General features: G+C 56.7%; 52 protein-coding genes, 2 tRNA genes and 1 riboswitch (1 of these 55 running past the window's edge). Of the genes, 23 read left to right on the top strand and 31 right to left on the bottom strand.

Annotation, left to right across the window (positions count from 1 at the left end; translation table 11 throughout):
- Positions 1-1,211, top strand: partial view of a T6SS phospholipase effector Tle1-like catalytic domain-containing protein gene (locus ACIP6T_RS21480; protein ID WP_400458811.1) — the 3' portion only. It extends 1,240 nt beyond the left edge of the window; 1,211 of the gene's 2,451 nt are visible here — the last part of the coding sequence; its start codon lies off the left edge, out of view; the stop codon is at positions 1,209-1,211.
- Positions 1,212-1,284: 73 nt separating this feature from the next.
- Here ACIP6T_RS21480 and ACIP6T_RS21475 read toward each other — a convergent pair whose 3' ends face one another.
- Positions 1,285-1,779: a GNAT family N-acetyltransferase gene (locus tag ACIP6T_RS21475; protein ID WP_345827844.1), complete on the bottom strand. Its 495-nt coding sequence runs from the start codon at positions 1,777-1,779 to the stop codon at positions 1,285-1,287.
- A gap of 64 nt (positions 1,780-1,843) precedes the next feature.
- Between ACIP6T_RS21475 and ACIP6T_RS21470 the strand changes: the two genes are divergently transcribed.
- Complete coding sequence (locus ACIP6T_RS21470) at positions 1,844-3,676, top strand: ABC transporter ATP-binding protein (RefSeq protein ID WP_345827843.1); 1,833 nt, start codon at positions 1,844-1,846, stop codon at positions 3,674-3,676.
- On the opposite strand, the gene ACIP6T_RS21465 is transcribed toward ACIP6T_RS21470, so the two are convergent.
- Positions 3,673-4,797, bottom strand: coding sequence for a GNAT family N-acetyltransferase (locus ACIP6T_RS21465; protein WP_097095711.1), 1,125 nt, complete (start codon positions 4,795-4,797; stop codon positions 3,673-3,675). The two genes, ACIP6T_RS21470 and ACIP6T_RS21465, sit on opposite strands and share 4 nt — an antisense overlap.
- Before the next feature lie 264 nt (positions 4,798-5,061).
- Between ACIP6T_RS21465 and ACIP6T_RS21460 the strand changes: the two genes are divergently transcribed.
- The 3 genes from ACIP6T_RS21460 (at position 5,062) to ACIP6T_RS21450 (ending at position 7,618) form a co-directional block, all read left to right on the top strand.
- Positions 5,062-5,961: a LysR substrate-binding domain-containing protein gene (locus tag ACIP6T_RS21460; RefSeq protein ID WP_400458808.1), complete on the top strand. Its 900-nt coding sequence runs from the start codon at positions 5,062-5,064 to the stop codon at positions 5,959-5,961.
- A gap of 98 nt (positions 5,962-6,059) precedes the next feature.
- Entirely contained in the window at positions 6,060-7,001 is a 942-nt protein-coding gene (locus ACIP6T_RS21455) for a glutathione S-transferase family protein (protein WP_097095709.1), read from the top strand.
- Positions 7,002-7,012: 11 nt separating this feature from the next.
- Positions 7,013-7,618, top strand: coding sequence for an alpha/beta hydrolase (locus ACIP6T_RS21450; RefSeq protein ID WP_400458806.1), 606 nt, complete (start codon positions 7,013-7,015; stop codon positions 7,616-7,618).
- Here the strand turns inward: ACIP6T_RS21450 and ACIP6T_RS21445 are convergent.
- From ACIP6T_RS21445 to ACIP6T_RS21435, 3 genes are all read right to left on the bottom strand, one after another.
- Positions 7,615-8,412 carry a sugar phosphate isomerase/epimerase family protein gene (locus tag ACIP6T_RS21445; RefSeq protein WP_400458804.1) on the bottom strand — a complete coding sequence of 266 codons (798 nt, stop codon included), beginning with the start codon at positions 8,410-8,412 and terminating at the stop codon, positions 7,615-7,617. The two genes, ACIP6T_RS21450 and ACIP6T_RS21445, sit on opposite strands and share 4 nt — an antisense overlap.
- Before the next feature lie 106 nt (positions 8,413-8,518).
- Positions 8,519-8,896, bottom strand: a complete 378-nt coding sequence (gene crcB, locus ACIP6T_RS21440; protein ID WP_097095706.1) for a fluoride efflux transporter CrcB — start codon at positions 8,894-8,896, stop codon at positions 8,519-8,521.
- 89 nt (positions 8,897-8,985) lie between these two features.
- A riboswitch (Fluoride riboswitch) is annotated at positions 8,986-9,061 on the bottom strand.
- A gap of 146 nt (positions 9,062-9,207) precedes the next feature.
- Positions 9,208-10,236, bottom strand: a complete 1,029-nt coding sequence (locus ACIP6T_RS21435; RefSeq protein WP_400458802.1) for a zinc-binding alcohol dehydrogenase family protein — start codon at positions 10,234-10,236, stop codon at positions 9,208-9,210.
- 135 nt (positions 10,237-10,371) lie between these two features.
- Here ACIP6T_RS21435 and ACIP6T_RS21430 point away from each other — a divergent pair, with 135 nt between their 5' ends.
- Positions 10,372-11,274, top strand: coding sequence for an FCD domain-containing protein (locus tag ACIP6T_RS21430; RefSeq protein WP_400458800.1), 903 nt, complete (start codon positions 10,372-10,374; stop codon positions 11,272-11,274).
- Between the two features lie 173 nt (positions 11,275-11,447).
- Positions 11,448-12,800 (top strand): MFS transporter, encoded by a 1,353-nt coding sequence (locus tag ACIP6T_RS21425; protein WP_400458798.1) that lies wholly within the window; start codon positions 11,448-11,450, stop codon positions 12,798-12,800.
- Positions 12,801-12,886: 86 nt separating this feature from the next.
- On the opposite strand, the gene ACIP6T_RS21420 is transcribed toward ACIP6T_RS21425, so the two are convergent.
- Positions 12,887-13,801, bottom strand: a complete 915-nt coding sequence (locus ACIP6T_RS21420) for a LysR family transcriptional regulator (RefSeq protein WP_345827831.1) — start codon at positions 13,799-13,801, stop codon at positions 12,887-12,889.
- Between the two features lie 2 nt (positions 13,802-13,803).
- Positions 13,804-14,859: a dipeptidase gene (locus ACIP6T_RS21415; protein ID WP_400458796.1), complete on the bottom strand. Its 1,056-nt coding sequence runs from the start codon at positions 14,857-14,859 to the stop codon at positions 13,804-13,806.
- 188 nt (positions 14,860-15,047) lie between these two features.
- Here ACIP6T_RS21415 and ACIP6T_RS21410 point away from each other — a divergent pair, with 188 nt between their 5' ends.
- The 6 genes from ACIP6T_RS21410 to ACIP6T_RS21385 all read left to right on the top strand — a co-directional run bounded on the left by ACIP6T_RS21410 (position 15,048) and on the right by ACIP6T_RS21385 (position 21,724).
- On the top strand, positions 15,048-16,643 hold the full coding sequence (locus ACIP6T_RS21410) for an ABC transporter substrate-binding protein (protein ID WP_400458794.1): 1,596 nt from the start codon (positions 15,048-15,050) through the stop codon (positions 16,641-16,643).
- On the top strand, positions 16,643-17,653 hold the full coding sequence (locus ACIP6T_RS21405; RefSeq protein WP_345827826.1) for an ABC transporter permease: 1,011 nt from the start codon (positions 16,643-16,645) through the stop codon (positions 17,651-17,653). The genes ACIP6T_RS21410 and ACIP6T_RS21405 overlap by 1 nt, the downstream gene beginning before the upstream one ends.
- Positions 17,650-18,549, top strand: coding sequence for an ABC transporter permease (locus ACIP6T_RS21400; protein WP_097095698.1), 900 nt, complete (start codon positions 17,650-17,652; stop codon positions 18,547-18,549). The genes ACIP6T_RS21405 and ACIP6T_RS21400 overlap by 4 nt, the downstream gene beginning before the upstream one ends.
- On the top strand, positions 18,550-19,377 hold the full coding sequence (locus ACIP6T_RS21395; protein ID WP_097095697.1) for an ABC transporter ATP-binding protein: 828 nt from the start codon (positions 18,550-18,552) through the stop codon (positions 19,375-19,377). It begins immediately after the preceding gene.
- 98 nt (positions 19,378-19,475) lie between these two features.
- Positions 19,476-20,216: an ABC transporter ATP-binding protein gene (locus tag ACIP6T_RS21390; protein WP_097095696.1), complete on the top strand. Its 741-nt coding sequence runs from the start codon at positions 19,476-19,478 to the stop codon at positions 20,214-20,216.
- The gene (locus ACIP6T_RS21385) at positions 20,213-21,724 is read left to right on the top strand and encodes a serine hydrolase domain-containing protein (RefSeq protein WP_400458791.1); all 1,512 of its coding nucleotides are present in this window, start codon (positions 20,213-20,215) and stop codon (positions 21,722-21,724) included. The genes ACIP6T_RS21390 and ACIP6T_RS21385 overlap by 4 nt, the downstream gene beginning before the upstream one ends.
- A 76-nt stretch (positions 21,725-21,800) precedes the next feature.
- Here the strand turns inward: ACIP6T_RS21385 and ACIP6T_RS21380 are convergent, their stop codons facing one another.
- From ACIP6T_RS21380 to mntP, 11 genes are all read right to left on the bottom strand, one after another.
- Positions 21,801-22,637: a fumarylacetoacetate hydrolase family protein gene (locus ACIP6T_RS21380; protein ID WP_400458789.1), complete on the bottom strand. Its 837-nt coding sequence runs from the start codon at positions 22,635-22,637 to the stop codon at positions 21,801-21,803.
- Positions 22,638-22,765: 128 nt separating this feature from the next.
- On the bottom strand, positions 22,766-23,587 hold the full coding sequence (locus ACIP6T_RS21375; protein ID WP_400458787.1) for a M55 family metallopeptidase: 822 nt from the start codon (positions 23,585-23,587) through the stop codon (positions 22,766-22,768).
- Between the two features lie 86 nt (positions 23,588-23,673).
- Positions 23,674-24,732 (bottom strand): P1 family peptidase, encoded by a 1,059-nt coding sequence (locus ACIP6T_RS21370; RefSeq protein ID WP_400458785.1) that lies wholly within the window; start codon positions 24,730-24,732, stop codon positions 23,674-23,676.
- Between the two features lie 2 nt (positions 24,733-24,734).
- The gene (locus ACIP6T_RS21365) at positions 24,735-25,619 is read right to left on the bottom strand and encodes an ABC transporter permease subunit (RefSeq protein ID WP_400458784.1); all 885 of its coding nucleotides are present in this window, start codon (positions 25,617-25,619) and stop codon (positions 24,735-24,737) included.
- Positions 25,619-26,548 (bottom strand): ABC transporter permease subunit, encoded by a 930-nt coding sequence (locus ACIP6T_RS21360; protein ID WP_345827815.1) that lies wholly within the window; start codon positions 26,546-26,548, stop codon positions 25,619-25,621. Before ACIP6T_RS21360 ends, ACIP6T_RS21365 begins: the two co-directional genes overlap by 1 nt.
- 119 nt (positions 26,549-26,667) lie before the next feature.
- Entirely contained in the window at positions 26,668-28,209 is a 1,542-nt protein-coding gene (locus ACIP6T_RS21355) for a glutathione ABC transporter substrate-binding protein (RefSeq protein WP_400458781.1), read from the bottom strand.
- A 21-nt stretch (positions 28,210-28,230) separates the two neighbouring features.
- Entirely contained in the window at positions 28,231-30,093 is a 1,863-nt protein-coding gene (locus ACIP6T_RS21350; protein ID WP_400458780.1) for a dipeptide ABC transporter ATP-binding protein, read from the bottom strand.
- A gap of 18 nt (positions 30,094-30,111) precedes the next feature.
- Positions 30,112-31,077: an N-acetyl-D-Glu racemase DgcA gene (gene dgcA / locus ACIP6T_RS21345; protein WP_400458778.1), complete on the bottom strand. Its 966-nt coding sequence runs from the start codon at positions 31,075-31,077 to the stop codon at positions 30,112-30,114.
- A gap of 1 nt (position 31,078) precedes the next feature.
- Entirely contained in the window at positions 31,079-32,086 is a 1,008-nt protein-coding gene (dgcN, locus tag ACIP6T_RS21340) for an N-acetyltransferase DgcN (protein WP_345827807.1), read from the bottom strand.
- 249 nt (positions 32,087-32,335) lie between these two features.
- Positions 32,336-32,413 (bottom strand): stress response protein AzuC, encoded by a 78-nt coding sequence (gene azuC / locus ACIP6T_RS21335; protein WP_141400269.1) that lies wholly within the window; start codon positions 32,411-32,413, stop codon positions 32,336-32,338.
- A 199-nt stretch (positions 32,414-32,612) separates the two neighbouring features.
- The gene (mntP, locus tag ACIP6T_RS21330) at positions 32,613-33,185 is read right to left on the bottom strand and encodes a manganese efflux pump MntP (protein ID WP_097095685.1); all 573 of its coding nucleotides are present in this window, start codon (positions 33,183-33,185) and stop codon (positions 32,613-32,615) included.
- A 284-nt stretch (positions 33,186-33,469) separates the two neighbouring features.
- Here mntP and ACIP6T_RS21325 point away from each other — a divergent pair, with 284 nt between their 5' ends.
- On the top strand, positions 33,470-33,709 hold the full coding sequence (locus ACIP6T_RS21325) for a DUF1158 domain-containing protein (RefSeq protein WP_097097629.1): 240 nt from the start codon (positions 33,470-33,472) through the stop codon (positions 33,707-33,709).
- 533 nt (positions 33,710-34,242) lie between these two features.
- Complete coding sequence (mqo, locus tag ACIP6T_RS21320) at positions 34,243-35,853, top strand: malate dehydrogenase (quinone) (RefSeq protein ID WP_400458775.1); 1,611 nt, start codon at positions 34,243-34,245, stop codon at positions 35,851-35,853.
- Positions 35,854-35,929: 76 nt separating this feature from the next.
- On the opposite strand, the gene ACIP6T_RS21315 is transcribed toward mqo, so the two are convergent.
- Positions 35,930-36,517, bottom strand: a complete 588-nt coding sequence (locus tag ACIP6T_RS21315; protein ID WP_400458773.1) for a LysE family translocator — start codon at positions 36,515-36,517, stop codon at positions 35,930-35,932.
- Positions 36,518-36,653: 136 nt separating this feature from the next.
- Here ACIP6T_RS21315 and ACIP6T_RS21310 point away from each other — a divergent pair, with 136 nt between their 5' ends.
- Complete coding sequence (locus tag ACIP6T_RS21310; protein ID WP_097097628.1) at positions 36,654-38,144, top strand: PLP-dependent aminotransferase family protein; 1,491 nt, start codon at positions 36,654-36,656, stop codon at positions 38,142-38,144.
- Here ACIP6T_RS21310 and ACIP6T_RS21305 read toward each other — a convergent pair.
- Positions 38,111-38,734 carry a glutathione S-transferase family protein gene (locus ACIP6T_RS21305; protein ID WP_097095682.1) on the bottom strand — a complete coding sequence of 208 codons (624 nt, stop codon included), beginning with the start codon at positions 38,732-38,734 and terminating at the stop codon, positions 38,111-38,113. The two genes, ACIP6T_RS21310 and ACIP6T_RS21305, sit on opposite strands and share 34 nt — an antisense overlap.
- A gap of 113 nt (positions 38,735-38,847) precedes the next feature.
- Here ACIP6T_RS21305 and ACIP6T_RS21300 point away from each other — a divergent pair, with 113 nt between their 5' ends.
- A complete protein-coding gene (locus ACIP6T_RS21300) occupies positions 38,848-39,696 on the top strand; it encodes a PhzF family phenazine biosynthesis protein (protein ID WP_097095681.1) in 849 nt (282 codons plus the stop codon).
- A gap of 70 nt (positions 39,697-39,766) precedes the next feature.
- Here ACIP6T_RS21300 and ACIP6T_RS21295 read toward each other — a convergent pair whose 3' ends face one another.
- On the bottom strand, positions 39,767-40,525 hold the full coding sequence (locus ACIP6T_RS21295) for an SDR family NAD(P)-dependent oxidoreductase (protein WP_097095680.1): 759 nt from the start codon (positions 40,523-40,525) through the stop codon (positions 39,767-39,769).
- A 115-nt stretch (positions 40,526-40,640) separates the two neighbouring features.
- Here ACIP6T_RS21295 and ACIP6T_RS21290 point away from each other — a divergent pair, with 115 nt between their 5' ends.
- The 3 genes from ACIP6T_RS21290 (at position 40,641) to ACIP6T_RS21280 (ending at position 44,217) form a co-directional block, all read left to right on the top strand.
- Positions 40,641-41,540 carry a LysR family transcriptional regulator gene (locus ACIP6T_RS21290; RefSeq protein ID WP_345827797.1) on the top strand — a complete coding sequence of 300 codons (900 nt, stop codon included), beginning with the start codon at positions 40,641-40,643 and terminating at the stop codon, positions 41,538-41,540.
- 45 nt (positions 41,541-41,585) lie between these two features.
- Positions 41,586-42,593, top strand: a complete 1,008-nt coding sequence (gene yhjD / locus ACIP6T_RS21285) for an inner membrane protein YhjD (RefSeq protein WP_097095679.1) — start codon at positions 41,586-41,588, stop codon at positions 42,591-42,593.
- A 289-nt stretch (positions 42,594-42,882) separates the two neighbouring features.
- Complete coding sequence (locus tag ACIP6T_RS21280) at positions 42,883-44,217, top strand: MFS transporter (RefSeq protein ID WP_097095678.1); 1,335 nt, start codon at positions 42,883-42,885, stop codon at positions 44,215-44,217.
- 201 nt (positions 44,218-44,418) lie between these two features.
- Here the strand turns inward: ACIP6T_RS21280 and ilvC are convergent, their stop codons facing one another.
- Complete coding sequence (ilvC, locus tag ACIP6T_RS21275) at positions 44,419-45,894, bottom strand: ketol-acid reductoisomerase (protein WP_097095677.1); 1,476 nt, start codon at positions 45,892-45,894, stop codon at positions 44,419-44,421.
- A gap of 161 nt (positions 45,895-46,055) precedes the next feature.
- Between ilvC and ilvY the strand changes: the two genes are divergently transcribed.
- Positions 46,056-46,937 carry an HTH-type transcriptional activator IlvY gene (gene ilvY / locus ACIP6T_RS21270; protein ID WP_007888824.1) on the top strand — a complete coding sequence of 294 codons (882 nt, stop codon included), beginning with the start codon at positions 46,056-46,058 and terminating at the stop codon, positions 46,935-46,937.
- Here ilvY and ilvA read toward each other — a convergent pair whose 3' ends face one another.
- The 6 genes from ilvA to ilvL form a co-directional block, all read right to left on the bottom strand.
- Complete coding sequence (gene ilvA / locus ACIP6T_RS21265) at positions 46,938-48,485, bottom strand: threonine ammonia-lyase, biosynthetic (protein ID WP_345827796.1); 1,548 nt, start codon at positions 48,483-48,485, stop codon at positions 46,938-46,940.
- Between the two features lie 3 nt (positions 48,486-48,488).
- Positions 48,489-50,339: a dihydroxy-acid dehydratase gene (gene ilvD, locus ACIP6T_RS21260; protein ID WP_097095675.1), complete on the bottom strand. Its 1,851-nt coding sequence runs from the start codon at positions 50,337-50,339 to the stop codon at positions 48,489-48,491.
- Between the two features lie 62 nt (positions 50,340-50,401).
- Positions 50,402-51,331, bottom strand: coding sequence for a branched-chain amino acid transaminase (locus ACIP6T_RS21255; protein ID WP_097095674.1), 930 nt, complete (start codon positions 51,329-51,331; stop codon positions 50,402-50,404).
- A 19-nt stretch (positions 51,332-51,350) separates the two neighbouring features.
- On the bottom strand, positions 51,351-51,608 hold the full coding sequence (gene ilvM / locus ACIP6T_RS21250; protein ID WP_097095673.1) for an acetolactate synthase 2 small subunit: 258 nt from the start codon (positions 51,606-51,608) through the stop codon (positions 51,351-51,353).
- Positions 51,605-53,251 carry an acetolactate synthase 2 catalytic subunit gene (gene ilvG / locus ACIP6T_RS21245; RefSeq protein WP_097095672.1) on the bottom strand — a complete coding sequence of 549 codons (1,647 nt, stop codon included), beginning with the start codon at positions 53,249-53,251 and terminating at the stop codon, positions 51,605-51,607. Before ilvG ends, ilvM begins: the two co-directional genes overlap by 4 nt.
- Positions 53,252-53,400: 149 nt before the next feature.
- Entirely contained in the window at positions 53,401-53,499 is a 99-nt protein-coding gene (gene ilvL / locus ACIP6T_RS21240; RefSeq protein ID WP_071531048.1) for an ilv operon leader peptide, read from the bottom strand.
- A 328-nt stretch (positions 53,500-53,827) separates the two neighbouring features.
- On the opposite strand from ilvL, the gene ACIP6T_RS21235 reads away from it, so the two are divergent.
- Positions 53,828-55,348 (top strand): YifB family Mg chelatase-like AAA ATPase, encoded by a 1,521-nt coding sequence (locus tag ACIP6T_RS21235; protein ID WP_400458766.1) that lies wholly within the window; start codon positions 53,828-53,830, stop codon positions 55,346-55,348.
- 29 nt (positions 55,349-55,377) lie between these two features.
- Here ACIP6T_RS21235 and ACIP6T_RS21230 read toward each other — a convergent pair whose 3' ends face one another.
- Positions 55,378-55,716 carry a DUF413 domain-containing protein gene (locus tag ACIP6T_RS21230; RefSeq protein ID WP_007888811.1) on the bottom strand — a complete coding sequence of 113 codons (339 nt, stop codon included), beginning with the start codon at positions 55,714-55,716 and terminating at the stop codon, positions 55,378-55,380.
- A gap of 121 nt (positions 55,717-55,837) precedes the next feature.
- Here ACIP6T_RS21230 and hdfR point away from each other — a divergent pair, with 121 nt between their 5' ends.
- Positions 55,838-56,659, top strand: coding sequence for an HTH-type transcriptional regulator HdfR (hdfR, locus tag ACIP6T_RS21225; protein ID WP_097095670.1), 822 nt, complete (start codon positions 55,838-55,840; stop codon positions 56,657-56,659).
- A gap of 105 nt (positions 56,660-56,764) precedes the next feature.
- On the opposite strand, the gene ACIP6T_RS21220 is transcribed toward hdfR, so the two are convergent.
- Both ACIP6T_RS21220 and ACIP6T_RS21215 read right to left on the bottom strand, forming a co-directional pair.
- Positions 56,765-56,840: transfer RNA gene (locus ACIP6T_RS21220), tRNA-Trp, on the bottom strand.
- An 8-nt stretch (positions 56,841-56,848) separates the two neighbouring features.
- A tRNA-Asp gene (locus tag ACIP6T_RS21215) sits at positions 56,849-56,925 on the bottom strand.
- Positions 56,926-56,942 lie beyond the last annotated feature (17 nt).

The following is a 56,942-nucleotide window of genomic DNA, read 5'->3' as shown; positions in this document are numbered from 1 at the left end:
CAGGGGCACCGCTAAAGGTTCCATTAGAATCAATCCCTGAAATTCTAAAAAATGATCAGTGGCGTATCATACCTGAGGATGTCCGGCAGGATTACATGGTATCTCCAGAACTGATTCAACGCTTCAACGCCTGGCGTACGCTGACGCTCAACCTCTCGCCTGCTGCAGAACTTTTCACTTCAGCCCAGTCTGCAAGCTACAAACCGGAACCAGCCCAAATAAGCCTGGAAAAGGCCTTAGAGGAGCAGGTTGCCTGGCTCACCGCATGGCGCATCGGACGCTATGCGAATGGCACCTACAAAACGCAGCGTTTTTATATCGATGCCGCCGCCAACGGGCTGGACAGCGACAGCGATCCGGCTGTTCTTAAAGCCTCAAAGCAAGCACAGGCAGACCGGCAGAAAGCAGTAAACGATAAACGAAAAGAAATGCAGTCCAAAATGAATGAAGGCGAGTTTAAGCTAATGCCGCAAGGGCCTAAGGACTTTGACGCAGCCCTAGGCCAGACCCAGCTTCGCCAGGGTGCCGACGAGTTCCGTCATGAATATCAGAGACTGCGCCCGGACAATACCCAGGAATGGTATTTCGAGCCCCTATACGCACTGAAAAACTCGGTCTTTTTACTGAATACCGATAATGAATACGACGAGTGGCTGCGGATGAAGACTGCCGGTGAGAGCCGCCTCAAGGTGCTGTTCCCAACGACAGATACACTCGACGCGATGCTCCCCGGCGGGCTAGTTCGTTCGCTGTTTGACGACCAGATACATGACTCCCGTGCCTGGTTCATGCATAACGCTTTTGGCGCCCGCGAGCCATGGGGCAGCTACTTCCGATACCGAATGGTTTATTTTGGTAAAGATTGTAATAAACCGTTGTCTCCGCTCATTATCGCTGGCATGGCCGTTGGGGTTGCCACGCTTGCAGGCGGCGCCGCATTTATCATTCGCCAGAAAAACCCACAAGGCAAACTACTTGGTATGGCTGGCATGTTGGGCGCGGTATCTCTGGAGACACAGGCTGTCGATATCCTTTCAGGCAAACCGCTTCCCCTACTCCCTGGCGCTGAAGTGCTGCAGGCATTTACCCAGAAGCCCGGTGCTGTCGTCGCCCAGCAAAAGGCAGCTATTGCACAACAGGAATTCGCCAGGATCAAAGCTGTAATTGATGCGGGATGGTTGGATGGAGCTATGGAAGCAGTGAATACCTGACATCGTTAAATTGGCGAAGAGTGGGTGACTTTGTGCGTTTTTTGGCAAGGTCGCCATAATGGCGACCCTACGGTTAAGAGCGTAGCTGCGCCATCTGCACAATATCGTGATACTCGCCGTCGCGCAGGCAGGCTTTGCGCTTCACGCCTTCGCGCTCGAAGCCCAGCTTTTGATACAGGCCCAGCGCGCGCTCGTTGTCGTGGAACACTTCCAGCTCAATGCGCATTATCCCCAGCCAGTTGTAGGCGTAATCGATGGCGTGGCGAATCAGTTTTTCACCGATGCCGCGTCCACCATAAGCCGGATCGACGCTAATGCCAAAACTGATGCTGTGGCGGGTACGCGGGCGCTGCTCAACAAATAGCGTCAGCTCGCCAACCATCGCGCCATCAATCTCCGCCACAAAGCCGATATACCCCAGCTCATCCATTTTCTCGAACTTTTTCTCCCAGGTCGCCACGCTAGGACACGGCAGCTGCGTGGTCCAGCGATACACATCAGGATGGCTATAAAGACGCTGGTAGGCGGCGGCATCGCCCGGTTCACGACCGCGAATCAGTAAATCCATGTCGGTAATCCCTTTTCACTTGCACTAAGCTGTTAACTCTCACCAATTTGGGAAGAGTGACTCTATGTTGTATCGTCGTTTTGAACGTTTTATCAATATTTTCCAGGATGCGCCAACCGATTCCCCACCTTCCAGCGTTTGGCCGTTTTACTTCTATTATCTGCGTCAGGTTTGGCCAAGCTTTGTCGCGCTGCTGATTGTTGGGCTGGCGCAGGCGCTGATTGAAGTGGCGCTGTTTAGCTATCTCAGCCGCATTATTGACCTGGTTAATCACTCCACGCCCGCCACGCTGTTTAGCGATAACGGGCCGGTGCTGCTGTGGATGGCCTTTGTGGCGCTGATCCTGCGGCCGGTGGTGATTGCCGTACACGACATGCTGGTACATCAAAGCATTAACCCGAGTATGACCAGCATGATCCGCTGGCAGCATCACAACTACGTGCTGCGCCAAAGTCTGAACTTCTTCCAGAACGATTTTGCCGGGCGCATCGCCCAGCGCATCATGCAAACCGGTAACTCACTGCGTGATTCGGCGGTACAGCTGGTGGATGCCATCTGGCACGTGGTGATTTATGCGGTGACCTCGCTGGTGCTGTTCGCCGAAGCGGACTGGCGCCTGATGATTCCGCTGGTGATCTGGATTGTCGCCTACAGCGTATCGCTGAGCTTCTTCGTGCCGCGCGTCAAGCAGCGTTCGGTGGTGTCATCGGAAGCACGCTCCAAATTGATGGGCACCATCGTCGATGGCTACACCAATATCGCCACCATCAAACTGTTCTCGCATAACGATCTGGAGAAGCGTTACGCGCGCGAAGCGATTCAGGAGCAAACCGACAAAACCCAGCATGCCAGCCGCATGGTGACCACCATGGATATCACGCTCTCAACGCTGAATGGCCTGCTGATTGTCAGCACCTCGGCGCTGGCGTTGTGGCTGTGGAGCCAGTCGCTGATAAGCGTAGGTGCGATTGCGTTGGCGACCGGTTTGGTGATCCGCCTGGTGAACATGTCCGGCTGGATCATGTGGGTAGTGAACGGCATCTTCGAAAATATTGGCATGGTACAGGATGGCCTGAACACCATCGCGCAGCCGCTGAGCGTGCAGGATGAGCCCAACGCTAAAAAGATGCAGGTGACGCGCGGCCAGATCCGCTTCGAAGATGTGCGTTTTGATTACGGCGGCAGCCGTCAGGTGATCAACCGCCTCAATCTCAACATTAAGCCAGGCGAGAAAATCGGTTTGATTGGCCCGTCCGGCGCCGGTAAATCCACCCTGGTGAATCTGCTACTGCGGCTGTATGACATCAACAGCGGGCGCATTGTGATTGACGATCAAAACATCGCCGAAGTGACGCAGGAGAGCCTGCGCGGGCAAATTGGCATGATCACCCAGGATACCTCGCTGCTGCACCGCTCGATTCGCGACAACCTGCTGTATGGTCGACCGGACGCGACAGAAGCGGAGTTGCAGGCGGCGATTATCCGCGCGCGCGCCGACGAGTTCATTCCGTTGCTCTCCGATCCGCAAGGCCGTACCGGGCTGGATGCGCACGTTGGCGAACGCGGCGTGAAGCTGTCGGGCGGCCAGCGTCAGCGTATCGCTATCGCCCGCGTGCTGCTGAAAGATGCGCCGATTCTGATCATGGATGAAGCCACCTCCGCGCTCGATTCCGAGGTAGAAGCGGCGATTCAGGAGAGCCTGGAAACGCTGATGCAGGGCAAAACGGTGATCGCCATCGCGCACCGTCTCTCCACTATCGCGAAGATGGATCGTCTGGTGGTGCTGGAGAAAGGGGAGATTGTCGAGATGGGCAACCACCGCGAACTGCTGGCGCACGGCGGCTTGTACGCGCGCCTGTGGCAGCATCAGACCGGCGGTTTTGTCGGCGCGGATTAATCACCGCGTCGATACGGCAGGGATTCGCGCGCTTCTATCGCCCAGGCGCGCACCCCTGCCCGTTCCTGCTGCAGATAATCGGCTACCGCTTCACGCAACCCGGGATGAGACAGATAGTGCCACGAGTGCGTGATGTGCGGCTCAAAGCCGCGTACCAGCTTGTGCTCGCCCTGCGCACCGGCATCAAAACGCTGCAAACCTTCCGCAATGGCGAAATCCATGCCCTGATAAAAACAGGTTTCAAAATGCAGGCGATCAAACTCCGCCAGGCAGCCCCAATAGCGGCCATACAGCGTATTGCCATCCACTAAACAGAACGCCATCGCCGCCGGTTGGCCCTGCAGCGTCGAAATCACCACCCGAATCGAACGTGGCATCCGTTCTGCCAGCAGGCTAAAAAATTGGCGCGTCAGATAGGGTCGCTGACCGCGCACCGCATAGGTGTTGGCGTAACAGGTGTAGATGAAATCCCACTGATCTTCGCGCAGCTCATCGCCGCGATACCAGGTGAAATCAAAACCGTTGTTCATCACCTGTTCACGCTCTTTGCGCAGCTGTTTACGCTTGCGTGACATCAGCGTGTCGAGGAAATCCTGGAAATCGCGATAGCCTTTATTATGCCAGTGATACTGCAGACCAAGGCGCTCCAGCCAATCTGGCTGCTGTTCAATGATCTGGTTAGCGAACGGCGTGGTGAAGTTGATATGCGCACCGCTCAGGCCGTGCTCAAACAGGTTATCCGGCAGCGCGTTGAGCAGTTTTCGCACCGCCGCTTCATCGCCCAGCAGGCGTGCGCCGGTCACTGGGCTGAACGGAATCGCGCCCAGCCATTTCGGGTAATACGCAATACCCGCGCGCTGACAGGCATCCGCCCACGCGTGGTCAAACACATATTCTCCGCGCGAATGGCGTTTGCGATAGCCCGGCAGCGCCGCGCGCACGCTACCATTCTCACGCCATAACAGGTGATCGGGCTGCCAGCCATTTTCCGGCCGCACGCTGCCGCTCTCTTCTAATGTCAGGAGAAAGGCGTGGCGTAAAAAAGGTTGATCGTCAGGTAACAGCGCATCCCACTCGACAGCAGAAATCTCCGCCAGCGACGACAGATGAAACAAAGACATTCACGGCTCCCGGCCAGGTGAAAGCGAAAGTCTAGTTCAACAGGTTTTCCCGCGCGGGAAAAGGTGCAGCGCACTGAATGTGTAATGGAGGTATTTAACCGGTTGCGCGCCCTGCGGTTGATTGATTTTAGGTCGCCATAAATGGCGCCCCTACGATGGACCGACGCGTTTTGTAGGGTCGCCATTTATGGCGACCGTGTGCACAATTTGACACGGGTGACCCGCAGGCCGCACCCTACGATTTTCTCGTCACCTGGAATCTTGATGGATCGACTCGATTGTGACCGCATGTTCGTCGCGGTGCTGGAAGTGGGCAGCTTTGCCGGCGCGGCGGCGCGTCTTGGCACCAGCAGTGGCCAGGCCTCAAAGCTGGTTTCGCGGCTTGAGCAGGAGCTCGGTGTGCAGCTGTTGAAACGCAGCACGCGCGCGCTGTCGCCCACTGAAGTCGGTCGCGCCTACTACGAGCGAGTGAAAACGCTGCTGGAAGCCTTTGCTACGCTGGATGCCACAGTGCGCGATAATGCGACTACGCCAACCGGCCGCCTGAAAATCAGCGCTCCAGGCACTTTCGGCACGGCGATACTTTCCAGCGTATTGGTCGAGTTCGCACGCCACTATCCGCAGATCGAACTCGACGTTAACTTCTCCGATCGCGCAGTGAATATCGTCGATGAAGGATTTGATATGGCGATCCGTATCGGCAAGCTCGACGACAGCAGCCTAATCGCCCGCCGCCTCGGCGATGTGCCGATTCGCGTTGCTGCCTCTCCGGGCTATTTGCTCCAGCACGGCACGCCGCAGCACTGGCGCGATTTGGCGACGCATCAATGTATTAGTGACACCAACTTCCGCGATCCCTGGCATTGGCCGTTCGTTACGCCGTGCGGCGACAGCGTAAGCATGCCGATTCGTGGTCGTCTCTGTTTCTCCAATACCGAAGCCTGTTTACAGGCGGCGATGGCCGGATTAGGCATCGCGCGCCTGCCGGGCTTTATTGCCGTATCCGCGCTGCAGCGTGGCGATATCGTCCCATTGCTGGAAGCGTTTGCTACGCCGCCGCTCGGCCTGTTTGCGCTCTATCCGCCGGCGCGCCATCTGGCGCAAAAAACCCGGCTGCTGATCGATTTCCTCGCCAACCATTTCCAGCACCATCCGCCCGGCTGACTCCTTCCAAAATGGAAGCAATGAAAGCCGTTTTGCCCGGATTATCACTTATCCAGCAGCGATGTATGCTCTCTTCATCAACGTAGAGGAGCAAAATTATGCTGGTAAACGGTAAGTGGAGTGCAGAGTGGCATCCGGTGCAAGCCACCGACAAACAGGGCGGATTTGTGCGTCAGACCTCCAGTTTTCGTCACTGGATTAGCGCAGATGGCTCCAGCGAATTTGCGGCCGAGCCGCATCGTTATCACCTCTATGTGGCACTGATTTGTCCCTGGGCTTCACGCACGCTGCTGGCGCGCAGCCTGAAAGGGCTAGAGCACGTGATCAGCGTGTCGGTGGTTGAGCCGCAGCTCGGCGCGCAGGGCTGGCGCTTCGGCGATTATCCCGGTGCAGATCGCGACTGGCTCAACAAAGCCGAATACCTTCACGAGCTTTACACCCGCGCCGATGCCGATTTCACCGGGCGCGCCACCGTGCCGGTGCTGTGGGACAAGCAGACGCACACCATCGTTAATAACGAGTCGGCCGATATTTTGCGCATGCTGAACAGCGGCTTTGGCGCGCTGGCGGACGATCGCATCGATCTCTATCCCGAGGATCTGCGTGCCGAGATCGACGCGCTGAATGAAGCGATCTATCCACGCCTGAATAACGGCGTCTATCGCACCGGCTTCGCCACCACGCAAGTGAGCTATCAGCAGGCGTTTAACGACGTGTTCAGCCAGCTGGATGAGCTGGAGCTGCGTTTACAGGATGGCCGCACTTTCCTGCTCGGCGAGCGCGTAACCGAAGCGGATATCCGCCTGTTTGTCACGCTGGTGCGCTTTGACGTCGCCTATCACGGCCTGTTTAAATGCAACCTGCGCCGCCTGCACGACTATCCGCTGCTCGATCGTTATCTGAAGAGTATGCTGGCGGTTTCGGGCGTGCGTCAGACGGTGAATATCGACCATATCAAACAGGGCTATTATTCGATTAAAGCGCTGAATCCCAACGGTATTGTGCCGGTTGGCCCGGATATGACGGCCTACGGTTTATAAGGAGCAGTGCGATGGCAAAAGCGTTAGTGATTTTTTTACATGGCGTCGGCAGCAGCGGCAACGATCTGGCGGTGCTCGGCGAACATTGGGCGCGCCTGCTGCCGGATGTGGCGTTTGCCTCGCCGAATGCGCCCTTCCCGTTCGAACATGCGATGGGATATCAATGGTTCAGCCTGACCGGCATCACGCCGGAAAACCGCCCGGCGCGCGTACGCGACGCGCGTGCCGCCTTTGATGCCACGCTGCAACAGCTGATGGCGCAACACGGCATGGCGGACGCGTGGGATAAAGTGATTCTGGTGGGTTTTTCGCAGGGTTCGATTATGGCGCTGGATGCGCTAGCGTCTGGCCGTTATCCGCTGGCGGGCGTGGTGGCGTTTTCCGGCCGTCTGGCGTTTGACGCAGCCTTAACGCCGCAGCCTTACACGCCTGCGCTGCTGATTCACGGCAAAGCCGATGATGTGATTCCGTTTAGCGAAAGCGAATCGGCGGCGCAGCGTTTGCAGCAGGCGGGCGTGACGGTGGAAGCGCGTTATGAAGCCGCAACCGGCCACACCATTTCATCGCAGGGCGCGATGGATGCAGCCGGGTTTATTGCCCAATGCTTGCAGGATTAAGGCCAGTAGCGGTTTAACGCCTGCCACGCCTTGTGCGCAGCCACGTCCGCTGGCTGCGCTTTCAGCTCATCATTAAACACTTCAATGCCGACCGGCCCGCTGTAACCCGCACTTTTCAGCTTATCGACAAAGCGTTCCACTTCGATAATGCCGTCACCCGGCAGCAAACGCTGATGACGCGCATACTCGCTGAGCGGCTTTTTATCCTGCGGCGGCATCTCTGCCATGTCGCACAGCTGCACTTCGTAGATACGATCGGCAGGAATGCCATCCAGCTGCGACGCATCGCCGCCTGGCGCACAGATGTGGAACAGATCGACCACTAAACCGATATTCGGTTGGTCCAGCCGCTGCAGCCGTTCCCATGCCAGCGGCAGCGTGTTATCCACGCTGCACCACGCCATTGGCTCATACATGATGCGCATGTTGTAGCGCGCGGCTTCCGACGCCAGCCAGCGCAAATCTTCATCAATCCGCGCCGCCACGCAATCTTCGCGCGTGCTGGCCGGTGCCTGGATGGTGTCGCAGCCGATGGCCTGAGCAATCTGAATAAACTGGCGCAGTTCTTCGCGTTTTTGCTGACGATCGCGATCCGGCGCACCGGTGAAATCGCGTAGCACCTGTACATTGGTGAAACCCAGCTGCAACTGCTTTGCGAGCTGCGGCGTACTGGCCTGCACATCTTCACGCCAGATCTCCACCTGGTCGAAACCGGCGGCGCGTGCGGCGCGCAGCTTTTCCTCAGGTTCACCGTTTAACAACACCAGGTTAAGGAATTTGGGGTTACGGCGCATTAATCAGCTCCTTAATCGTCCGGATAATCGGTGACAAATTCTGTCCGTCACGCGGACAGAACGGCGTTCAGTATCTACCTCTTAGGAGTTATTTCAAGCGTGGCGGTTATCCCAGCAGATTCACCACGGCAAAACCGGCGAAGGTCATCAGCAGAGAACCGATAACATGCACCATGACACTCGACATCGCCCAAAGGTATTTACCTGATTGTAGCAGCCCGACAATTTCCGCCGAAAAAGTGGAGAAGGTGGTTAAACCGCCACACAAACCGGTAACTATCAGTAACTTCCAGAAAGGATCGATCTGTGGATTACGGACAAAAAACGCCAGCGCGGCACCAATAATAAAACCGCCCACCAGATTCACCATCAAGGTGCCCGGCGGCAAATTGGGAAACAGCGCGTTAAACCGCAAAGAGATTAACCAGCGCAATGAACAGCCCACTGCACCGCCAACGATAACCGCCAGTAACGACTTCAACATAGTGTGTAGCTCCTGAAATGAAATACGCGCAGGGCCGCGGCAGGACAGAAAACACCTGACACACCGCCGTCTCCCGCGCAGGGATACGAGTGTTGTCAGGCGTCATCAGCCGTCTGTGACCAGAACGGCGGTTGGGGAAGGTGGCACGCCATCACCTTAGGCGGGAGATAATACGCTGGCTGGGCAATGCAGACAATATGAGGAAAAAGGCACACAGCTGTAGCGGCGCGATTTATCGCGCGTATCAATGGCGGCAGAGCGCTAAATTCAGAAATGCGCAATAAATTGCGCCGCTACGGTGTGTGCGAATATCAACGATTGAAATGAATCACGCCCTTAATCAGTTCGCGATTATTGATGACCTCGGCTTCAAAGGTCTCCGCCAGCGTAGAGAAATCATAGTGACGATTCAGCATCATATCGGCACGAAGCTGACCGTTAGCCATCAGTTCACCGACTTTGGCGAAATCTTCCAGCGTGGCGTTGCGGCTGCCCATCAAGGTGGTCTCCTTTTTATGGAACTCGATGTCGGGAATCACCAAATCCCCTTTATGCAGGCCAACAAACACGATGGTGCCGCCGTGACGAATCAGTTTTACCGCACCGTTCATTGCCGCCGGGCTGCCGGTAGCATCGATCACTTTGGCGGCTAAGCGTCCGCCAAACTCCGCTTTCATCTGCGTTGCAAAATCCTCTTCCAACGGATTTACCGTCGCCAATCCCAGCTTCTCCGTCACATGCGCACGCCGCTGCTCGCTGGTATCCGCCACCACCACATGAGCGCCAGCCGCTGCCGCAATCGCCGCCACGCCGAGACCAATCGGCCCTGCGCCCACCACCAATACCTGTTCATCCGCTACCACCGCTGCACGGCGTACCGCATGGGCGCTAATGGCAAAGGGTTCAATCAGCGCGGCGGCTTGCGGATCGACATCATCTACCGCCAGTAAATTGCTGGCGGGCACGCTAAGGAATTCGCAGAAACCGCCATCCTGATGCACACCAATCACCGAGATTTTTTCGCAGCAGTTGGTTTTGCCGCTCAGGCAGGCATCGCACTGCTGGCAAGCCACATAAGGAATCAGTGCCACGCGCTGTCCTGTCCGGAAGCCGCTCGCCTGGCTACCGAGTTGCACTACTTCGCCGCACAGCTCATGCCCCAACACGCGCGGATAGCTGAAGAACGGCTGATTTCCGGCCCAGGCATGAATGTCGGTGCCGCAAATCCCGGCGGCGATCGGTTTGATGAGGACTTCATTCGCGGCAGGCGTCGGTTTAGTACGCTGCTGCCACACCATCTGGCGCGGCTCGGCGACCACCAGCGTTTTCATTGTTGTCATGGGTTTCTCCTGTGCTGATGTCGAAGTTATGGCGAAAATCATGAGTTGTAGGTTTTTGCGTGGGGGGAAGTGTGAAGCGATCCGCTTTTTTTGGGCTTTGTATGGTTTTTAATTAATAAAAAACCGGAGACGCGTATGAGCCGCAGTCAAAACCTACGTCAGAACGTGATTAACCAAATGCTGGAGGGCATTGCCAAACGGCATATCCGTTCGCCGCTGCCACCGCAGGCGGCGCTGGCTGAGATGTTCAATATCAGCCGCACGACGGTGCGCTACACGTTACAGCACCTGCATGAGCGCGGCGTGCTGGAGAAGGTGGATGAAACCTACGTGATTGTGCGCGATCCCTGCGATGAAGACGGTTTTAACGCTCTCACACCGCCCATTGAACAGCAGGCCATGCAGTTTGAGCAGACCTTTTTCAACCTGATTAACCAGCGCCAGCTGATGCCGGGCGACACCTTTAGCGAGCTGCAACTGGCGCAGCAGGTGAAAGTGAGCCCGATTGTGGTGCGCGAATTTTTGCTGCGCTTTATGCGCTATGACCTGCTGGAACCGGTGAAACGTGGTCAGTGGCGCATGAAGAAGTTCGATCAAAACTATGCCGAAAATCTGTTTGAGCTGCGCGAAATGCTGGAAACCCACGCGCTGACGCGCTTTCTCAATCTCCCTTCGCAGGATGAGCGCTGGATGCAGGCGCGCGATCTGCTCGATCGCCATCGGTCGATGCGCGATACCATCGCCAGCAATTACCGCCACTTCGCCGCGCTGGATAAAGAGATGCACACGCTGATTCTCTCGGCCGCCAACAATCCTTTTTTCAATCAATCGCTGGAGATCATTTCAGTGATTTTTCACTCGCACTATCAGTGGGATGAAACCGATCTCAAGCAGCGCAATATCGTGGCGCTGGAGGAGCATATGGCGATTCTCACCGCGCTGATTAGCCGTCAGGATGTGGAAGCGCTGTGCGCCCTGCATAATCATCTCAATACAGCCAAGACCTCGATGATCCGCTCAATTCGTCAGTACAATTAAAAACCGATTAAAAACCACAAAGCATTAGCTCCCGCACGAATCTGAAACATCTCCGCAACATCCGAACGGTTTGCTTCTAGTCTCGAAGTCAATCCGTTGTGGCAGCACCGTTTCGCTGCCGCAGGATCCCACATCCACGCATAACGATAAGTACCCACATCCGGGAGGTTGCAATGGAAAATACTTCGGCTCGTGGTCGCGAAAATGCGCCACAACCCGCTGCTGACGGGCAAGATTTTATCCCGGCACGCGGTGATGAAGTGCGCTCGCCGCGCATCAAAAAGATTCAGGTCACCGCCATGTTGCTGCTGCTGTTTGCCGCCATGATCAACTATCTCGATCGCAGCTCGCTGTCGGTCGCCAACATGACGATTCGCGGCGAACTGGGGTTATCCGCGACCGAGATTGGTTTACTGCTTTCGGCGTTTTCCCTGGCTTACGGCCTGGCACAGCTGCCGTGTGGCGCGCTGCTGGATCGCAAAGGGCCACGCATTATGCTGGCGATTGGCATGTTCTTCTGGTCGCTGTTCCAGGCCGCAGCCGGTTTGGTGCATAACTTCACCCAGTTTATTTTCGTGCGCATCGGTTTGGGGATTGGTGAAGCGCCGATGAACCCGTGCGGCGTGAAGGTGATTAACGACTGGTTCAACATCAAAGATCGCGGCATGCCGATGGGGATGTTTAACGCCGCTTCGATGATTGGTTTATCCATCGCGCCACCTATTTTGGCGGCGATGATGATGGTCATGGGCTGGCGCGGCATGTTCATTACCATCGGCGTGCTGGGCATGTTCCTCGCCATCGGCTGGTATCTGATGTACCGCGACCGCGACAACAGCAAACTGAGCGGTGAAGAGATTCACTATTTGCAGGCGGGCAGCGTGGCATCACGCAAGGAACCGCTGAGTTTTGCCGAGTGGCGCGGTCTGTTCAAGCAGCGCACCATGTGGGGCATGATGATTGGCTTCAGCGGCATCAACTACACCGCGTGGCTGTATATCGCGTGGCTGCCGGGCTATCTGCAATCCACCTATAACCTCGACCTGAAAAGCACCGGTTTACTGGCGGCGATTCCTTTCCTGTTCGGCGCGGCGGGCATGCTGCTGAACGGTTATGTGGTAGATGCGCTGGTGCGTCGCGGTCACGATGCGGTGAAGGTGCGTAAGATCTCCATCGTCAGCGGCATGTTGCTGTCCGCCGCGTTTACTGCGTTTGTCACCCGCGCCACCGACACCACCAGTGCGGTGACGCTGATTGGTATGGCGCTGTTCTGCATCCACTTTGCCGGGACATCGTGCTGGGGTTTGATTCACGCCAACGTCACGGCACGCATGACGGCATCGGTCGGCAGCATCCAGAACTTCGCCAGCTTCGTGTTCGCCTCGTTCGCCCCAGTGATTACCGGTTGGGTGCTGGATACCACCAAGTCATTTAGCCTGGCGTTGATGATTTGCGCCGGTGTGACGGTGGTGGGGGCGCTGGCGTATTTGCTGCTGGTACGTAAACCGATTACGGATGGGATTTGATGCAGAGCCGGATGCAGGACGGTCGCCATGAATGGCGACCCTACGGGTTTTGGAGGGTGCGCATTTATGCGCACCAGCAATAGGCGTTATGCCGGGCGGGTAAAAAACTGCGATTCACACTGCCGGGCAATCTCCCACAGCTTGTTGCGAATCACCTGTTTCAGCTGCAGCGTGGACTGCGACTGCGGCCGATCGCGGCGACTGATTAACATCACTTCAAACGGCAGCGGCTGCGCCACCGGCAGCAGCTTGAGCTGGTCGGCATAACGACAGGCGGTGAACAGATCGACAATTCCCACGCCGCCGCCCGCCAGCACCATATCGGCAATCACGGAATAGGTTTTGATCGACAGCGAAACCGCTGGATTCAACCCCTTATCGCGCAGCGCGCGGTGCAGTACCCGACCCAGCGGATCCTGATTCTGCATCATCAGCAGGTTGTTGGCGCACAGCCACTCCAGCGTCACCGGCTCATGATGGGTGTGATGGCGCGGCAGCAGCGCCACCATCGATGACTGAAACAGCGGCTCGGCAAGTAAGTCCGCCTCCACCTGCTGCCCAAACACCAGCGCGAAATCGAGCTGATTATCCATGATCATGCGGCATAAGGTGCTGAAGTGCTCGGTCACCAACTCGACGCTAACCGACGCCGCCTGTTGTCGCCAGTTCACCAGCGCCGGTGCCAATACCATCTGACCAAATGCGTGCGCGGCGCCAACGCGCACCGTTTGCCCTTCGCCGCGCCGCAGCTGTTCGGTCAATTGGGTAATCGACTGTAAACGTTGATAGATATCTTCCACTTCCGGCAGCAAGCGCCGCCCTTCTGCGGTAACAACCATCCCCTGCGCACGCCGTTCGAACAGGGCAAAGCCAAGCTGCTGCTCGGCGTGATTCAGCACCCGGCTAACATTCGGCTGCGACACATTGAGCAGGCGCGCCGCCGCACTGATGCTGCCGGTCTGCACAATCGCCTGAAACACTTCAATATGCCGCAGCCGCATGGTTATTCGCCCCAGGTGGCTTCAAGTACGCGCAGCCAGTTGCCGTGGCAAATCTTCTCCAGCAGCGCGCGTGAATAACCGCGTGCCGCCAGCGCCTGCACCAGCAGCGGGAATCCGGCCACGTCTTTCAGATCGCCCGGCATGGTTGCGCCATCGAGATCCGAACCAAATCCAACGCCATCTTCACCGACTTTTTCCAGCAGATACTCGACGTGACGCACGATGGCATCAACGCCGGTCGGCGCGTGGCGATCGCCATCTTCGCGCAGGAACGGCACTGCAAAGTTAACCCCGACAAAGCCGTGAGTTTCGGCAATCGCTGCCAGCTGGCGATCGGTGAGATTACGTGACTGCGCGCTTAGCGCATGCGCGTTGGAGTGGCTCGCCACCAGCGGTGCATCGCTGATCTCTGCGGTGTGCCAGAAGCCTTTCTCATCCATGTGCGACAGATCGACCATGATGCGGCGGCGATTACAGTCGCGCACCAGCTGCTTGCCCGCCGCCGTCAGGCCGTTGCCGACATCCGGCGACGAAGGATAGAGGAACGGCACGCCGTCGCCGAACTGATTCGGACGACTCCACAGCGGCCCCAGTGTACGTAAACCGCTGGCGTAGAGGATATCGAGCAGCTCGCCATCGCTATCCAGTGCTTCCGCGCCTTCCACGTGCATCACCACCGCTAATACGTTGTGAGCCATGCAGTGGCGAATATCGCGCACGCTGCGGCAAATCTTCACCTGGCCGTTTGAGGCCTGCTCAATGCGCAGCAGCAGCGCCAGCATGGAAAAGGTGGCGTCGCGCGCAGCGCTGATAATTTCCTGCGGAAAATTTGCGAGGTCTGGCGCACTTCTTGCAATCAGAGGGTGGGACGGTACCCAGGTGGCGAAAATGCCACCTAACATATTTCCCTGACGGATACGCGGAAAATCCATTTGGCCGCTGTGGGTGCCCGTAAAAAATGCCTTAACCGCGTCCGGCTGATGGTGCTGCCAGAGTTTATTCAGCACATCGTTATGGCCATCAAAAACCGGAATGGTGAAGGTTGTCGCATCAGACATGTTGTTCAGTTCCATGTTCGGGAGAAAGCGCAGCACTGCCAGCTGGCGGAGCAAATTGCACCAAAAAAGGGCGTGTGAAACAAAAGGCTTCGTGCCGGTATTAATCCTCCCGCACGCCAGGAAAGTCAAGACATAAAAACGCAAAATAACAATTTTTTATTTTAATTATCAATCAGTTGGGAGTTTACATGGTTACCAGAAGACGTTTTCTTGCAGGATGCACTGCCGTACCTGTTGTTTCCTACCTCAGCCTGAATTCCGCATTCGCCGCCACGCCACCCAGCATGCTGGTGATAGCGATGCAGCTCGATAACATCACCAGCCTCGATCCGCATGAAAGCTTCGAAGCCACCGGCGGCCAGATCTGCGGCAACCTGTATCAACGTTTAGTCACGCCCGATCCGCAACAAGCCGACAAAGTCATTGGCCAGCTGGCGCAAAGCTGGGACGTCAGCAGCGATAACAGCACGTATACCTTTCATCTCGATCCGGCGGCGAAATTCGCCGATGGTTCACCGCTCACCGCGGAAGATGTCGCATTCTCGATTGAACGTATCGTTAAGCTGGATAAGAGCCCGGCGTTTATCATCAACCAGTTTGGTTTCACCAAAGATAACGTGACGCAGCAGGTGACGGCGAAAGATGCCCACACCGTGGAGATGAAACTCGGTGCGCCAGCGGCAGAAACTTTCCTGCTTTACTGCCTGTCCGCTACCGTTGGCAGCATCGTGTCGAAGAAGGCTTGTCTGGCGAATCAGCAGAACAACGATTTCGGCAACGGCTGGCTGAAGCAGCACAGCGCCGGATCCGGTGCGTTTACGCTGCGCACCTGGAATGCCAGCGAAACGGTGATTCTGGAACTCAGCCCGCAATATGCCGCGCAGAGCAAAATCAAACGCGTAATCCTCAAACATATCGCCGACCCAGCGGCGCAGGCGCTGATGCTGAAGAAAGGCGATGTCGATGCGGCGTATGACCTCACCACCGAACAGCTGCTGCAGGTGAAAAACGACAGCAGCGTGGCGCTGGTGAATCAATCGCTGTCGGCCATCATGCTGATGTCGTGCAACACCAATAATCAATATCTGAAAAAGCCGCAGGTGTGGCAGGCGCTGAAGTGGGCGCTGGATTACGACAGCATCCAGAAAAACATTCTGTCGATGAGTTTTGTCACCCATCAGAGTTTCCTGCCGAGCGGTTTCCCGGCGGCGCTGGACGATACGCCATTCCACAAAGATCTGGCAAAAGCCAAAGCGCTGCTGGCCGAAGCCGGTTATCCGGATGGCTTCGAAATCACTCTCGATCACTACTCGATGCAGCCGTACCCGGACATCGCGCAGGCAATTCAGACCCAGCTGGGCGCGATTGGCATCAAAGTGTCATTGATCGCCGCCGAAAACCGCCAGGTGCTGACCAAAATGCGCGCGCGTCAGCATCAACTGGCACTCACCGTGTGGGGCGCCGATTACTTCGATCCCAACTCCAACACCGAAGCCTTCTGCGTCAACACCGACAACAGCGATAACGCACGTGCGCGTACCCTGGCGTGGCGCTGCAGCTGGTCAGATGAACAGTTCAATAAACTGACCGAGCAGGCGCTGCACGAGCCGGATCCGGCAAAACGTATTGCCCTCTACCAGCAGATCCAGCAGCTGGGGCGTGAAAAGAGTCCGTTCATTTTCATGATGCAGAAGACCAAGAATGTCGCCACCCGCAAAGGCCTGGCGGATGTGCACATGACCGTGCTGGAGCAGTGGCCGTATGCGCAGGTGAAAAAAGCCTGATGCCGTTACTGAAGAGAATCGTCAGCACCCTGGGAAGCCTGGTGCTGACGCTGTTTGGCCTGTCGGTATTGACCTTTTTCATCGGCCGCGTCATGCCCACCGATCCGGTGCTGGCGGCGGTCGGCGATAACGCACCGCAATCGGTGGTGGAGCGCGTGCGGACGGAAATGGGGCTGGATCAGCCGCTTTACGTGCAGTTTGGTCACTACCTCAATCAACTGCTGCATGGCGATCTCGGCCGATCAATTCTTACCTCCAATCCGGTGAGCACCGATATCGCGCGCTTCTTCCCCGCCACCATGGAACTGGCGACCGCAGCCATCATTATCGCTGCGCTCATCGGTATTCCACTCGGCGTATGGGCGGCGGTGCGTCAGGGTTCGTGGCTCGACCAAACCATTCGCGTGATCTGTCTCGCCGGCCATTCGCTGCCGGTGTTCGTGCTGGCGCTGTTGAGCCTGCTGGTGTTCTACGCGGTGCTCGGCATTGCGCCCGGTCCCGGCCGGCAGGACATTATCTGGCAGGATATGGTGCCGCAGGTGACCGGCTTCCTCACCATCGACTCGCTGCTGGCGGGAGAAATGGACGCCTTCTGGGATGCGCTGGCGCACATGGCGCAGCCGGTGCTGATTCTGGCCTACTTCAGCATGGCCTACATTACGCGCATGACGCGCACCTTTATGCTGAATGCGCTGAGCGGCGAATTCGTGATTACCGCGCGCGCCAAAGGGCTATCCTCGCGCCGGGTGATCTGGCGCCATGCCTTTCCCACCGTGGCGGTGCAGCTGGTGACGGTGCTGGCATTGACCTACGCCGGGCTGCTGGAAGGCGCGGTAGTGACGGAAAACGTCTTCGCCTGGCCGGGGCTGGGTCAATATCTCACCACCTCGCTGATGAACGCCGATATGAATCCGGTGGTCGGCGCGACGCTGCTGGTCGGCACCGTGTACGTGCTGCTCAACCAGCTGGCTGACCTTCTCTATCGACTTTGGGACCCGCGCGTAAAATGATCTTCTTCTCTCGAGACTGGCTGCTTGACGACACGCCAGCCAACCGCCGCCAGGCGGTGTGGGGCCGACGCTATCGCCTGTGGCTCAACCTGCGCAGCAATCCGCTGGCGATGATCGGCCTGCTGGTGATCAGCGTGATGCTGTTTCTGGCGCTGTTTGCGCCGTGGCTGACACCCTTTGATCCCGGCGTGCAGCATCTGGAAAACCGCCTCGCTGCGCCTTCTGCCGCGCACTGGCTCGGCACCGATGAGCTGGGCCGCGATGTCTGGACGCGCATTATCTACGGCGGCCGCACCACGCTCGGCATGGTGATCGCTGTGGTGCTGCTCACCGCGCCGCTCGGCCTGTTGATTGGCTGCATCGCCGGCTATGCGGGCGGCTTCGTCGATAAAGCGTTAATGCGCATCACCGATATCTTCCTCGCCTTCCCACGTTTGATTCTGGCGCTGGCGTTTGTCGCGGCCCTGAAGCCAGGTGTGGAGAGCGCGATTCTGGCGATTGCCCTCACCTCCTGGCCGCCGTATGCGCGCCTGGCACGCGCCGAAACCTTGCAGTTTCGTCATAGCGATTTTATCGCCGCCAGCCGCCTGACCGGCGCTTCGCCGCTGCGCATTATTCTGCGCCACATCATGCCGCTGTGCGTACCGAGCCTGATTGTGCGGGTCACGCTGGATATGAGTTCCATCATTATCACCGCCGCAAGTCTGGGCTTTCTTGGCATGGGCGCGCAGCCGCCGTCACCGGAATGGGGCACGATGATCGCCACCGCGCGTCGTTTCCTGTTCAGTGAATGGTGGGTGCCACTGATGCCCTGTATCGCGATTTTCCTGACGTCGCTGGCGTTCAACTTTCTCGGCGACGGTCTGCGCGACGTGCTGGATCCTAAGGAGCGCTAAATGTTGGTGGAAATTAGTAACCTGCGCATTGCCTTCCGCTCGCGCAGCGAAACCTTTGAAGCGGTGCGCGGCGTCAGTTTTAGCGTCGGCCGCGAGAAGTTTGCGATTGTTGGCGAAAGCGGCTCTGGCAAATCGCTCACCGCGCGCAGCCTGATGCAGCTGCTGCCGGGCAATGCCGAGGTCAGCGCTGATGTACTGCGCTTTGATGGCATCGATCTGCGCGGTGCCAGCGAGAAAGTGATGCGCAAAATTCGCGGCAAGCGCGTCGGTTTTATCCTGCAGGACCCAAAGTATTCGCTCAATCCGGTGATGACCATTGGCCAGCAGATTGCCGAAGCCTGGCGCGAGCACAAAGGCGGCAGCCATAAAGCGGCGATGCAGGCGGCGATTGCGCTGCTGGAACAGGTGAAGATTCGCGATCCAGCTGCCGTGGCGAAACGCTATCCGCATGAAGTATCGGGCGGCATGGGGCAGCGCGTGATGATTGCCATGATGCTGGCACCCGATCCGGAGCTGCTGATTGCCGATGAACCCACCAGCGCGCTGGATGCCACGGTGCAGGCCGAGATCCTTAAGTTGATTGACGAACTGGTGTCGGCGCGCGGCATGGGGCTGATCCTGATTAGCCACGATCTGCCGCTGGTGTCGCACTTCTGCGATCGTGTGGCGGTGATGTACGGCGGCCGCATCGTCGAGCTGCTCGACGCCGGGCAACTGCAGCAGGCACAGCATCCCTATACGCGCGGTTTGTTGGCCTGTTTGCCATCGCTGCGCCATGCGCGTGAGCGTTTACCCGTATTGCAGCGCGATGCCGCATGGCGGGAATAATTGGCAGGTCGCCATGAATGGCGCCCCTACGATCGTTCAGCGCGTTTTTGTAGGGTCGGCATTCATGCCGACCGTTTCCATGCCCGCACGGAGCATCCATGATTCAAATCGATAACCTGCACATCGCCTTCGGTGCGCACACGGCGGTGAATAACGTCAGCTTTGCGGTGGGTAACGGCGAAAGCTTTGGCCTGGTGGGTGAAAGCGGCTCGGGAAAATCCACCATTCTGCGTGCGCTCGCCGGGCTGAATGCCGACTGGCAAGGCAGCATGCTGTTTGGCGGCATGCAGCTCAGCGCCAAACGCAGCCGCGCTTTTTATCGTCAGGTGCAGATGGTATTTCAGGACCCGTTTGGTTCGCTGCATCCGCGCCAGACCATCGATCGTATCCTGCACGAACCGCTGCTGGTGCATCAGCTCGATCGCGCCGAGCAGCGCATCAGCCAGGCGTTAAGCGAAGTGGGTTTGCCGGCGGCGGTGCGTTTCCGCTATCCGCACCAGCTCTCCGGCGGCCAGCGCCAGCGCGTAGCGATTGCCCGCGCGCTGATCGCCGAACCGGAAGTGCTGCTGCTGGATGAACCTACCTCCGCGCTGGATGTGTCGGTGCAGGCCGAAATCCTGAATTTACTCAGCGATCTACGCAGCGAGCGCAAACTCACCTACATTATGGTGACGCATAACCTCGCGGTGGTAACGCACCTGTGTCAGCGCATTGGCGTGATGCAGCACGGCGAGATGGTGGAGCAGCTGAGCGCCGACGATCTGCGCGCGCGACGCATCCAGCATCCGCATACCGCCCAACTTTTCGATCTCAGCATGACGCTGGAGGAACCGGCATGACCGCTAACTGGCAACACGCTGCGGATATCGCACAACAGATTACCGAGAGCTGGCAGCAGCCGGGCGCGCCGGGCGGCGCAATCGTGCTGTTTGATGCGCAGCAGATTCACGCCACCCACTGCGCTGGCCTGGCCGATTTGGCGCAGCAAACGCCATTCAGCGCCGACAGCGTGGTGCGCTTCGCCTCCATCACCAAACATATCTTTGCCGCGTTGGTAACCGGCCCCGGCCGCCGCTATCTGCAGCTTGATGACACGCTGGCGCAGCATCTGCCGCAGCTCAGCGGCGCCAACGGGCAGATTACCGTTGGCCAGGCGCTGGACATGAGCAGCGGCCTGCCGGACGTGCGCGAAACCTTATCGCTGCTGGGATTGTCGGTGTACAACGCCACCCGCGCCGCCGACCTGTTGGATTTTATCGCGCGTGAAGGCGAGCTCAACTATCAGCCCGGCAGCGAAATCTCTTACACCAACACCGGCTACCGGCTGGTGGAAGAAGCGCTAAAAGCCAAAGGCGTACGCTTCAACGATTTGCTGCAGCAGTACATCAGCGATCCACTGGATATCAACCTGATTGCGCCGGAAAGCTGGTTCGATATCGTGCCCGGTTTAGCGCCGGGTTACTGGCAAAACGGCGACCATTGGCAGCTCGCCAGCGCCGGTTTGCATCTCTCGGCTTCGGGCAGCGTCACCGGCAGCCTCAATCATCTGACACGCTGGCTGCAAAGCCTGCTGGCCGATAGCGGACCGGGCGCGGGCGTGCTGCAGCGCCTGACTGCACCGCGCAATCTCAATGATGGTCGCACCAGCGGTTACGGTTTGGGCATTACCAGCTCGACGCTTGGCAGCCAGACGCTGTTTGGCCACGGCGGTTCGCACGCCGGTTATAAGAGCTATTTTCTGCTGCATCCAGAGCTGAAAATCGGCGTGGCGCTGGTCGCCAATCGCGAAGATGTCACCACTTCCGAAAGCGTGTTGCGCGTGATGGCGGCGCTGCTTAATCGTGAATTGCCGGAGAAAGGACACGATTTAACGCCGGGGCTCTACGTGGCGGAAGACGCCGCCGACTGGCTGGAGATCAAGGGCGTGACGGCCACCTGGCTTGGCGCCGGCGAAACGCTGTGGCGCGATGATGCGCACGGCGATGCGGTTTCGCTCTCCAGCACCTTTCCGATGCAGTTGCGTCACGAGGGCGCGGCGATTGTCGGTGAAATTGGCCATGCCGCACGACGTTTTGTGCCGGTGCAGCCCGACCAAGCCAGCCTCGATAATCTGCAGGGCCGCTGGTTCGCGCCGCAGTGGCGCAGCGAGTTGGTGGTTGAAGGCGATAGCTTGCTGATGGGCATCGGTCCGGCGGCGATTCGTGCCCGCTTACAGTCGTTAGGTGGCGATCGCGTACTGGCCACCGCGCAGGATGGACCGTGGGAGAAACGTTTTGTGATTGCGCGCGCAGGCGACACGCTGCAGTTAATGTTGAACCGCAGCCGGGTGGTGAGGTTTAGCCGTTAAACCAGGTGCGCATTAATGCGCACCCTACAAGACCGGCTCGATTCTGTCGTAGGGTCGCCATTAATGGCGACCGCATTCAGACCACGCGGTGACGCAAGCGGCCGATTTTCTCGATCTCCACTTCAATCTCATCGCCGGGGAACATAAACAGCGGCGGCGTACGCTTTTTGCCCACGCCACCCGGTGAACCGGTGATGATCACATCGCCTGGCGACAGCGGGCTGAACGCTGAAATGTACTCAATGATCTTCGCCACCGGATGCACCATGCTGGCGGTGGTATCGTTTTGCACTTCGCGCTGATTGAGCCAGGTTTTAATAGCCAGCTGCTGCGGATCGGGGATCTTATCGGCGGTGGTCATCCACGGCCCAAACCCCCCGGTTTGCTGCCAGTTTTTGCCGGCGGTGAACCAGGTAAACTGCATGTCGCGCACCGTGGCGTCCATAAAGCAGCTATAGCCAGCAACATGCTGCAGCGCATCGGCGGCCTTCACCTGATAGGCGGATTTGCCGATAATTACCGCCAATTCGCCTTCGTAATCAAACTCCTGCGTAGTGGCCGGTTTCAGCAGCGGCTGTTCGTGCGCCGCCAGCGAATCCGCAAAACGCACAAACAGCGTGGGCGCTTCAATCGTCTCAGCAAACTCTTTGCGTTTGTCGGCGTAGTTCATGCCAACGCAGAACACTTTGCCCGGATTTTCCACTACCGGCAGGAAGCGAATGGCGCTAAACGGATGATCAACGGGTTGCGCAAGGTAGGCATCAAGATCGCTCAACGCGCCGCGTTGCAACAACGTTTTGAGATCCGGGCAGTCCGCACCGAGGCGCGCACCGATATCAATCACGCCTTCCTGCTGCACAATACCGTAACTTTTTCTTTGCTGGTCAATAAGATAAAAACTGCAGAGCTGCATGACTGCCTCGTTGTTATATATAAATTGCGCGCAGGTTAGCAAAATTCAGCAGGAAATGCGGACCGACCTGCTGATTTAACGCGGTCGCCATAAATGGCGCCCCTACAAATAACGGGCGCGATTTTTGATTATGACTGCGTGCTCGCCAGATAGGAGAAGGCGCTCAGCAGGCCGATCAGCGTGTTCATCTCATCCGCGCGATAGCCGACGGTCACCGCATCAATGCGCGTCACGCCGGGAATCAGGCTGAACAGATCCGCCAGCACCGGTTTGCTGGCCTGCAGCTGCATCTCATAAGGCGCGCTCAGGCGCGTGGTGCTGACCTGCCGTTTACGCTGTACGGCGGCGGTCGCCGCTGCGCGAATGGCGTTTTGCGCCGCCTGCGGGCTGATGGATTCGGCGCAGGTGTGCGAGATGGCGCGTTTCACGCAGACGTAATCCACCGAGGGATAGTGTTCCGCCATCCAGCCTTTAAGCTGATCGTCACCGCTCACCAGCCACAGCGGCGTGCCCTGTTCAGCCGCCGCGGCCGCATAAATGTCGCTTTCGCCCATCACCTTGCCGTTGATGTGAATACGCCAGAACGCGCGGCCGTTGATGGTGTGCGCCAGCACGCCCGGCTCGCCCGCCGCGCTGTGGTAGCCGATAAAGAACAGGCCATCAAACGGCTGCTGTTCAATGCCTTCCACCATCGATAAACCGCGCGGTTTGCCCTGCACCATGCGCGCACGCGGATCGATATTTTCCGCGCGCAGGTTGGTCATCTGCGCATGGCTGTCGGCCACCACCACTTCGGTGGCGCCCCCGGCAAAGGCACCGTCGATGGCGGCATTCACTTCCTGTTCCATTAGTCCGCGCGCCAATTGATATTCCGCGTGGCCAGGTGAACACTGTTCCGGGCGCATCACGCCCGCGATGCCTTCGATATCGGCTGAGATGAAGATTTTCATGAGGTTGGGGTTCCGTGCGGTTATTAGCAGAGGCCGCCATGAATGGCGACCCTACGGGCCTGTGGTGTTTTTTGTAGGGTCGGCATTTATGCCGACCGGGACGACAGCGCCAATCGATCCAAAACGTCGCTTAACGACGGACGATAATGCCTGCGGAAACCGGTGACGGCTTCGGCGCTCAGCAAGGCATCCAGCACCGCGTGTTCGGTGGCATCGGCGGCGGCGGCGAGCAGCGGTTCCAGCGTGGATTCTTCCGGCGGTTGTGGCCGGGGCTGGGTGGAAAACGCCACAGCAATATCGCCCGAGCCGTGGCCCCAATAGCTGCCCAAACGCCCTAAACCGGCACCTGCGCGTTTGGCGACGCGCTTCAGTTGCCGCGCATCAAGCGGCGCATCGGTCGCCATAATAATGATGATGGAACCGGCATCGCGCTGCGGCGTCAGTTCCGGCAGCAGCGGCGCAATCATCTCGCCAAGGCGCACGCCATCCAGCGTCAGTGCGGTCAACGCGCCGAAGTTCGCCAGCACCAGCACGCCAAGCGTGGCATTGAGCGACGGAATCAGGCGCGATGCCGTGCCGATGCCGCCTTTCAAACTAAAACAGCTCATGCCGCGCCCGGCACCGACGCTGCCACGCGCAAAATCGGCGGTGGCGTTATCCAGTGCCTGTTGCGCCATGGCTTCCGTTATTGCCAGCGCCTGAATGTCATTCAGCCAGCCATCGTTGCACTCCAGCGCCAGCGGATTGACCGTCGGCAAGCTGCGGCCCAACTCGTGGTTGCGGCTGATGGCATCGCGCACCAGCGTGGTAAATAGCGTGCCCACCGCCAGCGTGTTGCTGAGCAAAATCGGCGTCTGCAGCACGCCCAACTCTTCAACCTGCACCAGGCCAACCGGCTTTGCGAAACCGTTGAACACCGCAGCCGCACAGGGCAGCGGCTGAGTAAACAGATTGTCGCCCGGCGGCACAATCGCGGTGACGCCGGTTTGCCGCTCTCCGTCCGCCAGCGTGTAATGTCCGACGCGCACGCCCGGCACATCGCTGATGCGATTAGTGGCACCGCTAACGCTGCGCGGTTGTCCCAGCTGGCGCTCGCTGCGCCAGCGTTGCAGCAGCAGATCGCGCTGTTGTTGTTGAAAATCCATACTTAGCTCTTCAGTTTAGGATCGAGCGTGTCGCGCAGCGCGTCACCCAGCAGGTTAAACGCCAGCACGGTAATGAATATCGCCAGACCCGGAAACACACTGACGTGCCACAAGCCAGCCATCATCATGCTGCGGCTCATCGCCAGAATATTGCCCCACTCCGGCACATCGGGTTCAGGGCCGAGGCCGATAAAACTCAGCCCGGCAGCAGTGAGAATACTGGTACCGATACGCATGGTGAAATAGACAATCACGTTCGAGAGCGTGCCTGGCAGAATATGGCGCAGCAGAATCACGTGATCCGGCGCGCCGGCGCAGCGCACTGCTTCGACATACGCCGCTTGCTTTAACGACAGCGTGGAAGCACGCACGATGCGGGCAAACACCGGCACGCTGAAGATGGCCACCGCAATGATGACGTTATTCAGTCCCGGCCCGAGAATCGCTACCACCGCAATCGCCAGCAGCATGCCGGGAAAGGCGAACAGCACGTCGGAGCCGCGCATAATCAGCATATCGATCCAGCGGCCATAATAGCCCGCCAGCAGGCCCAGCAGTACGCCGACTATCATGCCGAGCGTCACCGACAGCACGCCAACGTACAGCGAAATGCGTGCGCCAAAGATAATGCGACTTAACAAGTCGCGGCCAAGTTCGTCGGTGCCCATCCAGTGTGTGCTGGACGGCGGTGATGACAGCGCCATCCAGTCCGGTGCCATTGGATCCCAGGGCGCCAGCAACGGTGCGATGACGGCCACCAGCACCAGCAGCAGCACAAAACCGCCGGAAACCAGCGCCAGCGGATTACGCACCAGCGCGTGCAGGAAATCACGCCACGGCGAACGGATCGCCTCCTGCGCGTGGGCAGGCAGAGATTGCAGACTCATTACGGCTCCTGTCGCAGGCGAATCGCTGGGTTGACCACGGCATACAGCAGATCGACCAGCAGGTTAATCACAATAAATTCAAACACGAACAGCATCACTAACGCCTGGATCACCGGCTGATCCTGCGCCTTGATCGACTCGATCAACAGCCAGCCTAATCCCGGCCAGTTGAAGACGCTTTCGACCACGATCGATCCGCCGAGCAGAAAGCCAAACTGCAAGCCGAGCATGGTGATCACCGGGATCAATGCATTGCGCATCACGTGTTTCCACGTCACCAGCCGATTACGCAGCCCTTTGGCTTTGGCGGTGCGCACGTAATCTTCCTGCGCCACTTCGAGAAACGCCGAGCGGGTGAAGCGCGCCATCACCGCCGCCACCGATGATCCGAGCGTGATGGCCGGTAATACGATGTCGCTGGGTTGATTGAAGCCGCTGACCGAAAACAGGCCAAACGGCATGGCGACGAACTGGATCAGCAGCAGGCCCAGCCAAAAGGTCGGCATCGAGATACCGCCCACGGCGACGCTCATCAACGTCCAGTCCTGCCATTTACCGCGTTTCAGCGCGGCAAACACGCCGAGGAATAACCCCAGAATCACCGACCAGGCAAAACCCGCCAGCGCCAACCACATCGTCGGCATAAAGCCTTGTTTAATCACTTCCAGCACCGGCTGTTGGGTGCGATAAGTGACGCCAAGATCGCCGCGCAGCAGGCCGCCGATCCAGTTGATGTATTGCTGCGGTAGCGGATCGTTAAGTCCGAGATGCTGGCGCGCAGCTTCCACCGCGGCTAAAGGCGCATCCGGCCCGGCGTAGATGCGCGCCGGATCGCCGGGCAGCAGCTTGATGAAGCCGAAGACCAGCAGCGAGACCACCAGCAGTACGGGGATCATCTCCAGCAGTCGACGAATGATGTATGCGAACATGCGGTTCCTTTATTTTGGGGATGGTGCTCGCTGGCCCTCACCCCAGCCCTCTCCCGCAAGCGGGAGAGGGAGTTATTCGTCCCCTCTCCCGCTTGCGGGAGAGGGTTAGGGTGAGGGCTTTACTTAAACGCCGCCTGATTAAACAGGAAGTTGCCATCCGGCAGCATCGACACGCCGCTCAGCGTGCTGCGCTTGCCAACCAGATTGTCTGGCGTGCCGAGGAAAGCCACCGGTGCCTCTTTCCACAACACTTTCTGCGCTTCAGCGTACGCCTCGCCACGTTTGGCCGGATCGGCGGTGGCTAAGCCACCGGCAATCGCTTTGTCGGCTTCGGCATTGCTGAAGTACGAAACGTTGTAAGAGGTCGGCACCCAGGATTCGGTGGCATAGAGTGGACGCAGTGCCCAGTCGGCATCACCGGTTGAGGTGGACCAGCCACCGTAATAGAGGTCAAATTCCGCCTGTTTCGGGTCTTTCACGCCCCACAGTTTGGCGTTGCGCGTGCCAGAATCCATCGGCGTGACCGTGGCGCGAATGCCCACCGTTGCCAGCTGCGCTTTCAGCACCTGCGCGGCACGCACGCTGGCGGTGGCGTTGGTGACCCACAGTTTCAGGTCGAGGCCGTTCGGATAACCCGCTTCCTTCAACAGCGCTTTGGCCTCATCCGGCGCATAGCGATAGTTCGGCGCGCTCTGCTTCTGATAGAACTGCACGCCTTGCGGAATCGCCGAGCTGGCCGGTTTACCCATGCCGGCAAACGCCACTTTCAGCCACAGATCGCGGTCGATGGCGTAGTTGATCGCCTGACGCACGCGGACATCATTCAGCGGCTTGTGCTGGGTGTTGATCGCCATGTAGTAGAGGTAAATACTCGGATCGCGCTGGATCGCCAGTTTGCTGTCGCTCTGCACGGTGGCGATCAGATCCGACGGCAGCGGCCAGATCGCATCAACCTGCCCCGATTTTAGTGCCGCGACGCGCGTGGCATCTTCCGGGCTGGGCGAGAAGATCACGTTATCCACCTTCGGCCAGCCCTTCTGCCAGTAGCCGTCGTACTTCGCTAAGCTGACAGCTTTACCCGGCTGCCAGCTGACGAATTTGAACGGGCCGGTGCCCACCGGATGCAGGCGCAGCTGCGCTTCTTCCGGATATTGCTTCAGGATTGCCGGGCTCCACATCACCGCCGACGGATGCGCCAGCGTGTTGATGAAGGCACCAAACGATTGGTTCAGCTCGATTTTTACCTGGTCCGGCGCCAGCACTGTCACCTTCTCAATCATCTTGTACAGGCTGTTGCGCTTGAGGCCTTTTTTCTGGTCGGCGAGGCGATCGAGGTTGGCTTTTACCGCTTCCGCATCGAACGGCGTACCGTCCTGGAAGGTGACGTCTTTACGCAGCGTCAGGGTAAATTCAGTGGCGCTGTCGTTGCTGGTGTAGCGGGTGGCCAGCCACGGCTGCAGCTTCATCTGTGCATCGAACTGGAACAAGCGCTCAAAGATGCCGCTCTGCACCGAGTAGCTGACGTTGTCGGAGGTATCGTGCGGATCGAGGCCGGTGATATCGGCATACATCGAAATGCGCAGATCCTGTGCCTGAGCAGCAGCGGACAGCGAGAGGGTCAATCCCAGCGCAAGCGCCGTACGGCGGAAAATCGGGTTCATGAAATCTCCTGGTATTGAGGGTTAGCGCGAAACACAGTCAGCGACCCAGTGTTGCGGAGCAACCTGGCGATAACGTGGTTTGATGACCGTTTCTCCCACCTTGCGCAGCGGCGAAGGGATGTCGCTCTCTTCGAAAGTGCGGGGTTGCCGGTTCTGAGGATCGGCTACCGGCACCGAGGCCAGCAGACGTTGGGTATAAGGATGTTGTGGCTGGTTGAACACCGACTGGCGCGGTCCGAGCTCAACAATCTGGCCGAGATACATCACCGCCACGCGGTTGGCGATGCGCTCTACCACCGCCATATCGTGCGAGATAAAGATCCACGCCACGCCGGTTTGCTGTTGCAGATCCATCATCAGATTGACCACCTGCGCCTGAATCGACACGTCCAACGCCGAAACGGCTTCATCGGCAATGATCACCTTGGGTTTCAACGCCATAGCGCGCGCAATGGCGATACGCTGGCGCTGGCCGCCGGAAAATTCGTGCGGATAGCGCCGCGCATGTTCCGGCAGCAGTCCCACGCTTTTTAGCAGCGCATCGACCTGCGGCGAGGCCTCGTCCAGCGACTTCACCATGCCGTGCAGCAGCAGCGGCTCGGCAATGGTGAAACCAACCGTCAAACGCGGATTAAGTGAGGCGTAGGGATCCTGAAATACCATCTGAATTTCACGGCGCAGCGGTTGAAACTGTGCCTCTTTCAGGTTGGCGATTTCATTGCCCTGAAAATGGATGCTGTCGGCATCGCTGTTAATCAGCCGCATCAGCGCACGCCCGGTGGTGGATTTACCGCAGCCGCTTTCACCGACAATCGCCAGGGTTTCGCCCGGCCACAGGCTGAAATCGATCTGCTCCACTGCGTGCACCTGATGGGTCAGCGCCGAGAAAATGCCGCTGCGAATCGGGTAGTACACTTTCAGACCACGCACATCCAGCAGCGGCGTTTCATCGTAGCGCGCGGTGCGCTGCTCGCTGCGATCGTTGGCCTCGCTGCCCAACAGCGGAAAGCGCTGCGGCCACGCGTGTTCGCGCATATCGCCGAGTTTCGGCACTGCGGCGAGTAATGCTTTGGTGTAAGGATGCTGCGGCGCATTGAAGATGTCGCTGACCGTGCCCTGCTCAACCACTTCGCCACGTAGCATCACCACCACGCGATCGGCGATTTCGGCCACCACGCCCATGTCGTGGGTGATAAACAGCACCGCCATCTGCTTCTCGCGCTGCAGGTCGCGCAGGATGTGCAGAATGCGCGCCTGCACCGTAACGTCCAGCGCGGTGGTCGGCTCATCGGCAATCAGCAGCTGCGGATCGCAGGCCAGCGCCTGGGCAATCATCACGCGCTGGCGCATGCCGCCCGACAGCGAATGCGGATAACTTTTCATCACGCGATCCACATCGGCAATACGCACCTGACGTAATAACTCACGCGCGCGCGCCTCGGCCTGGCTTTTGTCGCAAATCTGGTGGTCACGCAGCGCTTCCGTCAGCTGATCGCCAACGCGTAATACCGGATTGAGCGAGGTCATCGGCTCCTGAAAAATCATCGCCATCTCACGGCCACGCAAAGTGCGGCGCTGAGGTTCAGTAAGGTTGGCCAACTGATGGGCGTTGCCCTGGCGATCGCGAAACTGCATGCTGCCGCGATCGATGCGCCCAGCGGCGGCCAGCAAGCCCATCACCGCCAGCGATGTGACCGATTTTCCCGAGCCGCTTTCGCCCACCACGGCGACAATTTCACCCTGATGAATGTTAAAACTGATGCCCTTCAGCGCCTGATTCTCGCCGCTGCGGCCGCGAAAACTGACGCTGAGATCCTGAATCGCGAGCACCGGCTCAGAACCGGCAACGCTGGCGGCGTAGGGGGTAAGTAAAGTGTCCGTCATCGTTGCTCCGCGTGCGGGTTACAGCCAGATTCGGCCTTGAGCGTAAGAAAGGAACGGCGAGCTGTCGGCGGCCAGCCAGATCGGGCCATCGAGATCGACATGTTCGGCGGCTATCGCCACCGGCAGCGCCGCCTCCATCGCCAGCGATGAGCCGAGCATGCAGCCCACCATCAGCCGCATATCGCACTTCTGCGCCTCTTCCACCATCGCCAGCGCTTCGGTGAGCCCGCCGCACTTATCCAGCTTGATGTTGATCATCTCGTAGCGATTGCGCAGCGGCGCGATGTCTTCTCGCGTGTGGCAGCTCTCATCGGCACAGATTGGAATCGGGTGCGCAAACCGCTGCAGCGCCTGATCCTGGCCCGCCGGCAGCGGTTGCTCGACCATCGCGATGTTGTAGCTAACCAGCGCATTGAGCAGGCTGGGCAGATCGACGCCCGACCAGGCTTCATTGGCATCAATGATTAAGGTAGCGCGCGGCGCGGCCTGACGGATCGCCGCGACTTTTTCAAGAATCTCGTCGCGATTAAGTTTGATTTTCAATAGGATGGCACCGCGCGATACTGCATCGGCAGCGGCGGCGGCCATGTTCTCGATGGAATCGAGGCTGAGAGTTTCGGCGGTAATCACCGAGGGCGGCTGAGCACGTTCGCACTGTTGCCACAGCGTGTGCTTCGCCAGCGCGGCATCCAGGCGCCACAGCGCACAGTCCAGCGCATTACGCGCTGCACCCGCAGACAAACGGCTTTGCAGATCGAGGCGGCTCAAGCCCGCTTCAATGTCGGTACGCAGCGTTTCCAGTTCAGCGTTGACACTTTCCGGCGTTTCATCGTAGCGCGGCGTTGGCGTACATTCGCCCCGACCAATGAAGCCGTTCTGCTCCAGCGTCACGCGAATCACCGTGACCGCCGTACGCGTGCCGCGCGAGATGGCAAATAGACGCGCCAGCGGCAGCTCCAGCACTTCAATCTGCATGCGCCGCATGTTAGCCACGCTCCTGCAGCAGCGCGGCGATATCCGCCATGCCAAATCGCACCGGATCGGTGGCCGGCACGCCGAATTCAGCGCTGATTTCGCTGCAGTAGGCGCGCGCTTCCTGTTCGCTGTAGTTCGAGGTGTTGATGGCAAAACCGGCCAGTTGCACAACCTCGCTGGTGACGTGCGCCGCGCGCAGGTTGGCTTCGACACAATCCTTCAGGCTCACCATCGGCTGATGCGGCAGATGACGCATATGCGGACGGCCCATTTCGTGACACATCACCAGCCAATGCGGCTGTGCACCGTGGATCAGTCCCATACTGACGCCGGCGTAAGAGGGATGGAACAATGAACCCTGGCCTTCAACGATATCCCAGTGATCGGCATCATTGGCAGGCGACAATGCTTCGGCCGCACCGGCGATGAAGTCGGCAATCACCGCGTCAATCGCAATCCCTTCGCCTGCCACTAAAATGCCGGTCTGACCGGTAGCGCGGAAATCGGCTTTCATGCCGCGTTCGCGCATCGCCGCTTCCAGCGCCAGCGAGGTGTACATTTTGCCCACCGAGCAGTCGGTGCCAACAGTAAGCACTCGCTTACCTGTACGCTTTTTACCACTTCCCACGTTCAGTTTTGGACGCATATGGCGCAGGTCGAACAGCTTAACCCCTTGCGCTTCTGCTAACGCGACCAATTCCGGTTCATCGACTAAACGGTGGTGCAAGCCGCTGGCGACGTTCATCCCGGCAGCAATGGCGCTTTTCACCGTGTCGAGCCAGTGTGTTGGCAGGTAACCACCGGCATTGGCGGTGCCAAGCACCAGCGTTTTGGCGCCGCGCGCTTTGGCGGCGGCGATATCCAGTTCTTCGAGGCCAAGGCTAACGGTGCAGCCTGGCAGTTTGATTTCGCCAACGCACTGCTCGGGTCGCCATACCTGAATGCCGCGCGCAGTTTTAGCGGCCAATGGATCGGTAACGTCGCCGAGGAAGAGTAAATAAGGTTGAGGGATCAGCATGATGTTTCTCGTTTCAGACGGTTTATAGGGCCTGAGCTGACTATTTCATGCAGAAGAAAAGGTGACGAATGCTTGTTTAGTTGCGGGGTATAACCTGCGGCTATAGCCAGATCGAAATGTGATGACTGAAGGGATAAATCAATCTATTAGCGGAGAAATGGCAGGGAAAGCGGCTGGAGAGATAAGAAAACAGTTGATAACCACAGGTCGATCCCTGACCGCGATTATCGAGGGTATGCTGGGGAGATCTTAATTTAGCGCGCCCGGCGGTACGTGTTTGAAGGTTTCGACATAAGAACGGAACACGTAGCGGAAAAAGCGTTTCATAAGGCACCTGGTTCAAAAATTGTTGAAGAAATACGCAAAAAGTATAGCGCCTGAGCGTTTTTACCGCAATTTTTTTTGAAGTGGATCACAGAATGGGGATTTATTGCGGGTTTGCGGTGGTCGCCATGAATGGCGACCCTACGGTAAGCGCAGTTGAAGTTGTAGGGTGCGCATTTATGCGCACCAGGCAGCAGCGGGCTTAGCTGAACCAGCCCATGTGCTCGCTTAAAATGGTGCAGCCAATACTGATCAGTACCACGCCACCGAGGACTTCAGCCCATTTGCCCATCACCGGACCAATAAAGCGTCCTACCAGCACGCCGGTGGTCGCCATCACGGTGGTCGCGGCGCCAATGGTAACGGCGGTCATAATGATATTAACCTGCAGGAACGCCAACCCAACACCGACCGCCAGCGCATCCAGGCTGGTGGCAACGGCAGTTAATGCCAGCACCATAAAACCGTGACGCTGCGGCGCTTCGCAAGGCTCATCGGCCGTTTGACGGAAACCTTCCATGATCATACGACCGCCCAGTATGGTTAACAGGCCAAACGCTACCCAGTGATCCCACGCCATAACGTAGCGGCTGGCCGCGAGACCAATCGCCCAGCCAATCAGCGGCGTCAGCATTTCGATCACGCCAAAGATTAAGCCAGTACGCAGCGCTTCTTTGAAATTCGGGCGATGCAGTGATGCGCCTTTGCCCAGTGCTGCGGCGAAAGCGTCCATCGACATACCAAAGGCCAGAATCAGGGTTGCGATAAATGTCATGGGTTTTCAATCAATGCTGCGGAACAGGCCCTAAAGCCGCTACTTCTCCGCATTTATTGTTCAGTAATGAAAAAGTGCGCGCAGTCTAACACGCTAAAACGCCAAAAAAAAGACAGTAAAATCAGGGATTTAAGTATAGCAAAGGCTATAACTCTTAACTTCCGCTATTTTTGTCGCTAAGTGAATGGAATAGAAGAAATTTCTTAGCGCGATCAGGCACGGGGATTGCACCGTAGCGCCCTTTTATGCGCTAATGCCGACGCTAACTGATTTGGAAGATGACCATGAATAACCCATTCGAAACGCTGATTATCCCGGGTGGCATTCTGCTGCTGGGCTTTCTCTCCGCTCTGCTGCTGCCCGCGCCCTCGTTTGGCATTGAGCTGGCAAAACGGCTGCAGGAAAGTTTGCATCTGATGGATGTTAATCAGCTGTATACGATTGTTTTTAGCCTGTGGTTTTTGCTGCTGGGTGCCATTGAGTTTTTCGTCATTCGTTTCCTGTGGCGACGTCGTTCGCGTTGATCGCTCTCCGCATGGTGATGCATTTTTCTTCTGCTGGAGTCGCCTCCTCATACCAAAATTCATCACCACAAAATTGTAACATTACTTTTACACAGACTGGCTAAATATTGAGCGCCACAAATTCCGCATAAATAATCAATCCACCAAAAACAGATAAAAATCATTATCTTAAATTGTGATGCATGTCACTACACCTCTCCTTCCCCCACAACAACACTCACAAAGCCATAACATTCACATTACCATAAGCATCTGATTAAGAGATAAAAATCCCTTATGGCAGCGGGGTTGAGCTGATTAATTCTTATGCTGAATCATTTCCGCCTTTAAAAAATAAACAAACGTTTAATTCCGATACGAGAATGTTATATTCGAATGCATATGCATAACGTGCAGTTAACCGTTATCGTCCCTATGACTTATACCTGAGTCTTAACCTTTGAGAAGTAGCACCACGCGCTCGAAAGAAGCGCGGCTATTTCGCCTGCGAACCTGTTGAGCTTCAGGTCAACAGAGAGAGGAGATGTCGCCTCATGAGTACTACTGCGGTAAATCTGGCGCTCGCCGCCGCTGGCAAGGAAAGCGCACACCTTCAGGACCGAAAAGACGTCGACGTACTGCTGATTGGCGCAGGCGTGATGAGTGCGACCCTGGGCACATGGCTGCAGGATCTCGAGCCTGACTGGTCGATTGAGATGGTTGAACGTCTTGATGACGTTGCCGTTGAATCCTCTAATGGCTGGAACAATGCGGGAACCGGCCATGCCGCGCTGGCGGAGCTGAACTATACGCCGCAAAAGGCGGATGGCAGCATCGACATCGCTAAAGCGGTGGCGATTAACGAATCGTTCCAGATTTCGCGCCAGTTCTGGGCCTATCACGTTCAGAAAGGCAACCTGCGCAATCCTAAAAGCTTTATCCACAGTACGCCGCACATGAGTTTCGTCTGGGGCGATGATAACGTTGAATTCCTGCGCAAGCGCTTCAATGCGTTGCAAAAAAGTACGCTGTTCCGCGGCATGAGCTATTCAGAAGACCGCGATCAAATCACCCGGTGGATTCCGCTGGTGATGAACGGGCGTGACAGCAAGCAGAAAGTTGCCGCCACCTGGACCGAGATGGGCACCGATGTGAACTTCGGTGAAGTGACGCGTCAGCTGATTGCTGCTTTAGAGAAGAAAGCCAATTTCCGCCTGCGTCTGCGCCAGGAAGTGCGTGACATTAAGCGCCTGAGCGACGGCCGCTGGCAGGTCAGCCTGCATAATCTGGCCAGCGGAGAAAACCGTGTGCTGACTACGTGCCAGCTGTTTATAGGTGCGGGCGGCGCGGCGTTGCCGCTGCTGCAGAAATCCGGCATTCCCGAAGTGAAAGGCTACGCCGGCTTCCCGGTGGGCGGCTCTTTCCTCGTTACGGAAAATCCGGACGTGGTGAAACAGCACATGGCGAAGGTGTATGGCAAAGCCAGCGTCGGCGCACCGCCGATGTCGGTGCCGCACGTTGATACACGCGTGCTGGATGGCAAGCAGGTGCTGCTCTTTGGCCCGTTCGCCACCTTCTCCACCAAATTCCTTAAGCAAGGTTCGCTGCTGGATATGTTCGGCGCGATGAATGGCAGCAACCTGAAACCGATGGTGCAGGTTGGCCTGAAGAGTTTCGACCTGGTGAAATATCTGGTTGATCAGGTGCTGCAAAGCGACAGCGATCGTATGGAAGCCTTGCGAGCTTACGTCCCGCAGGCGCAGCAGGAAGATTGGCGTTTGGTGACGGCAGGCCAGCGCGTGCAGATCATTAAAAATGACGAGAAAGAGGGCGGCGTGCTGCGTCTTGGCACCGAAGTGGTGACGTCTGAAGACGGTTCGATTTCGGCGTTGCTCGGCGCCTCGCCTGGTGCATCAACCGCCGCACCGATTATGCTCGAGCTGATGGCGAAAGCCTTCCCGGAGCAGATGCGTTCACCGGAGTGGCAGACCAAAATCCGCATGGTGATCCCATCGTGGGGCCGCAAACTGAACGGCGATGTGGCGCTAACCGAGAAAGTGCTAGCCGACACCAGTCGCGTGCTGCAACTCGATTACGAACCCGTTGTTACACCGGATGCCGCCAACGATGAAGCGCGCGAAACGGCGCACGTGGTGGGGAAGTAATCAGGTAGTCTCAACCCAGGTCGCCATGAATGGCGACCCTACATTGTAGGGTGCGCATTCATGCGCACCGCAATCACTAGCTTAGCAGTACCGCGTCATACAGCATCCACGCCGTAGTTGCCACCAGCGATAACGCCATCAAACCGTTAAACGCCTGACGTTTCCACGCTACCTGCAGATGGCTGCGAAGGCGGTCGCCCAATGCAGCCCAAATCAAAATGCACGGCAGATTCAACGCTGCAAATCCCAATAATACGGTCAGCACGCCGTTGCTGTTGGCGTACATCAGCGCCACGTTCGTCACCATCAGCCAGGCTTTCGGATTCACCGCCTGAAAACAGATACCGCCCACTAGCGTCATCGGGCGCGGGCGTTCGCGCAACTCCGGCGCCCCGGCGCGGAATATCTTCCATGAGAGCCACAGCAGATAGCTGCATCCGACCACTGTCAGCGGCAGGCGAATCGCGCCCATCCAGTGCAGTAACACATCCAGCGCCATACTTGCCAGCAGCATCTGTATCGCACAGCCCAGCAGGATGCCAAACAGCATCGGCAGCGTGCGCCTGAAGCCAAAGTTGACGCCTGAGGTCGCCAGTAACAGATTGTTCGGGCCGGGCGTGATCGACATAACGGTGACGTAGCTGAAGAATGAGGGATCGAGCATGATGCGCTTCCTGATGAACCAATGTTGCATTTATGCTAATGCGGAGCGCGCGATGGAAACAGAGACACAAAACCACTATTGTAATGGATACAGTTGTCTTAAAACTGAATTGTACCCATCACGCGCGGAGGCTTTTGTGTCCCTTCCTCTTTCATCCGGTCAAACGCTGTATCAGCAGCTGGTCGATAGTTTTGCCGAGTCAATTCATCAGGGCACGTTAAAGCCGGGCAAACGCCTGCCGGCGATCCGGCGCGTGGCACAATCACATCAGGTTAGTATCAATACGGTGCTAAATGCCTGGCAAATCCTGGAAGATCGCGGCCTGATCGAATCACGTCCGCAATCGGGTTATTACGTGCGCGGCGTGCTGCCCGCCGTGACGCGTCCGGTTAAACCGCTTGCGGCAAAAATTAATGACCCCAGCTCGCAAAAGCTGGCGCTAATTGAGCAGGTGTTCGCCGCGCAGAATAATCCGGAGTACACCAATATCTCGCTCGCCTGTCCGCAGGATGGCACCTTCTATCCGGCGGCGCGTATCGGACGCATTACCGCCTCCATTTTGCGGCAGAATCCCAACATTATCGGGCGCTACGCGCTTCCGCCTGGTAGTGAGCGCTTACGGGAGGAGATTGCGCGCCGCGCGCTGCATAACGGCATCAATCTGCCGCCGCAGGAGATCACCCTCACCCACGGCTGCATGGAAGCGCTGCAGCTGGCGCTGCGTGCAGTAACCAAGCCCGGCGACTGCATTGGTCTGGAATCGCCAACCTATTTCTTCCTGTTTCCGCTGCTGGCGTCGCTGGGGCTGAAGGCGCTGGAAATCCCCACCGATCCGCAGCAAGGTTTGTCGCTGGATGCACTGGAGATGCTGCTGCAGGAGAAACGCATTCAGGCAGTGATCGCCATGCCCGGCGCGCAGAACCCGCTGGGTTATGTGATGCCGCTGGAGCATAAAAAGCGCCTGGCTAAGTTAGTGAATACTTACCACGTTCCGCTGCTGGAAGACGGCTTGTACGACGAATTGCAATTTGAGTGGCCGCTATCGCCGCCGGTGAAGGCCTTTGATAGCGACGGCTGGGTGATTTACTGCACCAGCTTTACCAAAACCGTGGCACCCGATTTTCGTATCGGCTGGACGGCCGCCGGCCGCTTTCATGAACGCATCGCCCAGCTTAAGGCAGTGTCCTCCATGGCAGAATCACGCCTGTTGAGCGAAACGCTGGCCGAGTTTCTTGCCAGCGGCGGTTACGATCATCATCTGCGCACGCTGCGGCGGCGCTATGCCGCAAATCTTGATGCCGCGCGCGGGATGCTGGCGCGCCACTTCCCACAGGGCACGCGCGCTACCCTGCCGCGCGGCGGATTTGTCTTTTGGGTAGAACTGCCGGGCAAAGTCGATACCGTGGAGATGTTTCATCGTCTGCTGCAAGAGCAAATCTGTGTAACGCCGGGAGCGCTCTACTCGCTGAGCAATCGCTATACGCACGCGCTGCGCCTCTCCTGCTGCTATCCGTTTGATGAGCGTTATACGTGGGCGTTGCAACGCACCGGCGCGCTGGCCTGCGAAATGACAGGCCTCGCGCCGGGGCAGGATCAGGGCTTGCCGTTGCGGCCCCAGGTGGTGTAAGGCTCACGCTCGGTCAGGCGCTCGTAATACGTTTGTACCGCCGGGAAGGGAGGATGCTCAAGCGGTGTTTCATACCAGCGATTCACCGCTAATCCCACGGGAATGTCTGCCAGCGAGAAATTGCGGCCTGCGACGTAGCGCCCGGTTTTTTCCAAATGCGCGTTGAGAATGTTCATGGTGTGCGTCCAGCCTTTGACGGCCGCCGCCAGCAGTCGGGGATCCTGATGTGCTGGCGAGTTGCGCACCAGTGACATAAATGCATAGCGCCAGGAGGTATTCAGCTCGGTGGCTTGCCAATCCATCCACTGATCGACCGGCGCACGGGCGCGCGGATTCTCTGGGTAGAGCCATTCGCCGCCGTTGCTATTAGCCAGATAGCGCAAAATAGTGTTGGATTCCCACAGCACGAAATCGTCCTCGATAATCACCGGGACCATTGCATTGGGATTGAGTGCCATAAACTCGGGCGAGTGCAGCGATTGCGGATCGTCGCCCCAGGGTTCAGATTCATACGCGATATCCAGTTCTTCGCACAGCCACAGAACTTTTCGCACGTTAATAGACGAAGTACGGCCAAGCACTTTTAACATTGCAGTCTCCAATTGCAGAATTCTTAATCTATTCATAGCCCTGTTGCTGGCCTTTCGCAATCGGCAGGATGTAAATCCGGATTTCAGACAACCTCAACGAGGAAGGAGTGACAATGCAGGTCGCATTTAAACAGGTGGATGTGTTTACCTCATCGGCGTTCAAAGGTAATCCGCTGGCGGTGATTATGGATGCGCAGGGATTAAGTGACGCGCAGCTGGCAGCAATCGCGCGCTGGACGAATCTGTCGGAAACCACCTTTGTGCTGCCGCCGCAAGATGAAGCGGCAGATTACCGCGTGCGCATTTTTACCGTAGAAGGTGAACTGCCCTTTGCCGGTCATCCAACGCTCGGCACCGCGCACGCGCTACTCGAAGCGGGTTGGCCGCTAAAAACGCCGGGCAAGATTGTGCAGGAGTGCGGCGTTGGCCTGGTTGAGGTGAAGATTAGCCACGACGGCGCGCTGGCCTTTGCAGCCCCCGCCGCCACCTTAACGCCTTTTAGCGATGCGCTGATGAGCAGTGCGCTCAACAGCGAAGCCTTTGATCTCAGCCAGGCACCAACCATCGTCGATATGGGCATTCGCTGGCTGCTGATTCCACTGAGCAGCGCGCAGGCGGTACTGGATGTGGTGCCCTCGGTGGCCGATTTACATCGTCTGCAACAGCATGCCGATGTTAACGGCACGATGATTTTTGGCGCGCTTCCCGCGGATGAAAACGAGCAGTACGAAGTGCGCGCGTTGCTGGTTGAGAATGGCAGTTTGACCGAAGATCCGGTTACCGGTAGCGCCAATGCGTGCCTGGCACGCTACTTCGCCGCCCAGGGCCAAACGCGTGATTATCGGGCGCGCCAGGGCAGCGTGATTCAGCGTGAAGGCCGCATTCAGGTGAGTTTTAGTGATGCAGCGATCTGGATTGGCGGCCAAACGGTGACGGTGATTGATGGGACGATTGCGGTGTAAGGTTGCCATTTATGGCAACCTGGCTGGCGTCGCTGTTTAATGAGGTCGCCATTAATGGCGACCCTACGGATTACAGTGCCTGGCCACCTGAGGCTTCAATGCGCTGCGCGGTGATCCAGCTGGTTTCATCGCTGAGAATTGCGCTAATGGCGTCACCAATATCATCCGGTAATCCCACACGACCCAGCGCAGTCACCGAAGCGATGTGGTCGTTGAGATCTTTGGTATCACGTACGTGGCCACCGCCAAAATCGGTTTCTATCGCTCCTGGCGCCAGAATGTTGACGCGGATGCGGCGTTCACCCAGCTCTTTAGCCTGATAGCGGGTTAATACTTCCATCGCGCCTTTCATCGACGCGTAAGTGCCAGAACCTGGCAGCGTCATACGCGTTAAGCCACTGGAAATGTTCAGGATGCGCGCACCATCCACCAGCAGTGGCAGCAGTTTCTGCGTCAGGAAATAGGGCCCTTTGAAATGCACATTCACCAGTGCGTCGAACTCATCTTCCGTGGTATCGGCAAAGGGCTTGTAGTGGCCGTGGCCGGCGTTGTTCACTAAATAGTCAAAGTTGTCACGCTGCCAGGTTTTTTGCAGCGCCTCTTTTACCTGGGCCACAAAGCCATCAAATTGTCCCGTGTCGCCAACATCCAGCTGCAGCGCCACTGCACGCGCGCCCAGCGCTTCAATCTGTTGTACTACCGCCTGCGCTTCTTCAGCATGGTTGCGATAGGTAAACAGGATATCGGTGCCTTTAGCGGCCAGTTTCAGCGCGCCATTTTTGCCTAAACCGCGATTTCCGCCGGTAATCAATGCAATTTTATGACTCATGTTTCGCTCCAGTTGGAAAATTGAACACGGGATAAGGATATTCGCGAATAATTGATCTATAAACGCAGAGGAATACGCAGCACTGTTTCACTAACAACAACAATCGGTGAACAACATGGATAAAATTCACGCAATGCAGGTTTTTGTGCGGGTGGCAGAAATGGGCAGTTTTACCCGTGCGGCAGAAAGTCTCGGTTTACCGAAAGGCAGCGTTTCACGCCAGCTACAGGCGCTGGAAAATCAAATGGGTACGCGCCTGCTGCATCGCACCACGCGCCGCGTGCATCTGACTCAGGATGGCCTGGTCTATTACGATCGCTGCCTCGATTTACTATCGATGCTCGACGACATGGACAGCCTGTTTCAGCACGATCCCGGCACCTTAAGCGGCAAACTGCGCGTGGATATGTCGGTGGCGATGGCGACCGGCTTTGTGTTGCCGCGCCTGCCGGAGTTTTTACAGCACTATCCTGGCGTGGAGATTGAGCTGAGCAGCAGCGATCGTCAGGTGGATGTGATTCGTGAAGGCTTTGACTGCGTGGTACGCGTGGGCGAGCTGAAAGATTCCGGCCTGATTGCGCGCAAAATTGGCACTCACGCCTTGATTAACTGCGCCAGCGCCGACTACCTTTCCCGCTTCGGCATGCCGGTGCGGCTGGAAGATTTGTCGCAACATGCGATGGTGCATTACAGCCAACAGCTTGGGCAACCTTCACAGGGCTTTGAGTATTTTGATGGCAAACAGTGTCATTACATTCAAACCGGCGGCGTGGTGACGGTAAACAGTACCGAGACCTATCGTGCCGCGTGTCTCGCCGGTCTCGGCATTATTCAGGTACCGGCGATTGGCGTACAGCCGCTGCTGGAATCAGGACAGCTGGTAGAAGTGCTGCATCACTTCCCGGCGAAACCGATGCCGATCTCGCTGCTTTATCCGCATCGTCGTAACGTGGCGCGTCGCGTGCGAGTGTTTATGGAGTGGCTCAGCCAAGTCCTACAAGAGTATGTGACATAAGACGCTATAATTGTATTTTCGCAGTGAACAGGATAACTATCGTCTATGACGGACAACACCCCTAAAGAGAGCGCGGCTGAGGCAGAAGCCAAGCCGCTGATTGATATCAAAACCGGTAATAAAACCGTAGATGGCTCGATCCAAAACGTTTCGCGCTTTGCCGCCTGGTTTCAGGCGATTCCCGCGGTCGCACATTTTTTGCGTGCGCTTGAACGCTTTAACGATCGCCTCGGCAGCCAGTTTGGCGCGGCTATCACCTACTTCTCATTTCTCTCCCTGATACCGATTTTGATGGTCTCCTTTGCGGCTGTCGGCTTTGTGCTGGCGTCGAATCAGGATTTGCTCACCGAGTTGATCAACAAAATCGTTAACAGCATCAGCGATCCTACGTTGGCTACCACCCTGAAAAACACGGTGAATACCGCGATTCAGCAGCGCGCAACGGTAGGATTGACCGGTTTGCTGCTGGCGCTGTACTCCGGCATCAACTGGATGGGCAATCTGCGTGAAGCGGTGCGCGCGCAGTCGCGCGATGTATGGGAACGTAAGCCAGATGACCAGGAGAAGTTCTGGAAAAAGTACGCGCGTGATTTGCTTTCACTGCTTGGTTTGATGTTTGCGCTGGTGATTACGCTGTCGCTGACCTCCATTGCGGGTGCGGCGCAGGCGGCAATTGTGAATGCGCTGGGATTGCAGGATATTGAGTGGCTGCGACCAGCGATGACCATCATCGCGTTATCGATCTCTATCTTCGCGAACTACCTGCTGTTCCTGTGGATCTTCTGGATTCTGCCGCGCCATAAGCCGCGTAAGAAAGCGCTGTTCCGCGGTACGCTGCTGGCAGCAATTGGCTTTGAGGTGATTAAATTTGTGATGACGCTGACCCTGCCAAAACTGGCAACCTCGCCTTCTGGCGCGGCCTTTGGTTCGGTGCTTGGCTTAATGGCCTTCTTCTACTTCTTTGCACGTCTGACGCTGTTCTGCGCGGCGTGGATCGCCACGGCGAAATACAAAGATGATAAAGAGATGCCGCAACCGCATCAGGCAAAATAGGCTGGCTCACTTGTTACATTTTCTCAACTAGCTAAAAATGTTTCCTGCTGGCTGCTTTTCCAGCAAAAACCAGCAGGAAACGCTGAAGGGTCACTTTAATTTGGCCCTTTTGCAGAGATTCACGCCAAAAAAGTGACACTTCCCGTTCCCATCCGCCACTGATTGCATCAACTCAGAAATTATCCACTTTTTCGCCGAAAAAGCCCGGTCTGACGCGGTTTTTCGCCATTGAATGCCGCAAACCAGGTGCGTAAGATTCTCTGTCTACATTTACAATTAAGAAACACTTATGCAAGCCTCCATCACAGAAACACTCGACCAAAAACACGACGACACGCCGGTCAATTCACGCGGCAAAGTGGTTGTGGCATCGCTTGTCGGCACCGCCATCGAATTCTTCGATTTCTATATTTATGCCACTGCCGCGGTGATTATTTTCCCGCATATCTTCTTCCCGCAGGGCGATCCAACCGTCGCCACGCTGCAATCACTGGCTACCTTCGCCATCGCCTTCGTTGCGCGCCCTATCGGCTCTGCGCTGTTCGGGCACTTTGGCGATCGCGTCGGCCGTAAAGCCACCCTGGTGGCATCGCTGCTGACCATGGGCGTTTCGACAGTGCTGATTGGTTTGCTGCCAAGCTATCAAACCATTGGCGTGGCTGCCCCGCTGCTGCTGGCGCTGGCGCGTTTTGGTCAGGGTCTTGGCCTGGGCGGCGAATGGGGCGGTGCGGCACTTTTGGCGACCGAGAATGCGCCCGCAAAGAAACGCGCGCTTTATGGTTCATTCCCACAGCTTGGCGCGCCGATTGGCTTCTTCTTCGCCAACGGCACCTTCCTGTTGCTGTCATGGCTACTAACTGATGAGCAGTTCATGAACTGGGGCTGGCGCGTGCCGTTTATCCTTTCTGCAGTGCTGGTGCTGATTGGCCTGTATGTGCGCGTTTCGCTGCATGAAAGCCCGGTGTTTGCCAAAGTGCAGAAAGAGAATAAGCAGGTGCGGATGCCGATTGGTACGCTGCTGAGCAAGCATTTAACGGCGACCATTCTCGGTACCTTCATCATGCTTGCCACCTATACGCTGTTCTACATTATGACCGTCTACTCGATGAGTTACGGCACCGCACCCGCCCCGGCAGGCCTCGGTTATTCGCGTAATAGCTTCCTGTGGATGTTGATGGTGGCAGTGATTGGTTTTGGTGTGATGGTGCCGATTGCCGGTTTGCTGGCCGATCGTTTTGGTCGCCGTAAAACCATGATCACCATTACGCTGATGATTATCGCTTTTGCGTTGATGTTCCCCGTGCTGCTCGGTTCGGGTTCTCAGGTGCTGGTGATGGGCTTCCTGATTCTCGGTTTGAGCATTATGGGTTTGACGTTTGGTCCAATGGGCGCGCTGCTGCCTGAGCTGTTCCCGACCGAAGTACGTTATACCGGCGCGTCGTTCTCCTATAATCTTTCGTCGATTCTTGGTGCGTCGGTTGCGCCCTATATCGCCACCTGGTTAAACGCCAATTACGGTTTGCAGGCGGTAGGTTTCTATCTGGCTTCAATGGCAGTGCTGACGCTGATTGCGCTGATTGCCTGTAAAGAGACCCGTAATCAGACGCTGTATGAAGCGGTGTGATTTGATTGAGCGTCAAGAGAACCCGGCTTTTAGCCGGGTTTTTTATTGATTGAGATAAGGTATGCGGAAACCAGGTCGCCATGAATGGCGACCCTACGATGTTGTATAGTCAGCATTCATGCTGAACCGATCGAATCCCACATAATAAAAAACCCCGGCAAGCCGGGGTTTCTTTGTGCTGAAAACGGTGTCGTGCGTGGCTTAGCCCGCGACGGCGATACGTTTCATATCGGTCATGTAGCCACGCAGCTTGCGGCCTACCGATTCGATTGGGTGCTGACGCACCGCTTCGTTGACGTCACGCAGCTGCGCGTTATCAACCTGAGTGCCTTCAACCGCTTTACCCAAATCGCCTGGCTGCAGCGTGGTCATGAACTCTTTCAGCAGCGGAACGGCTGCGAAGGAGAACAGGTAGTTACCGTATTCTGCGGTATCTGAGATAACCACGTTCATTTCATACAGGCGCTTACGGGCGATGGTATTGGCAATCAGCGGCAGCTCGTGCAGTGATTCGTAGTAAGCCGACTCTTCGATGATGCCTGCGTCAACCATGGTTTCGAACGCCAGCTCAACGCCCGCTTTCACCATCGCAACCATCACTACGCCTTTGTCGTAGTACTCCTGCTCTTCGATTTTGCCTTCAAACTGCGGTGCATTTTCGAACGCGGTAGCACCGGTCTCTTCACGCCAGGTCAGCAGGTTTTTATCGTCGTTAGCCCAGTCAGCCATCATGCCAGAAGAGAATTCGCCAGAGATGATGTCATCCATGTGCTTCTGGAACAGCGGCGCCATGATGGTTTTCAGCTGCTCAGACAGCGCATAAGCGCGGATTTTCGCCGGGTTAGACAGACGATCCATCATCAACGTGATGCCGCCGAACTTCAGAGATTCGGTGATGGTTTCCCAGCCGAACTGAATCAGTTTTTCGGTGTAAGCCGCGTCGTGACCTTCCGCCACCAACTTGTCGAAGCACAGCAGAGAACCGGCCTGCAGCATACCGCACAGGATGGTCTGCTCGCCCATCAGGTCAGATTTCACTTCCGCAACGAAGGAAGACTCCAGCACGCCTGCACGGTCGCCGCCGGTGGCTGCGGCCCAGGCTTTAGCAATCGCCATGCCTTCACCTTTTGGATCGTTTTCCGGGTGAACCGCGATCAGCGTCGGCACACCGAAACCACGCTTGTACTCTTCACGCACTTCGGTACCCGGGCATTTCGGCGCCACCATCACGACGGTGATGTCTTTACGAATGGTTTCGCCCACTTCAACGATATTGAAACCGTGTGAGTAACCCAGCGCCGCGCCATCTTTCATCAGCGGCTGAACAGCCTGAACGACGGCGGAGTGCTGTTTGTCCGGCGTCAGGTTAACCACCAGATCGGCTTGCGGGATCAGTTCTTCGTAGGTGCCGACTTTGAAGCCGTTATCGGTGGCTTTACGGAAAGAGGCACGCTTCTCAGCAATCGCTTCAGCACGCAGGGCATACGCCACATCCAGGCCAGAATCACGCATGTTCAGGCCCTGGTTCAGACCCTGAGCACCACAGCCAACGATGACCACTTTTTTGCCTTTCAGGAAGCTTGCGCCATCGGCGAATTCATCGCGCGCCATGAAGCGACACTTGCCCAGCTGCGCTAACTGGTTGCGCAGATTCAATGTGTTGAAGTAATTAGCCATGGGTACTCCGGTTAGATGTTGTGTTTGTTTTTGTTCAGGAACAGCGTTGTCTATTACGCCGCGAATGACCCCATCATATGACAGGAAATCTATTGCTTAAATTGATATATTAGCAAGGTCACATTGCAGAAATTGCAACATAACGTTGAGGCGACAAGCGCATGGATTTACGAGACCTGAAACTGTTTCTTCATTTGGCGGAAAGCTGCCATTTCGGACGTACTGCGCGCGCCATGCACGTCAGCCCATCCACCCTTTCGCGCCAGATTCAGCGCCTGGAAGAGGATGTCGGCCACGCGCTATTTCTGCGTGATAATCGTACCGTTACGCTGACCGAAGCCGGTGAGCGTCTGCGCCAGTTTGCGCAGCAGACGTTGCTGCAATACCAGCAGCTGCGCCATGTGATGGATCTCAACGGTCCGTCGCTCAGCGGCGAACTGCGCCTGTTTTGCTCGGTAACGGCCGCTTACAGTCATCTGCCACCGATTCTCGACCGCTTCCGTGCCGAACATCCGCAGGTGGAGATCAAGCTCACCACCGGTGATGCCGCCGATGCGATTGAGATGGTGCAGTCCGGTGACGCCGATCTCGCCATTGCCGGCCGACCTGAATCGCTGCCTGCCAGCATAGATTTCACACCACTGGGCCTGATCCCGCTGGTGCTGATCGCCCCGGCGCTGCCTTGTCCGGTGCGCAGCCAGGCAACGCAGGATGAGCCGGATTGGGCGCAAATTCCGTTTATCCTGCCGGAACAAGGGCCTGCGCGCCGCGGCATTGATTTGTGGTTCCGCCGCCAGCGCATCCCCAATCCGCAGATTTACGCCACGGTTTCGGGACACGAGGCGATTGTCTCGATGGTGGCGCTGGGTTGTGGCATTGCGCTGCTGCCGGATGTGGTGCTGGAAAACAGTCCGGAACCGGTGCGCAATCGCGTGTTAACGCTGGAGAATGTGGAATCTGTTGCGCCGCTGGAGCTTGGCGTGTGCGTACAAAAAAAGCGGCTCGGGGAGCCGCTTATCAATGCGTTCTGGCACCAGCTGTAATTACTGCCCGGCGAGGAAGAAACGAAACGCCGGGTTGTTCGCTTCGTCGTGCCATTCGTAACCCAACGCGGTGAGATGAGTTTCGAAATCCGGCTCCTGCTCGTTAGCTTCAAACGCCGCAAGCACGCGACCGTAATCGGTGCCGTGGCTGCGATAGTGGAACAGCGAGATATTCCAGTGTGCGCCCAGCGTCTGCAGGAACTTCAGCAGCGCGCCCGGTGCTTCCGGGAACTCAAAGCTAAACAGGCGTTCACGCAGCGGCTTCGATGGACGGCCGCCCACCATGTAGCGCACGTGCAGCTTTGCCATCTCATCATCCGACAGGTCCACCACGTGATAACCGGCTTCGTTCAGCTGGCTGATGATTTCACTGCGCTCCTCCAGCCCACGCGTTAAGCGCACGCCGACGAAAATGCAGGCGTTATCCGCATCCGCATAGCGATAGTTGAACTCGGTGATTGAGCGGCCGCCGATGGTTTGGCAGAACTTGAGGAAACTGCCCTGCTGCTCTGGAATCGTCACCGCCAGCAGCGCTTCACGCTGTTCCCCCAGTTCGCAACGCTCAGAAACGTAACGCAAGCCGTGGAAGTTGACGTTGGCACCTGACAACACGTGCGCCAGGCGCTCGCCTTTGATGTCATGCTGCTGGATATACTTCTTCATACCCGCCAGCGCCAGCGCACCTGAAGGTTCCGCAACCGCGCGCACATCTTCGAACAGATCTTTTACCGCCGCACATATCGCATCGCTATCCACCGTGATGATGTCGTCGAGATACTCACGACACAGGCGGAAGGTTTCATCGCCAATGCGTTTGACCGCCACGCCTTCCGCAAATAAGCCAACGCGCGGCAAATCCACCGGCTCGCCGGCATCCAGCGCTGCTTTCAGGCAGGCTGAATCTTCCGATTCCACGGCAATCACTTTGATCTGCGGCATTAGTTGTTTGATCAGCACCGCAACCCCCGCTGCCAGACCACCGCCGCCCACCGGTACGAAGACGCGATCGAGATGCGCATCCTGTTGCAACAGCTCCATCGCCAGCGTGCCCTGTCCGGCGATGACCGCAGGATGGTCAAACGGCGGCACGAAGGTGTAACCCTGCTGTTCTGACAGCTCGATCGCTTTGGCTTTTGCCTCGTCGAAGTTGGCCCCGAACAGATAAGCCTCACCGCCAAATGCGCGCACTGCATCAACCTTGATGTCTGCCGTGGCCAACGGCATCACAATCAGTGATTTGATGCCAAGCGTGCTGGCCGAGAGCGCCACGCCCTGCGCATGGTTACCGGCTGAAGCCGTCACCACGCCGCGTGCTTTTTGCTCTTCATTCAGCCCGGCTATCATCGCGTACGCCCCGCGCAGCTTGAAGCTGTGCACCGGCTGGCGATCTTCACGCTTCACCAAAATGGTGTTGCCAAGACGCGATGATATTTTTTCCATTTTCTGCAGCGGCGTTACCTGGGCGATTTCATACACCGGTGAACGCAGCACGGCGCGCAAATATTCCGCGCCGTTGGGCGACGCGGGTAGCGGTTGAGACTCAGCCATCGGTTAGCCTCCCAGCTTGGACTTATCGCGCACCGCGCCTTTGTCAGCGCTGGTCGCGAGGGATGCATAAGCGCGCAGGGCGAAGGAGACTTCACGCACGCGGCCGTGCGGCGTGTAGGCCGCTTCGCCACGTGCCTGCTCTTCTTCACGACGGGCGTGCAGTTCGTTATCCGCCACCGCCAGCTTTATGCCACGGTTCGGGATATCGATTTCAATCATGTCGCCATCTTTCACCAGCGCGATGGTGCCGCCGCTCGCCGCTTCCGGAGAGGCGTGACCAATCGAAAGACCGGAGGTGCCGCCCGAGAAGCGCCCGTCGGTGATCAGCGCGCAGCTTTTGCCGAGGCCCATCGATTTCAGATAGGTGGTGGGATAAAGCATTTCCTGCATGCCCGGGCCACCTTTCGGTCCTTCGTAGCGGATAACTACCACGTCACCGGCAACCACTTTGCCGCCAAGGATGGCTTCTACCGCATCGTCCTGGCTTTCGTACACTTTGGCTGGGCCTTTGAAGGTGAGGATCTCTTTATCAACGCCCGCGGTTTTTACGATACAGCCATCTTCTGCCAGGTTGCCGTAAAGTACCGCCAGCCCCCCATCCTGTGAGTAAGCGTGTTCGCGCGTACGGATGCAGCCTTCGCTACGATCGTCATCCAGCGTGTCCCAACGGCAATTCTGCGAGAACGCCTTGGTGGTACGAATACCGGCAGGACCGGCGCGGAACATATCCTTCACGGCCTGATCGTTGGTCAGCATGATGTCGTACTGATCGATGGTTTCACGCATGCTTTGCTGCAGAATGTTGCGCGCGCTGGAGTCGATTAAGCCGGCGCGATCTAACTCACCGAGAATGCCGATAACGCCACCCGCACGGTGCACATCTTCCATGTGATATTTCGGCGTACTTGGTGCCACTTTGCACAGCTGCGGCACCTTGCGCGACAGACGGTCGATATCGGAGATATTAAAATCGATCTCGCCTTCCTGCGCCGCGGCCAGCAGGTGCAGAACGGTGTTAGTGGAACCACCCATGGCAATATCCAGCGTCATCGCATTCTCAAACGCCGCCTTGGTGGCGATGTTGCGCGGCAGCATGTTGACGTCATCCTGCTCATAATAGCGTTTGGTCAGACTCACGATGCGCTTACCGGCATTGATGAACAGCTCTTTACGATCGGCGTGTGTGGCCAGCAGTGAACCGTTACCTGGCTGCGACAAGCCCAGCGCTTCGGTCAGGCAGTTCATGGAGTTGGCGGTGAACATCCCAGAACAGGAGCCGCAGGTTGGACAGGCAGAACGTTCAATCTGATCGCTGTCGGCATCGCTGACGTTCGGGTTCGCACCCTGAATCATCGCGTCCACCAGATCCAGCTTGATGATTTGATCGGACAGCTTGGTTTTACCGGCTTCCATCGGGCCGCCAGAAACAAAGATCACCGGAATGTTGAGGCGCAGTGCGGCCATCAGCATGCCCGGGGTGATTTTATCGCAGTTGGAGATACACACCATGGCGTCGGCGCAGTGCGCGTTAACCATGTACTCCACTGAATCGGCAATCAGCTCACGTGAAGGCAGTGAATACAGCATGCCGCCATGACCCATGGCGATACCATCATCCACCGCAATGGTGTTGAACTCTTTGGCTACACCGCCTGCTGCTTCGATTTCTTCAGCAACCAATTTGCCAAGGTCGCGCAGGTGCACGTGGCCCGGTACGAATTGGGTGAATGAGTTAACCACGGCGATAATCGGCTTACCGAAATCGTCGTCGGTCATTCCAGTCGCGCGCCACAAGGCACGGGCACCGGCCATGTTGCGTCCATGGGTGGTGGTGGCGGAACGGTACTTAGGCATGCTCTATTTACTCCAGTAATAATAAGGTTGCGGGCGCCATCTGACGCCCGCAAAAAATCTCGTTATGCGTTAACCGGATCCAACCAGCCCCACTTGTCTTCCGTCTCGCCAGTGAACAGGCCAAAGAAGGCCTTCTGGATACGACCGGTGACCGGACCACGTTTACCTTCGCCAACCTGAATACCATCGACGCTGCGCACCGGGGTGATCTCCGCTGCAGTACCTGACATGAAGACTTCGTCTGCCAGATACAGCGATTCACGCGACAGAACCTGCTCACGCACTTCGATCCCCATGTCTTGCGCCAGCTTGATGATGGCGTCACGGGTGATGCCTGGCAGCGCCGAAGAGGTGAACGGTGGCGTGAACAGAACGCCATCTTTCACTTCGAACAAGTTTTCGCCAGCGCCTTCTGAAATATAGCCGTTGGTGTCGAGGGCGATACCTTCCTGATAGCCGTGACGGCGTGCTTCGCTACCCACCAGCAGAGAGGAGAGATAGTTACCACCGGCTTTCGCAGCGGTCGGCAAGGTGTTTGGTGCCACGCGGTTCCACGAAGAAACCATCGCATCGATGCCGTTTTCCAGCGCTTCAGCGCCCAGGTAAGCACCCCATGGGAAGGCGGCGATGATTACGTCGGTGGTGTAGCCATCTGGCGGGTTTACACCCAGGCCCACGTCACCCACAAAGGCCAGCGGACGGATATAAGCGCTTTTCAGTTTGTTCACGCGGATCACTTCGCGGCACGCTTCCATCAGTTCATCTACGCTGGCTTTGATCGGGAAACGGTAAATTTTGGCGGATTCATGCAGACGCTTCATGTGTTCACGATGACGGAACACCACTGGGCCTTTGTGTGAGTCGTAGCAACGTACGCCTTCAAACACAGAAGTACCGTAATGCAGTGCGTGAGACATTACGCTGACCTTGGCGTCTTCCCACTTAACCATCTCTCCATTGAACCAAATAAAGTCTGCTTTCTTTGTACTCATTGCTTTTTTCCTTTGGCGACTAAGCGCGGATTTGTTGTGTTGTCTGTTGTTGGATCTCGACGCAAGCGACATCCATAAGTTTGCTTAACTGCGAAGACAGTAAATCGACAGAGCGTTGGCTGGCAACGGTCATTTCGATATTAATGTTCTCGACATTGACCGCGGAGGCCATGTTCATCGCACACACCTGGAATCCACGGTGACGCACGACACGCAAAATGCGCTCCAATATTTCAGGGCGAAAGCGAGCTTCGATAGACAATTGATGCTGGTTCATGCGGTTTTCTCCATCATGTTTGCGTTGCTGGCACCCGGTGGTACCAATGGCCAGACGTTTTCATGCTCATCTATCGAAACATGCAGGAAGTAAGGACCTTCACTGTTCAGCAGAGCATCGAGGGCGGCGTCGACCTGATCTTTACGGCTAATGCGCTGGCCTGGAATATCAAAGGCGCTGGCCAGCGTGAGGAAATCGGGATTGTCGGTAAGAATGGTTTCGCTATAGCGTCCATCAAAAAACAGTTGCTGCCACTGGCGCACCATGCCCAGACGTTGGTTATCCAACAGCAGGATTTTTACGGGTAGTTTGCCGCGCTTGATGGTGCCCAACTCCTGAATATTCATCATGATCGAGCCATCGCCAGATACGCAGATCACCGTATCTTCAGGACGCGCCACTTGCGCACCGATCGCCGCTGGCAGGCCAAAGCCCATGGTGCCGAGGCCGCTGGAGGTGATGAAGTTTTCTGGTGCGGTGAAACTCATGTGCTGAGCGGCCCACATCTGATGCTGACCAACGTCAGTGGTCACCACCGCGCTATCCGCTTTGCGATCGGATAACTGCTTCAGCAGCAGCGGCGCGTAAATCGCTTCGCCTGGATGATCGTAGCGCCAGTCGAATTCAGTTTTCATCGCGCTCACTTCCGCGCGCCAGCCATCAATCTGCAGCGGCATGCTCAGCGCAGGCAGCACCTGATTCATGTCACCCTGCAAAGAGACGTGCGCACGGCGCAGTTTGTTCAGTTCGGCAGGATCGATATCGATATGGATGACGCTGGCATGCGGCGCGAAGGTATCCAGCTTGCCAGTGACGCGGTCGTCAAAACGTGCGCCCACTGCAATCAGCAAATCGCAGGATTGCACCGCGAGGTTAGCGGCTTTGGTACCGTGCATGCCCAGCATGCCGAGATAGAGATCGCTGCTGGCATCCGCACTACCGAGACCTTTCAAGGTGGAAACCATCGGAATACCGGTTTCCTGTGCCATGGCGCGCAGTGCGGGAACGGCTTGCGCCATGCCCACGCCGCCGCCGATATACAGCATCGGTTTGTGCGACTGTGCCATTAAGGCACGCGCTTCCGCGATATGCTGCGCCGAATAGCTCACTTCTTCTTCCACCGGCAGCAGGTGCGGCGTCAGTTCGCCATGGGCAATTTGGATGTCTTTCGGGATATCAACCAGTACCGGACCAGGGCGGCCGGACTGTGCAATAGCGAAGGCTTCGGCCATCACGGAAGGTAAATCATCAAGCGATTCAACGAGGAAACTGTGCTTGGTGCAGGCTAACGACAAACCGAGTACATCGATTTCCTGGAAGGCGTCGGTGCCGATAAAAGCGGAAGAGACCTGACCAGTGATCGCCACAACCGGGATGGAATCCATCATCGCATCCGCCAGGCCGGTAATCAGGTTGGTGGCGCCCGGACCCGAAGTAGCGATGCATACGCCAGTTTTGCCGGTTGCACGGGCATAACCAATTGCCGCCATCACCGCACCTTGCTCATGACGGCACAATAGGTGTTCCACGCCGCCATCGTAGAGCGCATCGTACACTGGCATGATTGCGCCGCCAGGATAACCAAACACTGTATCAACACCCTGCGCGCGTAAAGCTTGAACTACCCACTGTGCACCTGTCATGGTTATTCTCCTGTGTTCCTTGGGGAACAACAGAATTTTATGCTACTGCTCATAATCTGTTCCTCGCTGATTCGCTAATATTTTGTCTGGTTAAAAAAAAACCCCCGGACCTTTCGGTGCGGGGGTTTTTGGAATTCCAGACTTGATTTTTAAGCCTTTCTTTCTCCAAGCGATGCCCCGCACGGTGGGATAATAATCACCACCACGCTAATCACGACTAGGCTAATCACTTGTAGAAGGGCTTTCATGTGTTATTCGTTTTTTCGATTGTTCGAAGTAATACCTACAGAGTTACCATAGTTATCTGGCTCTTGACAATAATTTTCATTGGATTTTTTTATAACGACATTGGCGGCGGTTCGTTATCACATTGTATGTAAAAGGTTATTTATATAAGTGATGAATTTTCATTACGTCCGGAGGGCAACTTTTTTTCGACCATTGGGAACGGGATCTGAATTTCACTGAAAGAGTCGCAATCATGAGGGATTATGCGGAATCTTCCTCCGAAATCAGAGATCAGGGATTTGAGTGACTCAACACAGGCATCGATGATAAGGACAACAAGGAGCGGCTATGTCTTTATCAAAGGTTTTAACACGGGCTGCGTTAGGGGTTCAGGCTCCGCTCGTCACGGTAGAAGTGCATATCAGTAATGGCTTGCCTGCCCTGACATTAGTCGGTTTGCCCGAAACCACCGTGAAAGAGGCACGAGAACGGGTTCGCAGTGCGATTATCACTAGCGGTTTCACTTTCCCGGCCAAACGCGTCACCATTAATCTTGCCCCTGCCGATCTGCCTAAAGAAGGGGGGCGTTATGACCTACCCATTGCTATTGCGATTCTGGCAGCCTCTGAGCAGCTACCAGACGATAAACTGACGCAATATGAATTCCTGGGAGAGCTAGCCCTCAACGGCGCGCTCTGTGGCGTTCAGGCCGCCATTCCGGCAGCAATGGCGGCGCTGCAAGCAGGACGACAAATGGTACTCGCTGAGCAGAATCAACAGGATGTTGGTTTGATTCAGCAAGGTGAAACCTTGGTGGGCAATCATCTGGTGGATATCTGCGCCTTTCTCCATAACAAAACGACGCTCACCGTTGCCCGCTATCATCCTGAAGCCCTTGATCAGCAAACGCAGGACCTTAGCGATATCATTGGCCAGGATCAGGGCCGGCGTGCGCTGGAAATTACGGCTGCAGGTGGCCATAACCTATTACTGATTGGTCCACCCGGTACGGGAAAAACCATGTTAGCGACACGTCTGCCCGGCATCATGCCCCCGTTAGACGACCAGGAAGCACTGGAGTGCGCCGCTATTGCCAGCCTGGTAAGTAGTGGCAACCTGCATCATCAATGGCGTAAACGGCCGTTCAGGGCCCCTCACCACAGTGCTTCTCTGTACGCACTGGTAGGGGGCGGTTCATTGCCGCGCCCGGGTGAAATCTCTTTGGCGCACAATGGCGTGTTATTCCTGGATGAGTTACCGGAGTTTGAACGCAAAACGCTGGATGCATTGCGTGAGCCAATAGAATCGGGCGAGATTTCTATTTCGCGCACCCGCGCCAAAGTGACCTATCCTGCGCGCTTTCAATTAGTGGGAGCCATGAATCCTAGCCCCACGGGCCATTATCAGGGCAACCACAATCGTTGTACGCCCCAACAGGTTTTGCGTTACCTCAGCCGTCTATCAGGACCTTTTCTTGACCGCTTTGATTTGTCGCTGGAAGTACCGCTCCTGCCCAGCGGTACCCTGAGTAAGAAACAGCAATTTAGCGAAAGCAGTGCTGAAGTGCTAAGACGTGTTATAGCTGCCCGTAAGATTCAGACGGCGCGCAGTGGCAAAATAAACGCACAACTTTCAAACCCTGAGATTTTACGTTGGTGTTCGCTGAGGCAGGAGGAAGCTGAATGGCTGGAAGGGGTGCTGAATTCGTTAGGACTTTCAGTACGCGCCTGGCAGCGGATTTTAAAAGTCGCAAGGACAATTGCTGACTTAGCGGGTGAAGAACAGATTACGCGGAGCCATCTGCAGGAAGCGGTGGGATATCGTAGTATTGACCGTTTAATGATCTATTTGCACAAGAGCCTGGAATAAAAAATGGGGCTTATATAAGCCCCGTTTTTTTAATCATCACTATCGCTGAAATCTTCCACCGTATCCATCTGCGGCTTACCGCCAGACAGCGTGTGGAAACGCTTAGGACGCTTGATACGCGCAGTGTATTTTGACCATACACGCTCAGCTTCCGTTTGCGGCTCACGAAGACCACGACATACTTCTAAAAAAGAACGCTCTTCTTCTGTAGTGGGTTCACGCTTTGCGAGATCCAATTCATTGAAGGCGTAACCGTGGCGCTCCAGAAGCTGGGCTTCTTTAATGGTGAAATCACCATGGCGCGAAAAACCACGTGGGTAATGTTTGTTATCAAAGAAACGATTTGTTGTTGCGAAGCTATCCGCCATTTTACACGCTCCTGACTCTCATATGGCCGTGCTATTTATGGCGCGGAGTATTAGATAGGCTTGACAGAGTGTAAAACAAAACATTTAAATCAGTACGACAAACAATTTTTGGGAGAATGGTGTGGATACGGAATTACTGAAAACTTTCCTCGAAGTGAGCAGAACGCGCCATTTCGGGCGTGCTGCTGAAGCGCTCTACCTCACGCAATCAGCCGTTAGTTTCCGCATTCGTCAGTTGGAGAATCAACTGGGTGTTAACCTCTTTACTCGCCATCGTAATAACATCCGGTTGACCTCAGCAGGCGAGCGTTTATTACCCTATGCCGAAAGCTTGATGAGTACCTGGTTGATGGCCAAGAAGGAAGTTTCACATACCCAACAGCATCATGAGCTTTCTATAGGAGGTAGCGCATCCCTTTGGGAAGCCTACTTAACCCCTTGGTTACAAACGCTTTATGAGAATAGAGAAAGTCTTCATCTTGAGGCAAGAATTGCCCAGCGACACCTGCTGGTTAAGCAATTACATGAACGCCAACTGGATCTGTTGATTACCACTGAAGCGCCAAAAATGGACGAATTAACCAGTCAGCAGATTGGTCATATCTCGCTCGCATTATTCCGCGCGCGCAAAACGGAGAAGCGTGAAAAGTATGATTACATTAAACTGGAATGGGGAGCAGATTTCCATCAGCATGAAAGTTATCTATCCAGTGATGATGTGCCCGTATTAACCACTACATCAGCGCATGTGACGCGTGAATTGCTGCATACCACCGGTGCCTGTGCATTTTTACCTGATTTCTGGCACGGGATTTATAGTGATTTGATGGTTATTCCAGATACACCTGTCGCTGTGCGACCTTTATATGCGGTGTGGCTGCAGAATAGCGATCAACAAAGTCACATTCGCCAGTTACTTAAATATCCGGTACTGACACACTAATAGAGTAAATGAGCAAGTTTGAGTGGATCACAGTGAAACTCAAACTCTTTTCACTGCTAAATTTTGGACAAAAAAAATCCTTTGCCGAAGCAAAGGATTATTTTCTGGCAGGGGCGGAGGGACTCGAACCCCCAACACCCGGTTTTGGAGACCGGTGCTCTACCAATTGAACTACGCCCCTAATTAGGGTGGCGGAACGGACGGGGCTCGAACCCGCGACCCCCTGCGTGACAGGCAGGTATTCTAACCAACTGAACTACCGCTCCACCGATTCTGTACTGAT

It is taken from the genome of Pantoea sp. NPDC088449, from assembly GCF_044753225.1.
In the GTDB taxonomy this organism is placed as follows: Bacteria; Pseudomonadota; Gammaproteobacteria; order Enterobacterales; family Enterobacteriaceae; genus Pantoea; species Pantoea floridensis.
The sequence above is the reverse complement of the archived record's forward strand: the minus strand, read 5'-3'. Positions and strand labels throughout refer to the sequence as shown.

Bases quoted from the DNA above. Each gene is read 5' to 3' on its own strand.
- ACIP6T_RS21475 (WP_345827844.1), bottom strand. From the start codon at position 1,779: ATGGATTTACTGATTCGCGGTCGTGAACCGGGCGATGCCGCCGCCTAC.
- ACIP6T_RS21470 (WP_345827843.1), top strand. From the start codon at position 1,844: ATGTTGTATCGTCGTTTTGAACGTTTTATCAATATTTTCCAGGATGCG.
- ACIP6T_RS21465 (WP_097095711.1), bottom strand. From the start codon at position 4,797: ATGTCTTTGTTTCATCTGTCGTCGCTGGCGGAGATTTCTGCTGTCGAG.
- ACIP6T_RS21460 (WP_400458808.1), top strand. From the start codon at position 5,062: ATGGATCGACTCGATTGTGACCGCATGTTCGTCGCGGTGCTGGAAGTG.
- ACIP6T_RS21455 (WP_097095709.1), top strand. From the start codon at position 6,060: ATGCTGGTAAACGGTAAGTGGAGTGCAGAGTGGCATCCGGTGCAAGCC.
- ACIP6T_RS21450 (WP_400458806.1), top strand. From the start codon at position 7,013: ATGGCAAAAGCGTTAGTGATTTTTTTACATGGCGTCGGCAGCAGCGGC.
- ACIP6T_RS21445 (WP_400458804.1), bottom strand. From the start codon at position 8,412: ATGCGCCGTAACCCCAAATTCCTTAACCTGGTGTTGTTAAACGGTGAA.
- crcB (WP_097095706.1), bottom strand. From the start codon at position 8,896: ATGTTGAAGTCGTTACTGGCGGTTATCGTTGGCGGTGCAGTGGGCTGT.
- ACIP6T_RS21435 (WP_400458802.1), bottom strand. From the start codon at position 10,236: ATGACAACAATGAAAACGCTGGTGGTCGCCGAGCCGCGCCAGATGGTG.
- ACIP6T_RS21430 (WP_400458800.1), top strand. From the start codon at position 10,372: ATGAGCCGCAGTCAAAACCTACGTCAGAACGTGATTAACCAAATGCTG.
- ACIP6T_RS21425 (WP_400458798.1), top strand. From the start codon at position 11,448: ATGGAAAATACTTCGGCTCGTGGTCGCGAAAATGCGCCACAACCCGCT.
- ACIP6T_RS21420 (WP_345827831.1), bottom strand. From the start codon at position 13,801: ATGCGGCTGCGGCATATTGAAGTGTTTCAGGCGATTGTGCAGACCGGC.
- ACIP6T_RS21415 (WP_400458796.1), bottom strand. From the start codon at position 14,859: ATGTCTGATGCGACAACCTTCACCATTCCGGTTTTTGATGGCCATAAC.
- ACIP6T_RS21410 (WP_400458794.1), top strand. From the start codon at position 15,048: ATGGTTACCAGAAGACGTTTTCTTGCAGGATGCACTGCCGTACCTGTT.
- ACIP6T_RS21405 (WP_345827826.1), top strand. From the start codon at position 16,643: ATGCCGTTACTGAAGAGAATCGTCAGCACCCTGGGAAGCCTGGTGCTG.
- ACIP6T_RS21400 (WP_097095698.1), top strand. From the start codon at position 17,650: ATGATCTTCTTCTCTCGAGACTGGCTGCTTGACGACACGCCAGCCAAC.
- ACIP6T_RS21395 (WP_097095697.1), top strand. From the start codon at position 18,550: ATGTTGGTGGAAATTAGTAACCTGCGCATTGCCTTCCGCTCGCGCAGC.
- ACIP6T_RS21390 (WP_097095696.1), top strand. From the start codon at position 19,476: ATGATTCAAATCGATAACCTGCACATCGCCTTCGGTGCGCACACGGCG.
- ACIP6T_RS21385 (WP_400458791.1), top strand. From the start codon at position 20,213: ATGACCGCTAACTGGCAACACGCTGCGGATATCGCACAACAGATTACC.
- ACIP6T_RS21380 (WP_400458789.1), bottom strand. From the start codon at position 22,637: ATGCAGCTCTGCAGTTTTTATCTTATTGACCAGCAAAGAAAAAGTTAC.
- ACIP6T_RS21375 (WP_400458787.1), bottom strand. From the start codon at position 23,587: ATGAAAATCTTCATCTCAGCCGATATCGAAGGCATCGCGGGCGTGATG.
- ACIP6T_RS21370 (WP_400458785.1), bottom strand. From the start codon at position 24,732: ATGGATTTTCAACAACAACAGCGCGATCTGCTGCTGCAACGCTGGCGC.
- ACIP6T_RS21365 (WP_400458784.1), bottom strand. From the start codon at position 25,619: ATGAGTCTGCAATCTCTGCCTGCCCACGCGCAGGAGGCGATCCGTTCG.
- ACIP6T_RS21360 (WP_345827815.1), bottom strand. From the start codon at position 26,548: ATGTTCGCATACATCATTCGTCGACTGCTGGAGATGATCCCCGTACTG.
- ACIP6T_RS21355 (WP_400458781.1), bottom strand. From the start codon at position 28,209: ATGAACCCGATTTTCCGCCGTACGGCGCTTGCGCTGGGATTGACCCTC.
- ACIP6T_RS21350 (WP_400458780.1), bottom strand. From the start codon at position 30,093: ATGACGGACACTTTACTTACCCCCTACGCCGCCAGCGTTGCCGGTTCT.
- dgcA (WP_400458778.1), bottom strand. From the start codon at position 31,077: ATGCGGCGCATGCAGATTGAAGTGCTGGAGCTGCCGCTGGCGCGTCTA.
- dgcN (WP_345827807.1), bottom strand. From the start codon at position 32,086: ATGCTGATCCCTCAACCTTATTTACTCTTCCTCGGCGACGTTACCGAT.
- azuC (WP_141400269.1), bottom strand. From the start codon at position 32,413: ATGAAACGCTTTTTCCGCTACGTGTTCCGTTCTTATGTCGAAACCTTC.
- mntP (WP_097095685.1), bottom strand. From the start codon at position 33,185: ATGACATTTATCGCAACCCTGATTCTGGCCTTTGGTATGTCGATGGAC.
- ACIP6T_RS21325 (WP_097097629.1), top strand. From the start codon at position 33,470: ATGAATAACCCATTCGAAACGCTGATTATCCCGGGTGGCATTCTGCTG.
- mqo (WP_400458775.1), top strand. From the start codon at position 34,243: ATGAGTACTACTGCGGTAAATCTGGCGCTCGCCGCCGCTGGCAAGGAA.
- ACIP6T_RS21315 (WP_400458773.1), bottom strand. From the start codon at position 36,517: ATGCTCGATCCCTCATTCTTCAGCTACGTCACCGTTATGTCGATCACG.
- ACIP6T_RS21305 (WP_097095682.1), bottom strand. From the start codon at position 38,734: ATGTTAAAAGTGCTTGGCCGTACTTCGTCTATTAACGTGCGAAAAGTT.
- ACIP6T_RS21300 (WP_097095681.1), top strand. From the start codon at position 38,848: ATGCAGGTCGCATTTAAACAGGTGGATGTGTTTACCTCATCGGCGTTC.
- ACIP6T_RS21295 (WP_097095680.1), bottom strand. From the start codon at position 40,525: ATGAGTCATAAAATTGCATTGATTACCGGCGGAAATCGCGGTTTAGGC.
- ACIP6T_RS21290 (WP_345827797.1), top strand. From the start codon at position 40,641: ATGGATAAAATTCACGCAATGCAGGTTTTTGTGCGGGTGGCAGAAATG.
- yhjD (WP_097095679.1), top strand. From the start codon at position 41,586: ATGACGGACAACACCCCTAAAGAGAGCGCGGCTGAGGCAGAAGCCAAG.
- ACIP6T_RS21280 (WP_097095678.1), top strand. From the start codon at position 42,883: ATGCAAGCCTCCATCACAGAAACACTCGACCAAAAACACGACGACACG.
- ilvC (WP_097095677.1), bottom strand. From the start codon at position 45,894: ATGGCTAATTACTTCAACACATTGAATCTGCGCAACCAGTTAGCGCAG.
- ilvY (WP_007888824.1), top strand. From the start codon at position 46,056: ATGGATTTACGAGACCTGAAACTGTTTCTTCATTTGGCGGAAAGCTGC.
- ilvA (WP_345827796.1), bottom strand. From the start codon at position 48,485: ATGGCTGAGTCTCAACCGCTACCCGCGTCGCCCAACGGCGCGGAATAT.
- ilvD (WP_097095675.1), bottom strand. From the start codon at position 50,339: ATGCCTAAGTACCGTTCCGCCACCACCACCCATGGACGCAACATGGCC.
- ACIP6T_RS21255 (WP_097095674.1), bottom strand. From the start codon at position 51,331: ATGAGTACAAAGAAAGCAGACTTTATTTGGTTCAATGGAGAGATGGTT.
- ilvM (WP_097095673.1), bottom strand. From the start codon at position 51,608: ATGAACCAGCATCAATTGTCTATCGAAGCTCGCTTTCGCCCTGAAATA.
- ilvG (WP_097095672.1), bottom strand. From the start codon at position 53,251: ATGACAGGTGCACAGTGGGTAGTTCAAGCTTTACGCGCGCAGGGTGTT.
- ilvL (WP_071531048.1), bottom strand. From the start codon at position 53,499: ATGAAAGCCCTTCTACAAGTGATTAGCCTAGTCGTGATTAGCGTGGTG.
- ACIP6T_RS21235 (WP_400458766.1), top strand. From the start codon at position 53,828: ATGTCTTTATCAAAGGTTTTAACACGGGCTGCGTTAGGGGTTCAGGCT.
- ACIP6T_RS21230 (WP_007888811.1), bottom strand. From the start codon at position 55,716: ATGGCGGATAGCTTCGCAACAACAAATCGTTTCTTTGATAACAAACAT.